Consider the following 57,671-nt stretch of genomic DNA (forward strand, 5'->3'; position numbering starts at 1 on the left):
GGGTTTCCCTGCGGATTATTACCTTTTACTAAGCAAAGGGTATGCAAATAGTGGAATAGAGTATGTAAGTACGTGTGAATAGAAAAAAGCTATCATTTTCGATAGCTTTTTTCTATTTTGTCTTTGTAGTTATTTTTACTATGTTCAACTCGGAATGGAGAAACACGTTGTGAGTAAAAGATTAATGGTTCATGGTACTGATGATTACTTTTTCCGGATTTGACGTGGATGCAAAGAACACATGCCCAAACGATTACGGCAGGTAAAAAGAGGATGAGCCATATCATATTTCCACACCTCAGCACAATATATTTTCTACACTTTGAACATACTATTCTTATATGAAGGAATGATGAACGGCGTGTAAACAAAAATTAATATTTGGTAAAAATATGTTATTGACTATAGATGTGGTGAAGAGTGGAGAGGGAATGGCGTGTTTGCTATGTAACGTTTTGCAAAAGTAGTGAATGTTTTTTTTTGAAGTGGTCTTGCCAATTTCGTGTGAAACTTGGTATTATTACTAGGTAATAATTTTTTATTGGAATAATATTTTTTACAGGAGTTTCGATTTATTATAAAGAAATATAAATTGGAATGTTTAAAAAATTTATCGTAAGATGGAAATAGTAAATATTTCTATTAGTTAATGAAATATATTTTCTAATAGAATACATCGTATTTTTACAGTCAATCTAGTTTTGTGACGAGAATCTGTAAAAACGGGACAAACAAGAGTATGGGAGTGGATTTTACATGTTTAAAATTCAAGAAGTTCGTGAATTAATTAAATTAATTGATAGCTCTAATATTGATGAATTTGAATACAAAAAAGACGGTACAACAATCAAAATGAAAAAGCGTGGTAATGAAGTTGTTGCTGTGCAAGCACCTGCAGCAAAACAAGCTATGCAACCAGTAGCGCCTGTTGAAGTTGAAACGACAGTAGCAGCAGCGCAAGCAGAAGCACCGAAGCAAGAAGAGAAGAAAACTGTTCAAGATGAAAACCTACATAAGATTACCTCACCAATGGTAGGTACATTCTATTCTTCATCTTCACCTGATACACCTCCATATGTAAGTATTGGGGATAGAGTATCGAAAGATTCTATCGTATGTATTGTCGAGGCTATGAAGTTATTTAACGAAATTGATGCTGATGTAGAGGGCGAAATTGTTGAAATTCTTGTTAATAACGGACAGCTTGTTGAGTATGGACAACCGCTATTTCTTGTAAAAGCGTAATAAGGGAGTCTTTGTGATGATAAAAAAAGTATTAATAGCCAATCGTGGGGAAATTGCTGTACGAATTATTCGTGCTTGTAAAGAAATGGACATTGAAACAGTTGCAATTTATTCAGAAGCAGATAAAGAGTCACTTCACGTACAGATTGCAGATGAGGCGTATTGTGTAGGACCAACGATTTCGAAAGAAAGCTATTTAAATTTGACGAATATTATTAGCGTTGCGAAGTTAACAGGCTGCGATGCTATTCATCCGGGATACGGATTTTTAGCAGAGAATGCAGATTTCGCAGAGTTATGCCGTGAATGTAACTTGATTTTTATCGGTCCAAGTCCAGAAGCTATTTCAAAGATGGGCACAAAAGACGTTGCTCGTGATACAATGAAAGAAGCAGGGGTTCCGATTGTACCAGGTTCACAAGGGATTATTAAAAATACCGAAGAAGCGATCGAGCTTGCTAATCAAATTGGATATCCAGTCATTATTAAAGCGACTGCAGGTGGCGGCGGAAAAGGTATTCGTGTTGCACGCCATGAAGAAGAGCTTATAAAAGGAATTCAAATTACACAGCAAGAAGCTAGTACCGCTTTTGGGAACCCTGGTGTATACTTAGAAAAGTACGTTGAAGATTTCCGCCATGTTGAGATTCAAATAATGGCAGATACACACGGAAATGCCATTCATTTAGGAGAGCGTGATTGTACAATTCAGCGCCGTTTGCAAAAACTATTAGAAGAAAGTCCATCACCTGCACTTGATGAAGATATTCGCAAGCAGATGGGTGAAGCGGCAGTTAAAGCGGCGGTAGCGGTTGATTATACAGGTGCTGGTACGGTTGAGTTTATTTATGAATATAAAACGAAAACCTTTTATTTCATGGAGATGAATACGAGAATTCAGGTTGAGCATCCAGTTACTGAAATGGTAACGGGAATGGACTTAATTAAAGAACAAATTCTTGTTGCTTCAGGAGAAAAGTTATCGTTACAGCAAGAAGAAGTACAATTTAATGGTTGGGCAATTGAATGTCGAATTAATGCGGAAAACCCTGCCAAAAAATTCATGCCATCTCCAGGTAAAGTAGAAATGTACTTACCACCAGGAGGATTTGGTATTCGCGTCGATTCAGCTGTATATCCGGGATATTCAATCCCACCTTTCTATGATTCGATGGTTGCTAAATTAATTGTTCACGGAAAAACACGTGAAGAGGCAATTGCAAAAATGAAGCGCGCACTTAGTGAATTTGTCATTGAAGGCGTACATACAACAATCCCGTTCCATTTGCAATTGCTAGATCATCCTGATTTTGTAAAAGGTGAGTTTAATACGAAATTTTTGGAAGAGCATGAACTTGTGACGCAGTGATACATTAAAGGAGGTTTTTTTCATGGCTGAACATATGTTAGATATGGGTCAAGATACAACTCTTGGTAAAGTAGAAATTGCACCAGAAGTAATTGAAGTAATTGCAGGTATTGCAGCTGCTGAAGTAGAAGGTGTAGCGGCAATGCGCGGTAATTTTGCTACAGATGTTGTTGAGAAGTTAGGTAAGAAAAATCATGGTAAAGGTGTAAAGGTTGAATTAGCAAACGAAGATATTATCGTTGACCTTTATGTTGTAATGTATTTTGGTGTAGCAATTCCAGTTGTTGCTCAAAAGATTCAAGACAATATTCGCCAAGCGCTCTTTACAATGACAGGACTTGAGCCAAAAGAAGTGAATGTTCACATCGTTGGCGTAACATTCGAAACACAAAAAACAGAAATCGAACCAGTGTAAGAATGAAAAGGTGCCTAGTAACATAGGCATCTTTTTTATCGTTTCATTTCTTCACAAATTACAATCCTCTAATTATTATACTATTTCAAAAAAAAAGAAATAAAAAAGAAAATGTGTCGTTTTTCCAAAAAACGTACATTGTGATAAGATATGGAACTTGAAGTTAATCTTTTTATTATTTTTCAGCCTTGTAACCCGTGTGTGAAACGATAAATTGTGTTATTATCATTGTATTATAAGGTTGGAAAATCAATGAAAACTGTAAGAGTAAGTGAATTGACGGCTTATAAATTATAATAATATAACAAAGTATAAGGAAAGACTTGAAGCATAAAGGAGAGTTACAATGAAACGTAGGACGGCTAGAGAAAGAGCAATGCAAGCATTATACCAAATGGATATTACAGGTGAATTAGAACCGAAAGTAGCAGTGGAAAACACGCTAGATGAAGGCGAAGAAACAAATGAGTTTCTAGAGTCACTTGTAGTAGGTTTTGTAGAAAATAAAGAAGCAATCGATGAAGCGATTCGTCAAAACTTAAAAAAGTGGAAGCTTGAGCGTATTAGTATTGTTGATCGCAGTATTTTACGTGTAGCTGTGTATGAAATGAAATACATGGAAGAAATTCCACACAACGTAACAATTAACGAAGCAATTGAAATTGCTAAAACATTTGGGGATGAGGAATCTCGTCGTTTTATTAACGGCGTTTTATCTAATATAAAAGATACACTGTAAATTCTTTAAGGGGGAATCTTAAAATGGTAGCAGTAATCATCAAAGGAAATGAAGTTGCGGAGAAAAAACGAGCACAATTAACAGAAGAAGTTGTGAAGTTGAAAGAGCAAGGGATTGAACCAGGATTAGCAGTTATTTTAGTTGGAGAAGATCCAGCATCTCGTTCTTATGTAAAAGGAAAAGAAAAAGGCTGTGAACAAGTAGGGATTTACTCAGAGCTAATTGAACTTCCTGAAACAATTACTGAGGAACGCTTGCTTGCTGAAATCGATCGCTTAAATGGCGATGGCCGTATTAATGGCATATTAGTGCAATTACCTTTACCGAAACATATTGAAGAAAAAGCTATCATTGAAAGAATTTCACCAGAAAAGGATGTAGATGGATTTCACCCAATTAGCGTGGGACGTATGATGACGGGACAAGATACATTCCTTCCATGTACACCGCACGGTATTGTAGAATTAGTAAAAGAAACGAATCTTGATATTTCTGGAAAACATGTAGTAGTAATTGGAAGAAGTAATATTGTCGGTAAACCAGTGGGACAATTGTTCTTAAATGAAAATGCAACTGTCACATATTGTCATTCTAAGACGCAAAATATGAAAGAGTTATCGAAGTTAGCGGATATTTTAATCGTAGCTGTTGGACGACCTAAAATGATAACAGCGGATTATATTAAAGAAGGAGCGGTTGTAATTGACGTTGGTGTAAACCGTTTAGAAACAGGGAAACTTTGTGGTGATGTTGATTTTGACAACGTGTTAAATGTTGCGGGTTACATTACACCTGTGCCAAAGGGTGTTGGTCCAATGACAATCACAATGCTTCTTCATAATACTGTTGAATCTGCCAAACGTGCAGGTGTCGTTTGTAAATAATTTGAGTCGGCTATGAGGAGAGAGAAATGGAGAAGCAATATTTAACCGTTACAGCGTTAACACGCTATATAAAAACAAAAATAGAATATGATCCGCATTTGCAGTCTGTTTGGTTAAAAGGTGAAATTTCCAACTTTAAAAATCATAGCCGTGGCCACATGTATTTTACATTGAAAGATGAAAATGCAAGAATCGCAGCGGTTATGTTTGCGGGTCATAATCGTAATATTAAATTCAAACCTGAAAATGGGATGAAGGTACTCGTGAAAGGGAAAATCTCTGTTTACGAGGCGAGTGGTTCTTATCAAATTTATATTCAAGACATGCAGCCTGACGGAGTCGGAAATTTACATTTAGCGTACGAACAGTTAAAAGTTCGTTTAGAAGAAGAAGGACTTTTTTCTCAAGTTTATAAAAAAGCAATTCCTCCTTACGCTAAAACAATAGGTGTGATTACGTCGCCAACAGGAGCAGCGATTCGTGATATTATAACAACGATTAAACGTCGTTATCCAATTGGGAATGTTATTGTATTTCCGGTACTTGTACAAGGGGAGTCAGCGGCTCCCTCGATTGTACAAGCGATTCGTACAGCGAATGAAATGGGAGAGATAGATGTACTAATCGTTGGCCGTGGTGGAGGTTCTATTGAGGAATTATGGGCTTTCAATGAGGAAATGGTTGCAAGAGCAATCTTTAAGAGTGAAATTCCTATTATTTCGGCAGTAGGCCATGAAACGGATTTTACAATCGCAGACTTTGTTGCAGATTTACGCGCGCCAACACCGACTGCAGCAGCTGAGCTGGCAGCACCTAACATTATAGAGTTACAAGAAAAGGTATTGCAAAGAACTCTGAGATTGCAAAGAGCGATGAGAGAGTTAGTACATAAAAAAGAAGAAAAACTACAAGTGTTGCAAAAATCGTATGCGTTCCGTTATCCAAGACAAGTATATGAGCAAAAGGAAGAGCAATTAGATAGAGCGCTAGAACAGCTTGTTTTAGCGAAAGAGCGCTATATTGATAAAAAGGTGAATCAGTTAAAGCAACTTTCATTTTATTTAGAGAAGCACCACCCATCTCAAAAAATTATGCAAACAAAGGTAGCTGTTGAAACGTTGCAAAAGCAATTACAACGTGAAATGCAAACGTTACTTCAAACGAAAGAATTTGCCTTTGTAAGAGCTGCTCAAAAACTTGAAGCGTTAAGTCCGCTTAAAGTAATGATGAGAGGGTACGGGCTTGTATATGATGAAGAGAAGCAAGTGTTAAAAAGTGTGAAAGATGTAAGCCTTGGAGATGCTGTTTCAGTTCAATTACAAGATGGAATACTAGATTGTAGCGTATCAGGCATAGAGGAGCGTGAATTGAATAATGGAAAATAAATTAAGCTTTGAAGAGGCAATTTCGCAACTTGAGCATCTTGTTTCTAAGCTAGAACAAGGTGACGTACCGTTAGAAGAAGCGATTTCTTATTTTAAAGAGGGCATGGAATTATCTAAGCTTTGTGATGAGAAGTTGAAGAATGTACAAGAACAAATGGCAGTTATTCTTGGGGAAGATGGAGAGCTTGAACCGTTTACTGCTGTAGGAGATGAAGCATAGTGACGATTGCTTTTGATACTTTTTTGAAAGAAAGTAAAACTTTCGTAGAAGAGAAACTTGTAAGCTATGCAAATGAATTACAATGTCCAAATGTACTTCGTGAAGCGATGGCATATTCTTTGGAAGCGGGTGGAAAACGTCTCCGCCCGTTACTTTTGTTTGCAACATTACAAGCGTTTGGGAAAGAAAGAAATCTTGGAGTAGGTGCAGCTTGTGCTCTTGAAATGATTCATACATATTCTTTAGTTCATGATGATTTACCTTGTATGGATGATGATGATTTAAGAAGAGGAAAACCCACAAATCACAAAGTATTTGGTGAAGCGATGGCAGTTTTAGCAGGAGATGGCTTATTGACGTATGCTTTTCAAGTAATTATGGCATATGAGCAAAAAGAAATTTCTGCCGAAAAAAAAGTAAGACTTGTACTTGAACTTGCAAAAGCAGCAGGACCAGAAGGAATGGTTGGCGGACAAGTGGCAGATATGGAAGCTGAAGGGAAACGCCTTACGATTGATGAATTGGAGTACATCCATAAACATAAGACGGGAAAACTGCTTGAATTTGCTGTGCTTGCGGGTGCGATACTTTCTGATGCGACAGAAGAGCAAGAAGAAAAGTTGCTTACGTTTGCCAAATATATCGGTCTAGCTTTCCAAATTCGAGATGATATTTTAGATGTCGAAGGAACCGAAGAAGAGATTGGGAAACCGATTGGTAGTGATCTTTCTAACGAAAAGAGTACATATACGACGTTGTTTACTGTAGATAGAGCAAAGGATATTTTAGAAGAAACAATTGCAGAAGCAAAAGGTGCGATTAGCTCCTTGCAATTACAAGATGAATATTTACTATCTATTTGCGATTTAATTGCAAAACGTAATAACTAATATAACAGCGTTTTCATTTGTTGAGTCATTTATCATTTTATGATATAACTGTAGGAAAAGGTTTTTCTTTTCTTGTTATTGGCAAAAATATATGTAGATTACATTGCCGTTATCACTTCGTGTTAGCGGCTATTTTTTTCATCGCCTAAAGAAATATGGTTTATAATAGGATTAGGGCGCAATAGACTGGTTAATAGCGGGACAAGACGAAAAATAGAAAAGAGAATTTCTTGTTTTGTGTAAATGTTTTTTATAATATTTGACATGTTGACAGATTATGAAATGAAAGTGAGTGATCCATGTGGATCTAACGCAAATTCAAAACCCTAGTTTTTTGAAAGATATGTCTATCAGTGAACTAGAGGGATTGAGTGAGGATATTCGTAAGTTTTTAATTGAAGAGCTCTCTCAAACAGGTGGACATATTGCGCCTAATTTAGGTGTAGTAGAACTCACAATTGCTCTGCATAAATTATTTGATAGCCCGCAAGATAAATTTTTATGGGATGTAGGACATCAATCCTATGTACATAAAATTTTAACTGGACGCGCGAAAGAGTTTGGTACATTAAGGCAATATCAAGGCCTATGTGGTTTTCCGAAACGTTGTGAGAGTGAGCACGACGTATGGGAAACTGGTCATAGCTCGACATCGTTATCGGCTGCAATGGGAATGGCTCTGGCACGTGATTTAAAGAAAACGAAAGAATATGTTATACCAATTATTGGAGATGGTGCTTTAACAGGCGGAATGGCTTTAGAGGCATTGAACCATATTGGACATGAAAAGACAGATATGATTGTTATTTTGAATGATAATGAAATGTCAATTGCACCAAACGTTGGTGCGCTCCATAATGTACTTGGTCGTTTACGTACCGCAGGAAAATATCACTGGGTAAAAGATGAATTAGAGTATATATTAAAGAAAATCCCAGCAGTTGGCGGGAAAGTGGCTGCGACAGCAGAGAAAATAAAAGATAGTCTTAAATATTTACTAGTATCTGGTGTCTTTTTCGAAGAGTTAGGCTTTACATATTTAGGTCCAGTCGATGGGCATGATTATGAAAAGCTATTCGAAACGTTGCAATATGCAAAGAAAACAAAAGGCCCAGTGCTTGTTCACGTTATTACGAAAAAAGGAAAAGGTTATAAACCGGCCGAGAGTGACGTTATTGGAACTTGGCATGGAACAGGACCTTATAAAATTGAATCAGGTGACTTTGTTAAGCCGAAAGAAGTTGCACCAGCATGGAGTGCTGTTGTTAGTGAAACAGTACTTAAGCTAGCGAGAGCGGATGAGCGTATCGTAGCAATTACACCTGCAATGCCTGTTGGATCAAAACTTGAGAAATTCCAAAAAGAATTCCCAAATCGTATGATTGATGTAGGTATTGCAGAACAGCATGCTACAACGATGGCAGCAGGTATGGCAACGCAAGGAATGAAGCCATTCTTAGCAATTTATTCGACATTTCTACAAAGAGCATATGACCAAGTTGTTCATGATATATGCCGCCAAAATTTAAATGTTTTCATTGGAATAGATCGCTCAGGATTAGTAGGAGCAGATGGTGAAACGCATCAAGGCGTATTTGATATCTCATTCTTACGTCACTTGCCAAATATGGTGCTTATGATGCCGAAAGATGAAAATGAAGGGCAACATTTAGTTTATACGGCGATGCAATATGAAGATGGACCAATCGCATTGCGTTATGCGCGCGGTAATGGACTTGGCGTTCATATGGATGAAGAATTAAAGGCGATTCCGATCGGTACGTGGGAGACGTTAAAAGAGGGTACACAAGCAGCTATTTTAACGTTTGGTACGACAATACCAATGGCGATGGAAGCCGCTGAGCGTCTTGAAAAAGCTGGAGTTTCAGTGAAAGTAGTGAATGCTCGCTTTATTAAACCAATGGATGAAGCATATTTACATGATCTTCTAGGAAAGAATATACCGATTTTAACGATTGAAGAAGCTTGTTTAATTGGTGGTTTTGGAACAGGAGTAGTTGAATTTGCATCTGAAAATGGTTACCATAGTGCATTAGTTGAACGAATGGGTATTCCAGACCGCTTCATAGAGCACGGAAGTGTAACAAAATTATTAGAAGAAATTGGTTTAACGACAGATGCTGTCGTAGACCGTATTCATACAATGATTCCATCAAAACAAAAAAGGGCGTAACAAATGAGCGTAAAAAAAGAAAGAGTAGATGTACTATTAGTAGAGCGAGGACTTATAGAAACGCGTGAGAAAGCAAAGCGCGCCATTATGGCGGGACTCGTATATGCAAATGAAATGAGACTTGATAAGCCAGGAGAGAAAATCTCGCAAGATACTGAGATTACGGTGAAGGGACAAGTTATGCCGTATGTAAGTCGTGGTGGTTATAAACTTGAAAAGGCATTAGAGACATTTCATCTTGATTTACAAGATAAAGTTATGATAGATATTGGTTCATCAACTGGTGGCTTTACAGATTGTGCGCTTCAAAATGGAGCGAAATTATCTTATGCATTAGATGTAGGATACAATCAACTAGCGTGGAAATTACGTCAAGATGAGCGTGTTGTTGTAATGGAACGAACAAATTTCCGTTACGTGACACCAGCAGACTTAGAACGTGGTTTACCTCAATTTGCAAGTATTGATGTTTCATTTATATCATTAAAGCTTATACTGCCAGTTTTAAAAACAATGCTTATGCCTAACGGAGATGTAGCGGCGTTAATTAAACCACAGTTTGAAGCTGGAAGAGAGCAAGTTGGGAAAAAAGGTATCGTTCGTGATAGAAAAGTACATGAAGCTGTTGTAGAAATGATTGTCGAGTTTGCTTTAAAAGAAGGCTATGATGTGGAAGGTTTAACATTTTCACCAATTACGGGTGGAGACGGTAATATTGAATTTTTAATTCATCTGAAATGGCATGGTGAACGTGAGAATGGCGAAAATCATTCTCCGATTTCTATAGAGCAAGTTGTTACAGAAGCGCATGACGTTCTAAAACAAAAAGGGAAAGGGGAATAACATATGTTGTTCCTCTTTTTGCTGTAATTGTATAATGATTGTAAAAACAATTGTGTACAAGAAACGAATTATAAGTTAACATAAATAAGTGAAGTATACCAATGTTTAAACTATGGTAAGAGATAGTGTGAGGTGCAAATGTATGAATAAAGGTCAGCGCCATATTAAAATCAGGGAAATTATTGCAAACAAAGAAATTGAAACACAAGATGAATTAGTTGATATTTTACGTAATGAGGGATTTAATGTAACGCAAGCAACAGTATCGCGCGATATTAAAGAACTGCACTTAGTGAAGGTGCCATTACATGATGGGCGCTATAAATATAGCTTGCCAGCAGATCAACGATTTAACCCGTTACAAAAATTAAAACGAAATCTAGTGGATTCATTTGTAAAATTAGACACGGCAGGACATATGCTTGTGCTAAAAACATTGCCTGGTAACGCTCATTCACTTGGAGCACTTATTGATCATTTAGAGTGGGATGAGATCATCGGAACCATCTGTGGTGATGATACTTGCTTAATTATTTGCCGTACACCTGACGATACAGGTGTTGTCTCTGATCGTTTCTTAAATATGTTGTAACAAAAAATCTTGTTTGCTTTCCATCGTAAAGTGGAAAGTGAACAAGATATTTTTATTGGTTAAAAATATGAATTTTCAATTGTAATATAATATTTTGTTTGCATAAAGTTAGAAAATAGATGGATTGACCCGTAAAACAAATGTTTGGTACAATGAAGCGGGTTAGAAGAGTATATACATACAAATATATAACATGATTATTTGAATGAAGAACTGAGAAAATCCTTTAGTAAGGGATTATTTTATAACGAGGTGAATGGGGCATTGTTATCGGAATTATCGATTAGAAACTTTGCTATTATTGAAGCATTAAATATTTCTTTTCAAAAAGGTTTAACGGTTTTAAGCGGTGAAACAGGGGCCGGAAAATCGATTATTATTGATGCGATTAGTTTACTTGTAGGTGGCCGTGGATCAGCAGAATTTGTTCGATATGGAACAGAAAAGGCTGAGATTGAAGGGCTATTTTATGTTGAAGATGAGAAGCATCCATGTATTGAAAAGGCAGAAGAGTTAGATATAGAAATAGAAGATGGCATGATTATTTTAAAGCGTGATATTGCTGCGAACGGAAAGAGTGTATGTCGTGTAAATGGGAAGCTTGTTACACTTAGCATATTAAAAGAAATTGGGAAATCACTTGTTGATATTCATGGACAGCACGAAACACAAGATTTAATGAATGAAGAACGACATCTGTTTATGCTTGATCACTTTGATGGGGATCGAATCGTTAAACAATTAGACATATATCAAAATGTATACGCTGACTATGAAAAATTAAAAAAACAATTGAAATCGTTAAGTGAAAATGAACAACAAATGGCACATCGCTTAGATTTAATTCAATTTCAGCATGAAGAAATTCGCAAGGCAGATTTAAAGATGGATGAAGAAAATGAATTAACTGAGGAACGATTGCAAATTTCTAATTTTGAAAAGATTTATAAAGCGTTAGGTGATGCATATCGTTCGTTAAGTGCCGACGGACAAGGGTTAGATAATGTAAGAAGTGCAATGGGACAAATGGAAAGTATTACACATTTAGATGAAATGTATCAAGAGAATTATGATTCAATTGCAAATAGCTATTACTTATTAGAAGAGGTTGCCTATCAACTGAGAGAAAAGCTCGATATGATGGAATATGATCCAAATCGTTTAGATGAAATCGAAACACGTTTGAATGAAATTCGTATGCTAAAGAGAAAATATGGAAATACTGTAGAAGAGATTTTAGCGTATGCAGATAAAATTGAACAGGAAATTTTTACAATTGAAAATAAAGACGTTCATATTGAAACGACGAAGAAACAGTTGAAGGAATTAGAGAGTGTTATTCTGAAAGAAGCAACGTTGTTAAGTAATATGCGTCATGAGCTTGCAGAACATCTTACAAATGCAATTCATCAGGAATTAAAAGAATTATATATGGAAAAAACGAAATTTGAAGTGCGAATTATGAAGAGAGCAGGAAATGCAGAAGAACCCCTTGTGGAAGGTGCACCGGTAAGACTTACGGTGGATGGTTACGATCATGTGGAATTTTATATTTCAACGAACCCAGGAGAGCCGCTAAAACCACTTTCAAAGGTTGCTTCTGGCGGAGAGTTATCTCGTATTATTTTAGCTTTAAAAAGCATTTTTTCTAAGCATCAAGGGGTTGCATCTGTTATTTTTGATGAAGTGGATACGGGTGTAAGTGGCCGAGTCGCACAGGCTATTGCGGAAAAAATTTATCGAGTATCAGTAAACTCGCAAGTACTTTGTATTACGCACTTACCTCAAGTAGCTTCAATGGCGGATTCACATTTATTTATTCGAAAACAAGTAGCGAATGATCGGACAATTACATCAGTTACTGTTTTAACTATGGAGGATAAAGTAACAGAAATAGCTCGAATGATTTCTGGTGTAGAAATCACAGATTTAACGACAGAGCATGCGAAAGAATTACTTACGCAAGCGCATCATTTTAAACAGACAGCAGAGGCTATCCAGTAATGGATAGCTTTTTTTCTCAAATGACGATTTCTTAATTCTTCCGGTTATAAATAATGCACTGCAAGGAGAGATTAAAAAGTGAAGCCAAGAGGCTGAATGTGGGGTAGGAGCGAGGAGAGTGAACAAGTTGAAATTAGAAAAATTTCGAAAAATAATAGGTCTTTGTCTCCTTGTTTCTTTAGTTTTTATTGGATGTTTTAAACCGCTTCGAACGTTTATTTCATCACCGAAACAACTTGTTGTTTTTGAAGGACAACAATCAGAAATATCATCATTACCAGTTTTCAAAGCTTCATCCACAAATCGTCATGTATTTACAGTGAGTTCGAATGAACAAAAACAAGGACTTATGGTAAATTCTCATCAAAATGGTGAAGCTGATATGGTATTTCAGCTTGCTGGTTTTCCAGTGAAAAAAGTAAATGTGAAAGTGTTAAAAGATTTTAAAGTAATTCCAGGTGGACAATCAATTGGTGTGAAATTAAATACAAAAGGTGTACTTGTTGTAGGCCATCATTTAATTCAAACTGAAAAGGGTAAAATATCTCCTGGTGAAACAGCAGGTGTACAAATTGGAGATATGATTACTGAAATTAATGGTAAAACAATTGAAAGAATGAGTGATGTAGCACCGTTTATTCATAATAGTGGAGAAACAGGTGAACCGCTTAATCTTGTATTGTTAAGAGATGGAAAATATATTCGTACGAAGCTAACTCCACAAAAAGACAACGGTGAATCGTCTTATCGAATTGGCTTGTATATCCGTGATTCGGCAGCTGGAATTGGAACGATGACATTTGTTCATCCAGATTCTATGAAATACGGGGCACTTGGTCATGTTATTTCTGATAATGATACGAAAAAGCCGATTCAAGTCGAAGATGGACAAATTATGCGCTCGACAGTCACATCAATTGAAAGAGGTAGTCATGGGAATCCAGGGGAGAAATTAGCAAGATTCTCACCAGATCGTGAAGTGATTGGCAATATTACAATTAATAGTCCATATGGTATTTTTGGCAAATTAAATACGAATATGAAAAACGGTATAATGGATAAAGCGATGCCTATCGCATTATCTCATCAAGTAAAAGAAGGACCGGCAAAAATATTAACAGTTATTGATCAAGATAAAGTAGAAGCGTTTGATATTGAAGTTGTTAGTACAGTGCAACAAAAATTCCCAGCCACAAAGGGTATGGTAATAAAAGTAACAGATAAACGTCTATTAGCGAAAACGGGCGGTATCGTACAAGGGATGAGCGGAAGTCCAATTGTACAAAATGGAAAAGTAATTGGTGCTGTTACGCATGTATTTGTAAATGATCCAACATCAGGATATGGTGTTCATATTGAATGGATGTTACATCAAGCTGGAATTAATATTTATGATCAAGAGAAAAAAGCGAGCTAATATATATATTAGCTCGCTTTTTCTGTTGAAAAATTCGTTGAAATTTTGTAAAAGCTCCGCAAGAGGTGTTTTTTGTTGTAAAATAAAAGAAAAGGGTTGAACGTTTCGTTGTATTTCTATGATGGAATGTGTTGCGAAAGGGAATAAATGAACGATAAACATATTTTTTTGTGATTTTATCGGAAAGTAAGAAACTTTAAAAGGGAATTTTCACACAATTGTCGAACAATTCATGTAGCCTAGAAGGATACACATGTCGGAGAATCGATTCGGTAAGGGAGGAAAAGCTGTGGAGAAAATTAAAGTATGTCTTGTGGATGATAATAAAGAACTAGTATCAATGTTAGAGAGCTATGTAGCTGCTCAAGATGATATGGAAGTAATCGGTACTGCTTATAATGGTCAAGAGTGTTTAAACTTATTAGCAGATAAGCAACCTGATGTACTCGTTTTAGACATTATTATGCCACACTTAGATGGTTTAGCTGTATTGGAAAAAATGCGACATATTGAAAGGTTAAAACAGCCTAGCGTAATTATGTTGACAGCATTCGGGCAAGAAGATGTGACGAAAAAAGCAGTTGACTTAGGTGCCTCATATTTCATATTAAAACCATTTGATATGGAGAATTTAACGAGTCATATTCGTCAAGTGAGTGGTAAAGCAAACGCTATGATTAAACGTCCACTACCATCATTCCGATCAGCAACAACAGTAGATGGAAAACCGAAAAACTTAGATGCGAGTATTACGAGTATCATTCATGAAATTGGTGTACCCGCTCATATTAAAGGATATATGTATTTACGAGAAGCAATCTCCATGGTATACAACGATATCGAATTATTAGGATCGATTACGAAAGTATTGTATCCAGATATCGCAAAGAAATATAATACAACAGCAAGCCGTGTGGAGCGCGCAATTCGTCACGCGATTGAAGTAGCGTGGAGCCGTGGGAATATTGATTCTATTTCGTCCTTATTCGGTTATACAGTATCCATGTCAAAAGCAAAACCTACGAATTCTGAGTTTATCGCAATGGTTGCGGATAAGCTGAGACTTGAACATAAAGCTAGCTGAGAGTAGAAGTAGAAAAGGGTTTTTGTTTTAGTAAAACCGATGCATGCTGGAACTCTATACTCGACAGTAATTTTAAAACTAATAAACTTTTTAATGAAAGACCAATGAATGTTATAATTCGTTGGTTTTTTTATTTTGTTTAGAAAAAGAGATTATTTGATATTATGGAAAATAAAACCTATTTTTAGTAATATTACATGTAAGTGAGTTTTTTATAAGACAATTAAATAGATATAGATAGGGGGAAGGGGAATGAAAAATAAAATTTCAACTTGGCTAGGAATAGTAGCAGCTATGGGAGTTCTTGCTATTGCAGTTACATTTGGGATGTTAGAACTTGCCGATAATCCAGTAGATAAAGAAGTGAGCGCTCAAATAGATAAAAAAGAAGACCAAACAATAGTAGGTAGAGAGGTAGATGGGGTCTTTGTTGATGTGTATGTTACTGAAAATTCTACTGAAAGAGAAGTCATTACAGCGATGCATCGCATGACTCATCAAAAAGTGGTGGCAGAACGAAAATCGGGCTCTATCCCAATGATTCAAAATAATGCTAAAAAATTAAAAGAAATCATAAATAAGAGTAGCTTTTCGAAGAAAAATGAGCTATTAGCAATTGCTAATAGATGGGCACAAAAAGATTTTAGTAAAATTGTAGAAGATCACAATTATTTCTCGGATGTTCAAGAAGATAACGTTTGTAAAGCAACTAGAGCGATGGATGCGGTAGAAGAGCAACATTATATTTTAACTACATTCGGGGAGGAAAAAGCGAAAGAACTATACGAATCAGGGGATGCTCCGCACGTTCAATAAAAAATAATATAAAGGGCTTCTAGTTTTTTATGATCGTGTTTAAGGACGCAATGGGGGCTTATAAATAAATAGTCTGCTTTCTTTATGATTTGTAACAAAAATAATAAAGGAACGGCTAAATCGCATCGTAGCACATCTGTTAAAGGATTTTAGCAGGGAAGTCATCCGTGATATAATAGAAAATAATAAAAAGCCCTGCAAAACAGGACTGTATTATTCTTCGTCTTTATTTTGTTTTTCTAATTCAACTAGCTTTTGAATTAAAATGTGTTGCGGCATATGCATGAGTTGTTCAAGTGGAACACCTAGTGCTTTTGATAAGCGGACTGCAGTATCTGGAGAAATTTGCAATGGTCTCATAGAAGTACCTCCTTTTTCGTATAGTATAGCATAAGATTGGGGGAGTGAGGATGACTCTTATATTTGCGCATCGTGGTGCGGCTGGAACGTACCCAGAAAATACAATGCTTTCATTTGAAGCGGCTGAGTCTTTTAGAGCGGATGGAATTGAACTTGATGTTCAATTAACGAAAGATGGAAAAGTTGTCGTCATTCATGATGAAACGGTGGACCGGACTACAAATGGAAAAGGTGCGGTTCGGAATTATGTATATGAGGACTTATGTAAGTTAGATGCAAGTTATAAATTTGGTGATAAAGTAGGTTTTTGTAAAATACCACTTTTAGAAGAGGTATTAGAGTGGCTTGAACAAACGAGTTTGCTACTTAATATTGAACTTAAAAATAATAAAATTCCATATAGAGGTTTAGAGGAAGAAGTTATAACGCTTGTACGGAAATTTAGTTTAGAGGATCGCGTTGTATTTTCTTCGTTTAATCACTACAGTATGAAACGGTGCCATATGATGGCTCCTGATATTCAAACTGCAATTTTATATCGCGAAGGTTTGCATAGTCCGTGGGCATACGCGAAAAAAATGGGGGCTACAGCAGTACATCCGAATTATCGTTACCTTCAAGATGCTATTGCTGAACTAACGATGGAAAGTGGTGTAGAGGTTCGCCCTTATACAATTAATGAAGAAACGCTTATGCGTAAATATTTTGATATGAATATATCGGCGATTATTACTGATTACCCTGAAACGGCAAGAACGTTATTGCCGATAAAAAAATGAGACCGCGTGTAACGGTCTCATTTTTTTATTTATAAATAGTGGGGCATTCCTATCTTCTGAAGCGAGCTTGTACTTTATTTCGTTTACGATCTCGGTGTACGACGAAGCCACCAAAAATATAAAACCCGAGCCCGAAGCAGAGAGCGCCGATTAAAAATTGTAACCACAGTATAGAGATTGGTGGGAATAGAATCCCGAATACAGTATCTCTCATTAACTTTATACCAAACACAGCTAATGAAATAGGGATGAGTGCTAATGATAGAGCAAGGTAACGCTGCATATAAACGCCCCTTTTCAGATTATTTTGTTTATTTTAATGATGTTATATGAAAAGGGGGTTTGTCAAGAGGGGGTTGAACGAGTAAGATAAGGGTGTGAAAAAATTTGCAGAGTTACTTCGAGAGGAAGTGTAATATATGAAACAAAAAGTATTAATTGTTGGTGCAGGTGAAGGCGGGAGCGCACTGCTGAATCTGTTATATAGTTCGAATATATTTCAAATTATAGGGATTATTGATATAAATCCGTTGGCAAAAGGATTACAAATTGCTAAGGAATATGGAATTGCAATTGGAGAAAGTGTAACTCCATTTCTTTCTATGCATATCGATGTAATATTTGATATGACAGGTGAAGATGATGTACATAAAGTTTTATTGGAAAAAAAGAAAAAAGACACTCTTCTTATACCAGGTGATATTGCAAAAATTGTTACAGGATTAGCGCATGAGAAGGAAGGGTTAATTGGGCGGTTAGAGGAACAAACGCAACAAGGAGAATTAATTTTAAATTCTACGCATGACGGCATGATCGTAATTGATCAAGAGGGACAAGTTCGTCTTTTTAATAAAAGTGCAGAGCGTATTATCGGATATAAAAAAGAAGAGGCGATAGGAAAATATATTTTAGAAGTTATTCCGACTAGTAAATTACTTCGCATTATACGTACGAAACAAATAGAAGTAAATTATGAACTAACATTAGAGAATGGAAAGAAAATTATTACAACGCGTATACCGATATTAAAAGAGGGCGGAGAGGTACAAGGGGCATTTGCAATTTTTAAAGATATAACAGAAGTTGTAGATTTAGCGGAAGAAGTTACAGACTTAAAAGAAATTCAAACACTATTAGAGGCGATTATTAACTCATCTGAAGAAGCGATTTCGGTTGTGGATGAAAAAGGAAGAGGTTTAGTCATTAACCCGGCATATACGAAATTAACGGGTTTAACAGAAGAAGATATTATTGGGAAGCCTGCTACAACTGATATTGTAGAAGGCGAAAGTATGCATATGAAAGTACTTCGAACGCGTCGTGCGGTGCGCGGAATACATATGAAGATTGGGCAAAAAAAGCGCGATGTAATTGTAAACGTAGCGCCAGTTATTGTGGATGGAATATTGAAAGGAAGCGTCGGCGTTATCCGTGACGTGTCGGAAATTCAAAAGTTAACAAATGAATTGAATAGAGCGAGGCAAATCATTCGCACATTAGAAGCGAAATATTCTTTTGATGATATTGTCGGAAATTCAGATGAAACAACTGCAGCTATCGAACAGGCGAAGCTAGGAGCGAATACACCGGCAACGGTACTGTTACGCGGTGAATCTGGGACTGGTAAAGAATTGTTTGCCCATGCAATCCATAATGGAAGTAATCGAAAATACAATAAGTTCGTCCGTGTAAACTGTGCGGCCATTTCGGAGACGTTGTTAGAAAGTGAATTATTTGGTTATGAGGAAGGGGCGTTTTCTGGAGCGAAAAGAGGCGGGAAACGTGGGTTCTTTGAGGAAGCGAATAACGGTAGTATTTTTTTAGATGAAATAGGGGAGTTATCTGCAAATACACAAGCGAAACTCCTTCGTGTATTGCAGGAAAAAGAAATTGTAAAAGTTGGTGGAACGAAAGCGATACCTATTAATGTTCGAGTAATTGCAGCGACACATGTGAATTTAGAAAAGGCTATTCTAGAAGGGAAGTTTAGGGAGGATTTATATTATCGATTAAATAAAATTCCAATTCAAATTCCATCTCTTCGTCAACGTAAAGGAGATATACCGAAAATTGCGGACAGGTTGATTCAAAAAATTAATCAAGATTATGGTCGTAATGTAGAAGGGCTCACTGATTCAGCTATTTTATATTTACAATCATACGAATGGCCAGGGAATGTGAGAGAACTTGAAAATATTTTAGGACGAGCGATTATTTTTATGAATTATAACGAGATATATATTGATGTACAACATTTACCACCATTACATAACGAAGAGCAGGTGGAGTCAAAGCAATCTCATTTATTACCTGAATTAGAAGAAAAGCCACTTGAACATTTAGTGACAGAGTTTGAAGGGAATATTATTCATGAATATTTGGAGAGATTTGATGGGAATAAAACACAAACTGCAAAAGCGTTAGGAATTTCCGTACGAAATTTATATTATAAGTTAGAAAAGTATGACCATGCAAAAAATAGCATGCAATAAATTGCGTACTGTGCAATTTATTGCATGGTATACAAAAAGCGACAAAATAAGACAGAATCTTTTGTTATTTTCCAAAGTATTGATTTTACTGCATTTTGAATGCGTTTTCATTATTGGTAAGACCACTTTTAAAAGTTGGCACGGTATTTGCTTTATAAATAGACGAGGGACGACGGAAAGGGTTGATTACAAAATATGAAGTTAGAATACTTAATTGATCAAGCAGCGGGACAGCCTAAAAAAACTGTAGCTGTAGCAGTAGCTGAAGATCATGAAGTAATTGAAGCTGTAGCGAAAGCAATTAAATTACAGCTAGCTCAATTTCGTCTATATGGAAATCAAGAAAAAATAATGGGGATGCTACAAGAACATGGTTTACAAACTTCAGAACATGTTGAAGTGATTGCAGCAATGTCTAATGCAGAGGCTGCAGAACTTTCTGTTAAAGCTGTGAGAAATGGTGAGGCAGACGTGCTTATGAAGGGGAACATCCCAACAGCGAATATTTTGAAGGCTGTGTTAAACAAAGAGTGGGGCCTACGTAAAGGTAGCGTACTTTCACATGTAGCAGCATTTGAAGTTCCAAATTATGATCGTCTTATTTTCGTTACAGATGCAGCGATGAACATCGCACCTGATGTAACACAAAAAGCTGCTATTATACAAAATACTGTAGAAGTTGCCCAGGCAATAGGAATCGACTTGCCAAAAGTGGCACCAATTGCAGCAGTAGAAGTTGTGAATCCAGCGATGCAGGCGACAATTGATGCAGCGATGTTAACACAAATGAATCGCCGCGGACAAATTAAAGATTGTATCGTTGATGGACCACTTGCTTTAGATAATGCAGTATCACAAATTGCAGCAGAGCATAAAGGCATAGTAAGTGATGTAGCAGGTAAGGCAGATATTTTACTCGTCCCAACGATTGAAGCTGGAAATGTGCTATATAAATCACTCGTATACTTTGCGGATGCAAAAGTAGGAGCAATGATTGCTGGCGCAAAAGCACCGATTGTTTTAACATCTCGTGCTGATTCAGCAGAAACAAAAGTATATTCATTAGCATTGGCAGTTGCGACTGCTTCAAAATAAACCAAAAAGGGTAAAACATTAGGGGGAAACGACAATGACATTAGAAATCTTCGAATACTTAGAAAAATATGATTATGAGCAAGTGGTATTTTGTCAAGATAAAGAATCTGGTTTAAAAGCAATTATTGCAATTCATGATACAACACTTGGACCGGCTCTTGGTGGAACAAGAATGTGGACATATGATTCTGAAGAAGCGGCGATTGAAGATGCATTGCGTCTTGCAAAAGGGATGACATACAAAAACGCAGCAGCTGGTTTAAACTTAGGTGGTGCGAAAACAGTAATTATCGGTGATCCTCGTAAAGATAAGAGTGAAGCAATGTTCCGTGCACTAGGACGTTATATCCAAGGACTAAACGGACGATACATTACAGCTGAAGATGTTGGTACAACAGTAGATGATATGGATATTATCCACGAAGAAACTGACTTTGTAACAGGTATCTCACCATCATTCGGTTCTTCTGGTAACCCATCTCCAGTAACTGCATACGGTGTTTATCGTGGTATGAAAGCAGCTGCAAAAGAAGCTTTCGGTACTGACAATTTAGAAGGAAAAGTAATTGCTGTTCAAGGCGTTGGTAACGTAGCATATCATCTATGCAAACATTTACACGCTGAAGGAGCAAAATTAATCGTTACAGATATTAATAAAGAAGCTGTACAACGTGCTGTAGAAGAATTCGGTGCATCAGCAGTTGAACCAAATGAAATTTACGGTGTTGAATGCGATATTTACGCACCATGTGCATTAGGCGCAACAGTTAATGATGAAACTATTCCACAACTTAAAGCAAAAGTAATCGCAGGTTCTGCAAATAACCAATTAAAAGAAGATCGTCACGGTGACATCATTCATGAAATGGGTATTGTATACGCACCAGATTATGTAATTAATGCAGGTGGCGTAATTAACGTAGCAGACGAATTATATGGATACAATAGAGAACGTGCACTAAAACGTGTTGAGTCTATTTATGACACGATTGCAAAAGTAATCGAAATTTCAAAACGCGATGGCATAGCAACTTATGTAGCGGCAGATCGTCTAGCTGAAGAGCGCATTGCAAGCTTGAAAAATTCTCGTAGCACTTACTTACGCAACGGTCACGATATTATTAGCCGTCGCTAATCATTCATATATAACTTTTACAAAAGGTGTGGTTACCTCTTATGAGGTTTCCGCTTCCTTTTGAATTTATTAGTGGAGGTAGCAACATTGTCTGTAAATCGAATTCTTGTTATTAACCCAGGTAGTACATCCACAAAAATTGGTGTTTTTGATAATGAAAGACCCGTTCTAGAAGAAACGATTCGTCATGACGTAGAACAGATTGGAAAATATAAGCGAATTATCGACCAATATGAGTTTCGAAAAGAAACGATTTTAGAAGTTCTACATTCTCATGGTATTAACATTTCAAAATTAAACGCTGTTTGTGGACGTGGTGGATTACTTCGTCCAATCGAAGGCGGTACTTATACAGTAAACGATGCGATGTTAGAAGATTTGAAAAATGGCTTTAGCGGTCATCACGCTTCAAACCTTGGAGGCATTTTGGCATATGAAATTGCTTCTGGATTAAATATCCCTGCATTCATTGTGGATCCTGTCGTTGTAGATGAGATGGAGCCGGTTGCTCGTATAAGTGGCATTGCTGGTATGGAACGCAAAAGTATCTTCCATGCATTAAATCAAAAAGCAGTTGCTCGTAAAGTAGCTGAACAGTTAAATCACAAATACGAGGATTTAAATTTATTAGTTACACATATGGGCGGTGGCATTACAGTTGGTGCTCATAAAAAAGGAAGAGTAGTCGATGTGAATAACGGTTTAAACGGAGAAGGACCATTTAGTCCAGAGCGCGCTGGTACAGTACCAGTAGGGCAACTAGTAGAAATGTGTTTCTCTGGTGAGTATTACCGTGATGAAATGATTAAAAAACTTGTCGGACAAGGTGGACTTGTAAGTTTAATCGGTACAAATGATGCGATTAAAGTAGAGAAAATGGTTGAAAAAGGTGATCCTGAAGCAACTCTTATTTATAAGGCAATGGCATATCAAGTTGCAAAAGAGATTGGCGGAGCTAGCGCTGTACTTCACGGGAAAATCGATGCAATCGTATTAACTGGTGGACTGGCATACAGTAAAATTCTTGTCGATGAAATAAAAGAGCGAGTGGACTGGATTGCAGATGTTATCGTACATCCAGGCGAAGATGAGTTAGAAGCGTTAGCAGAAGGAGCACTTCGTGTGTTACGTGAAGAAGAAGCTCCAAAAGAATACGTTGTACGTGAAAAAGAAACGGTAGCTAGGGGTTGAGATAATGGCAAAAGAATATGATTTAGTCATCGTTGGCGGCGGTACTGGTGGATATGTTGCTGCAATTCGTGCATCACAATTAGGATTAAAAACAGCACTAGTCGAAAAAGAAAATCTTGGTGGTACTTGTTTACACAAAGGATGTATTCCTAGTAAAGCTCTTTTACGTAGTGCGGAAGTATATGCAACTGCTAAAAAAAGCGAAGAGTTCGGAGTTATTGCAAGCAATGTAGAACTAAACTTTGCGAAAGTACAAGAGCGTAAAGAGAAGATTGTAACGCAGCTTCATAAAGGCGTTCAACATTTAATGAAACAAGGTAAAATTGATGTGTTTGAAGGTATTGGTCGTATTCTTGGCCCGTCTATTTTCTCTCCTATGCCAGGGACAATTTCAGTTGAACTTGCAAGTGGAGAAGAGAATGAAATGTTAATTCCAAAAAATGTACTTGTTGCAACAGGTTCTCGTCCAAATTCATTACCAGGTTTAGAATTAGATGGAGAATACGTAATGTCTTCGGATCATGCCCTAAAAATGGAAACGCTTCCTAGTTCGATTATTATCGTTGGTGGCGGTGTAATCGGTATTGAGTGGGCATCTATGCTTGCTGACTTCGGTGTAGAAGTTACAGTATTAGAGTATGCAAAAACGATATTACCACTAGAAGATCAAGACGTTTCAAAAGAAATGCAACGTCTATTCAAGAAAAAAGGTATTAAAGTGGTAACTGGTGCAAAAGTATTACCAGAAACATTGGTAAAAGATAATGGAGTAACAATCCAAGCTGAACATAACGGTGAGAATAAAGAATTTAAAGCTGAAAAAATGCTTGTATCTGTTGGAAGACAAGCGAATACGCAAAATATTGGCTTAGAGAACACAGATATCGTTGTGGAAAAAGGATACATTCAAACAAATGAGTTTTATCAAACGAAAGAATCGCATATTTACGCAATTGGAGATGTAATCGGTGGTTTGCAACTTGCTCACGTTGCTTCTCATGAAGGAATTGCTGCAGTAGAACATATTGCAGGGAAAGAAGTTACACCAATTGATTACTCTATGGTATCAAAATGCGTATATAGCAGTCCAGAAGTTGCTTCTGTTGGCTTAACAGAACAAGAAGCGAAAGAAAAAGGCTATAAGTTAAAAGTAGGTAAGTTCTCATTCCGCGCAATCGGAAAAGCACTTGTATACGGAGAATCAGATGGTTTCGTAAAACTTGTAGTTGATGAAGAGACAAATGACATTCTTGGTGTTCATATGATTGGACCACATGTAACAGATATGATTTCTGAAGCTGGTCTTGCAAGAGTACTTGATGCAACACCTTGGGAAGTAGCACATACAATTCATCCGCATCCATCATTATCTGAGGCGATTGGTGAAGCAGCACTTGCTGTAGATGGAAGAGCGTTACACGCATAAAAATGTGGATTTAGGAGGTTATGAAAAATGGCAGAAGTAAAAGAAAAGCGCCATGAAGAGCTTGGCTTAAGTGATGAGCAAGTATTAGAAATGTTCCGTACGATGTTACTTGCACGTAAAATCGACGAACGTATGTGGTTATTAAACCGCGCTGGTAAAATTCCATTCGTAATTTCTTGTCAAGGACAAGAGGCTGCACAAGTTGGAGCGGCGTTCGCTCTTGATAGAGAGAAAGATTATGCATTACCATACTATCGTGATATGGGTGTTGTACTAGCATTTGGTATGACAGCTAAAGAGCTTATGTTGTCTGCTTTCGCGAAAGCTGGAGATCCAAACTCTGGTGGTCGTCAAATGCCTGGTCACTTCGGTCAAAAGAAAAATCGTATTGTTACAGGTTCATCTCCAGTAACAACGCAAGTACCACATGCAGTTGGTATTGCACTAGCTGGAAAAATGGAGAAGAAAGATTTAGTAACGTTCGTTACATTTGGAGAAGGTTCTTCAAACCAAGGTGACTTCCATGAAGGGGCAAACTTTGCTGGTGTACACAAACTACCTGTTATTTTTATGTGTGAAAATAACAAATATGCAATCTCTATTCCGGTTGAAAAACAATTAGCATGTAAAAACGTATCAGATCGTGCAATTGGTTATGGTATGCCTGGATATACAATAGACGGAAACGATCCGCTTGCAGTATATAAAGCTGTAAAAGAAGCAGCAGATCGCGGTCGTCGTGGTGAAGGCCCAACTTTAATTGAAACAGTATCATATCGTTTAACAGCACATTCTAGTGACGATGATGATCGTGTTTATCGTGATAAAGAAGAAGTAGAAGAAGCAAAGAAAAAAGATTCAATTATAACATTCGCGGCTTATTTAAAAGAAGCTGGTGTGTTAACTGAGGAATCGGAAAAACAAATGTTAGACGAAATTATGCATATCGTAAATGAAGCAACAGAATATGCAGAAAATGCTCCGTATGCAGCACCTGAAGATGCATTGAAGCACGTATACGCAGAATAGGGGGGAACGTTTCATGGCTGTAATGTCTTATATTGATGCTATTACATTAGCAATGCGCGAAGAAATGGAACGCGATGAAAAAGTATTCGTTTTAGGAGAAGATGTTGGTAAAAAAGGTGGCGTATTTAAAGCGACACACGGTTTGTATGATCAATTTGGTGAAGAGCGTGCGCTTGATGCACCGCTTGCAGAATCTGCAATTGCTGGGGTAGCAATTGGTGCAGCAATGTATGGTATGCGTCCAATCGCTGAAATGCAGTTTGCTGATTTCATCATGCCAGCAGTAAACCAAATTGTTTCTGAGGCAGCAAAAATTCGTTATCGTTCTAATAATGATTGGACTTGTCCAGTTACAATCCGTGCACCATTTGGCGGGGGTGTTCACGGTGCATTGTATCATTCACAATCTGTAGAAGCGATGTTTGCAAACCAACCAGGTTTAAAAATCGTTATCCCTTCTACACCATATGATGCAAAAGGCTTATTAAAAGCAGCCATTCGTGATGAAGATCCAGTATTATTCTTCGAACATAAACGTGCATATCGTTTAATTAAAGGTGAAGTGCCGGAGGATGACTACGTATTACCAATCGGAAAAGCAGATGTAAAACGTGAAGGTGATGATATTACAGTTATCACGTACGGATTATGTGTTCATTTTGCTCTTCAAGCAGCTGAAAAGTTAGCACAAGATGGCATCTCTGCACACATTCTTGATTTACGTACTGTATATCCATTAGATAAAGAAGCAATCATTGAAGCAGCTTCTAAAACAGGTAAAGTTCTTCTTGTAACAGAAGACAATAAAGAAGGAAGCATTATGAGTGAAGTGGCAGCAATTATTGCTGAAAACTGTCTATTTGATTTAGATGCGCCAATCGCACGTCTTGCAGGTCCAGACGTTCCAGCAATGCCATATGCACCAACAATGGAAAAATTCTTTATGGTAAATCCAGATAAAGTTGAAAAAGCAATGCGTGAACTTGCGGAATTTTAATCGGGGGGACTATACATGGCTGTAGAAAATATTACAATGCCTCAGCTCGGGGAGAGCGTTACAGAGGGCACAATTAGTAAATGGCTCGTTAATGTTGGCGATCACGTAAACAAGTATGATCCGCTTGCAGAAGTAATGACTGATAAAGTAAATGCTGAAGTACCATCTTCTTTCACTGGTATTGTGAAAGAGTTAATCGCTGGTGAAGGTGATACGTTAGCTGTAGGTGAAGTAGTTTGTGTGATTCAAGTAGAAGGCGCAGACGAAGTAGCAGCAACAGCTGTTGAGGAAAAAACGAAAGAAGAACCAAAGGCAGCAGCAATTACGCCTGAAAAAGCACCGAAAGTAAAACAACCAACTGATGGAAAACCACGTTTTTCACCAGCTGTGTTAAAACTTGCGGGTGAGCATAACGTTGATTTAGATCTAGTAGAGGGTACGGGAGCAAACGGCCGTATCACTCGTAAAGATATTTTAAAGCTAGTGGAATCTGGAAATATTCCGCAAGCAGGTGCGGCGAAGAAAGATGAAGCTGTAGCGGCGGTAGTAGAAGCTCGCCCAGAAGCACCAAAAGCAGCACTAGTAGCGCAAAAAGTAGAAGCTGCGAAACCAGTTTCTGTACCTACAATGCCTGGAGATATCGAAATTCCAGTCACAGGTGTGCGTAAAGCAATCGCAGCAAACATGTTACGTAGTAAACACGAAGCACCACATGCTTGGATGATGATTGAAGTAGATGTGACAAACCTTGTGTCATACCGTAACTCAATTAAAGGTGACTTTAAGAAGCGTGAAGGCTTTAACTTAACGTTCTTTGCTTTCTTCGTAAAAGCAGTAGCACAAGCGTTAAAAGAGTATCCTCAAATTAATTCAATGTGGGCTGGCGATAAAATTGTTCAGAAGAAAGATATTAACCTTTCTATCGCTGTTGCAACAGAGGAAGAACTATTTGTACCAGTAATTAAGCAAGCGGACGAGAAAACAATTAAAGGTATCGCTCGTGAAATTACAGAACTTGCAGGAAAAGTACGCACGAAATCGCTAAAAGCAGACGAAATGCAAGGTGGAACATTTACAATTAATAACACAGGATCATTCGGTTCTGTTCAATCTATGGGTATTATTAATTACCCACAAGCGGCTATTTTACAAGTTGAATCAATTGTAAAACGCCCAGTAATTATGGATAATGGTATGTTCGGTGCTCGTGACATGGTTAACTTATGTTTATCACTTGATCACCGCGTACTTGATGGTTTAATCTGTGGTAAGTTCTTAGGACGTGTTAAAGAAATTTTAGAAAACATGTCAGAAAACAATACATCTGTATATTAATAAAAAGCTCGCTTATGCGAGCTTTTTATCGTCTTATTTCTTCATCTACATCCTACTATATGTATAAATACCTTTCCCAGTAATCTTACAATAAACGATTATGTATTAGGAATTTACGAAAATACATTGCTGATATATGGTATATGGATATAAAATAAGAAAAGAATAATTTTTTTGGCAAATCTTACTGATGAAACTGTAGTATAATATATTGTATTGTATGAAAAAGAGAGTTATTCTATATAAGTGTTTTATAGATAATGTGTAATCAGTCGTCAAAACATGAAGAATGTTGACTCCTGGTTTTTTATTTTGCTGTAACAATGTTTCAGGAGGATGTCATGAAAAGAAGTACCGAGTTTCTAAAAAGTTTAGATGTAAAATTAATTTTAATTTTGTGTGCACTATGTGTGACGAGTATAGCTGCTATATATAGCAGTCAGCAAACGGGACAGTATGGAGCTGCAAACTTTGCTATGAAGCAGGGGATTAACTACATAATTGGGGTTGTATTGTTACTTCTTATTGCTAGCATTGACTTAGATCAGTTGCAAAAATTGTCTTGGCCGCTTTATATTGCTGGGTTTGCTTCACTTATTCTTTTGAAAGTATTACCACCATCAGGTTTTACACCTGAAAAATTAGGTGCAAAAAGATGGTTTGTTTTCCCAGTATTTGGACAAATTCAGCCGTCTGAGTTTTTCAAAATTGCATTGCTTCTTGTAGTAGCAAGTATAGCAGTGAAACATAATGCACAGTATATGGCAAGGACATTCCAAACAGATTTAAAGCTAGTAGGTAAAATTATGCTAGTGTCACTTCCGCCTATGGCGGTTGTATATAGTCAACCGGATACAGGTATGGTGTTCTTATATGCTGCTGCAATTGCATGTATTTTATTTATGTCGGGTATACAAAAGAAATTGATAGCATTATGTACAGTTATTCCGTTGACCATATTATCTGCTTTAATATTTATTTTCTTTAAGTATCAAGATTTTTTCTATAATAATTTAGTTACTTTACTAAAACCTCACCAACAGTCGCGTATTGTAGGTTGGTTAAATCCATTTGAAAATGCAGATCAAGGTTACCAAACGCAACAATCGATTTTAGCTGTAGGTAGTGGAGGAATGGAAGGTAAAGGGTTTGGGGGAGGAAGCGTCTATATCCCAGAGAAGCATACTGACTTTATTTTCGCTACAATTGCCGAAGAAGGTGGGTTTATCGTAGCAGCGTTAGTTGTCTTCTTGTTCCTATTACTACTATATCGAACAATTATTATTGGTTATTCCGCTGATAATTTATTTGGTACATTATTATGCGCTGGATCGATTGGTATATTAACAGTTCAAATATTCCAAAACATCGGTATGATCGTTGGATTAATGCCTGTAAAAGGGATTGCATTACCTTTCTTATCGTATGGGGGAAGTTCCTTATTCTCGAATATGATTATGATGGGGCTCATACTATCGGTACGGAAAACTTATAAAAAATATATGTTTTCAGTTAAGTAAAAAAAGCTGGTTCGTTTTTAAACGAATCAGCTTTTTTACATATATGCTCATAAACGTTGCAAACTAAAACAGGATAGCAGTTTGAGACGGGTAAGGAGTGCAAATTGATGCATATGCATATTTTTGAAGGAGCACGGCATCTTTCTACTAGTGAATGGGTTATTCGGGCTATTATAGCATACATATTTTTAATATTAGTTGCGAAAGCGATGGGGCAAAGGTCTATCGCACAACTTCGTTTTTTAGATGTTGTATTAGTGTTATTGCTTGGTGGGAATATTTCTAACGCATTGTCTGATGAAAAAGTAGGGTTACTGGGCTCGATGATTACAACGTTCATACTCGTTGTACTTCATATTATAAGCTCAGTTTTAATGCTGAAATGGGATAGATGGAGACGCTTTTTAGAGCCAGCACCTATCATTCTTATACACAATGGTTCCATTGATTTTAGCAATTTGAAAAAGGCGAGAATTACGGCGGAATATTTATTTTCGGAACTTCGCATGCGAAATGTGAGCGATATTCAAACGGTTAAATTAGCATTATGGGAAGCGAGTGGCGTTGTTTCTATATTTCAGTATCCAGAATATGAAGCAGCTTCTCGGCGGGATCTAAAAGTGGCGGGGAGAAGGTCTCCAGTTTCTTTCATTTTAGTGAAAAATGGAAGGATTCAACAGGACGTTCTCGCTTTAATAGGAAAAACAGAAGAGTGGGCAAAAGAGTTTTTAGAGAAGAGTGCGGAAATTGAATCCATTATGTTAGCTACAGTAGATGAATCACATAAAATAAATATTTTGTTAAAAAAATGAAAAATATACGCATTTTGTCGTTTTGTACATATGATACAATAGTGTGGACAACGAAAAAGGAGGCGATACGGTGGGATATGTAGAAGAATTACGAAAAATAGTTGGTCATCGCCCTTTAATTTTAGTTGGTGCTGTTGTACTCGTTATAAATGAAAATGGTTATGTTTTATTGCAGCAGCGGACAGAGCCGTACGGAAAATGGGGGCTACCTGGCGGGCTAATGGAGCTTAGTGAATCACCAGAAGAAACAGCTTATCGTGAAGTATATGAAGAGACAGGAATAAAAGTGAAGAACTTGCGACTAATCAATGTATTTTCTGGAGCGAACTACTTTACAAAATTAGCAAACGGTGATGAATTTCAATCTGTAACAACCGCCTATTATACGGATGAATACGAAGGGGATTTTGTTATGAATAAAGAAGAAGCAGTTCAGCTTAAATTCTTTTCAGTAACAGAACTACCTGACTATATTGTGGGATCGCATAAAAAAATGATTGCTGAATATATGAAGATTATGGAAAAAAAGATATAATAAAAGTGAAAGAAATACAAAAACACAGCTCTGGTTGGTAGTCCAGACGCATGATTTCATGTCAGTAACCTTCCCCTCCGGGATGTCCCGTATTTCTAATTTTTTAAAGGAGGGGCTGTCAATGGAGTTGACAGTATATCATGATGGCCAATTTTTTGTTGGAATTATTACATGCAAAGAACAAGGGAAATTGTATGGAGCGAGGTATATTTTTGGAGCGGAACCGTCAGATGAAGAAGTGCTTATGTTTGTGAATGGTTCACTTTTAGAGCATTTTCAGCATTTTGCAAAATGTGGTGTAGAAGTTAAAGAAAAACAGCGTCCTAAAAATATAAAGCGTATCATACGACAAACAGCAAAAGAAACAAATGTTAAACGTTTTACTAAGGCGCAAGAGGCGATTAGTTTATCTTATGAATTGCATAAACAAGAAAAGAAAGTGCAGTCTAAGGAGAAGCGAGAAGCTGAAAAAGAAAGAAGACGTTTAATTAAAGTACAAAAAGCAAAGCAAAAACATCGTGGTCATTAAAGAAAAGGTGTTAGAGCAAGTGCTCTAACACCTTTTCTATACTTAAATACAAGTAAACTTACTTGTATTTCATAAACATTAACTGGTAAGATACAAATAGGTAGTTTTAGAGGAGGGAAAAGAGTGATTAATTTTAACTTTTTTATGAATGATGTTGTCCGCCAAGCGCGTGAAGAGATTGTCTCTGCTGGATATACAGAATTGACGACGCCAGAAGCGGTAGAAGAAGCGTTTAAAAGAAATGGAACAACACTTGTAATGGTAAACTCTGTATGTGGTTGTGCAGGTGGTATCGCTCGTCCTGCTGCTGCGCATTCCGTACATTATGATAAACGTCCTAACCACCTTGTAACGGTGTTTGCAGGTCAAGATAAAGAAGCGACAGCAAGAGCGCGTGAATATTTCGAAGGGTACCCACCTTCTTCTCCATCATTTGCTTTATTAAAAGATGGAAAAATTGTAACGATGGTAGAGCGTCATGAAATTGAAGGTCATGAACCGATGCAAGTTATTGCAAAACTACAATCGTATTTCGAAGAGAATTGTGAAGAACTATAAAAAATAATAAAAAAGGCGGCACGTCCACAATCAAGTGGATGTGCCGCCTTTTTTATTTATTATTTTAATTTCTGAGATATGCATAGTTATGTTATTTTATGCATTATTTTATACACGACAAAAAGCGTTTATATTGTTATTTTATTTATTTTTATTTTATATATTGCATAAAAATAAAAGTGCTGATACAATACAAACATCGAATAAATATTCTATTAAACTTTTAAATATACATTATTAGGGGGAAGAAAGATGAAGAAGTTATTATCAATATCGTTTGCACTTATTTTAATTGTAAGTATATTCAGCGCTTGTAGTAATGGGGAATCGAAAGAAACAAAAGGAAATAAGAAAGTACTCGTAATGGGGACTTCAGCAGATTATAAACCATATGAATACGTGGAAGCTTCAAAAAGTGATGAAATTATTGGTTTTGATGTTGATGTTGCTAAATATATCGGAAAAGAACTTGGGTATGAAGTGAAAGTGAAAGATATGGACTTTGGTGGTTTATTAGCATCTCTTAGTTCAGGAAAAGTTGATTTCGTAATGGCAGGTATGACGCCAACTGCAGAGCGTAAAAATAATGTTGATTTTACAGATATTTATTTTGTTGCGAAAAATATGGTCGTTTCTAAAAAGGATTCTAATATTAAATCTGTAGAGGATTTAAAAGGGAAAAAAGTAGGAGTACAAACAGGATCTATTCAAGAAGAGAAAGCAGCAGAATTTAAAAAACAAGTAGATTTCCAAGTTGAGGGACGTGACCGTATACCAGAAATCGTACAAGAAATTAAAGCTGGTCGTTTTGACGCTGCAATTATAGAAGACACAGTTGCTAAAAATTATTTAGAGAAAATGAAAGATTTAAAAGGAATTGAAATTAAAGAAGCGCCAGAAGAAGTTGGCGCAGCAATTGCCCTTCCGAAAAATAGTGATAAAACAGCTGAATTTAATAAAGTAATTAAAAAAATGCAAGAAAATGGAGAAATGGATAAATTAGTGAAGAAATGGTTTGGCAGCGAAAAATAAGCTGCCTTTCACTTTTCTTTGAGGGGAATGAAAAGGATGAACTTAGATTTTTCGGCGATTACGCCTTCGATACCATATATACTAAAAGGTTTAGAAGTTACTTTGAAAATTGTAGCAGTATCAGCTTTAGCAGGATTTATTTTAGGAACATTATTAGCACTTTGTAAAATTGCTAGAATACGAGCGTTAAATATAGCAGCAGATTTTTATACATCAATTTTTCGTGGTACACCACTTGTATTGCAATTAATGATTATTTATTTCGGCGTCCCGCAAATAATTGGTTATGAAATACCAGCATTCTTAGCAGCTGTACTTGCATTTAGCTTGAATTCAGGTGCATACATGTCAGAAGTGATTCGTGCTGGTATTCAAGCAGTTGATAAAGGACAAACAGAAGCAGCGATGGCTTTAGGGATACCGTACGGAAAAATGATGAGAAATATTATTTTCCCTCAAGCATTAAAAAATATATTACCAGCTCTTGTGAACGAATTTGCGACACTTACGAAAGAATCGGCTGTAGTAACAGTAATAGGCGCGACTGATTTAATGCGTCGTGCTTACATCGTAGGCGGTGAGACATTTAAATATCTTGAACCATTACTTTTTGTTGGACTCATTTATTATATGTTAGTCATTATTCTTACATTAGTCGGGAAGGCAATTGAAGGGAGAATGAAGAAAAGTGATTAAAATTGAAAACCTTCATAAATCATTTGGTAAAAACGAAGTATTAAAAGGAATTACAACAACGATTGAAAAAGGGGAAGTAGTTGCAATTATAGGACCTTCTGGATCAGGAAAATCAACATTTTTACGTTGTATGAATATGTTAGAAGCACCAACGGATGGTCACATTTGGATTGGAACGGAAGAAGTAACGAATTCGAAAACGAATGTTATGCATGTTCGTGAAAATGTCGGTATGGTATTTCAGCATTTTCACTTATTTCCTCATATGACTGTATTAGAAAATATTACGTATGCTCCTATCAATGTAAAAGGGGTAACGAAGCAAGAAGCTGAAAAGAAAGCGGAGAAACTTTTAGAAAAGGTTGGATTAGTAGATAAAAAAGATACGTATCCGAATCGTCTTTCGGGAGGACAAAAGCAACGTGTAGCAATTGCAAGAGCGTTAGCGATGGAACCGGAAGTTATGTTATTTGATGAACCGACATCGGCGCTAGATCCAGAGATGGTGAAAGAAGTGTTAGAAGTTATGAAATCGTTAGTTACGACAGGAATGACGATGGCTATCGTTACACATGAAATGGGCTTTGCAAAAGAAGTGGCAGATCGTGTTCTTTTCTTGGACGGAGGAAAGCTTGTAGAAGATAGTGTGCCAGAAGAATTTTTTGCAGCGCCGAAAAGTGAACGTGCGCAACAATTTTTACAAAAAATATTGTAATATGAAAAGGTTATGTGAATAATAAGTAGAAAAGGATGACATTGTGTCATCCTTTTTTTATACTAACTGTAAATACGTTTATACATATAGGAGTAATGATATGTTTAAAATTGGATATCGTACAGTAAAAACAGCAATTGGGACAGGCGCGGCAGTTTTTATTGCTCAGTTATTAGGATTAGAATTTTATAGTTCAGCAGGTATTTTAGTTATTTTATGTGTACAAAATACGAAGCGCAAATCGCTTCAAGTGTCGTTACATCGTTTTCTAGCGTGTGTATTATCAATGGTATTCGCGTTTTGTATTTTTGAAACGATCGGCTATACACCACTTGCAATTAGCATATTGTTACTTACATTTATTCCGACTGCAGTAATGCTTAAAATTCAAGAAGGTATTGTCACGAGTTCAGTTATTGTTATGCATCTATATTCATTGAAGCAAATTACATGGCTTATAGTTGGAAATGAAATTGCTATATTAACGATAGGGATTAGCGTGGCTCTATTAGTGAATATGTATATGCCGAGTAGTGAAAATAAGCTAAAAGAGTATCAAGATAAAATAGAGAGTAATTTTAAAACGATTTTGTTTGAAATGGTTGTGTATTTACGAAATCGAGAAAGTAGTTGGAGTGGAGCAGAACTCATTGAAACCGAGAATATGTTAAATGAGGCAAGAGATTTATCGTTTAAAAAACTTGAGAATGCATTTATGCGAGAAGATGATTATTACTATCGTTATTTTAATATGCGTATGCAACAATTCGAAATTTTAGAGCGAATGATACCACTAGCAGCTTCTTTATCGTGGACATATGAACAAGCTGACATGATTGCAGATGTTGTTGAAAACATTGGTAATGCTATTAGCCCTGAGAGTACTGGCGTTATTTCCTTAAGGCAGCTTCAAGAAATGAGGGAATTATTTAGAGACATGCCATTGCCAGCTACACGCGAAGAATTTGAGATACGTGCGAAACTTGTTCAACTTGTGTATGAAATGGAACAATATTTACTCATTAAAAGTCGCTTTAAGGGAAAGGATAATATAAAAGAACTTATATAGAAGGTAGGAATTATCTATGCCGTATCTTCTCTCTATCATATTATGTCTTTCTTTATCGCCGCTTTGGCCTCTTGGGGAGAATCCACGTGCCGGAGATCCTTTTATTATTGTAAATAAAGCAACGAATAAATTAGCTTACATTGACGATGGAAAGATTCAAAAGGTTTCTCCAGTAGCGACAGGGAAAACGAATGAATTAACTCCAGAAGGAACTTTTGATGTTGTAATGAAAGCGAAGGATCCATATTACATTGCAAAGGATATTCCAGGTGGATCGCCAAAAAATCCACTTGGATCAAGGTGGATTGGATTTAATGCAAGAGGAACTGATGGAAGTAAATATGGAATACATGGAACAAACCAACCGAGTTCAATTGGAAAGTATATTTCACAAGGATGTATAAGAATGAAGAAAAACGATGTGGAATATTTGTTTGATCGTATTCCAATTGGAACGAAAGTATGGATTGTGAAATCGAAAAAATCATTTCAGCAATTGGCAAAAGAAAAAGGAGCCGTTGCATATGAAAAAGCCAACGAAAATGATGTGCACCCCAATTGTTAGACACAATTAACAATTGGAGGTGTATTTTTTTATGGGAAAGTTTTCTCCTAAAGAAAAGATACAGATAGTAAAACAATATTTTAATGGAATAGATGGTGGAAAAAGGCTTGCTAAATCTCTAGGGATTCATTCTAGTGTAATTTATCAGTGGATCAAACAATATGAGGCATTTGGAGAAAAAGCTTTTGAAAAACGCTATACAACTTATTCGCTTCAGTATAAACTAGATGTGCTTAAATATATGGATACGCAAGGGACATCTATTAGAGAAACAGCGGCAATTTTTAATATTTCCTCTCCTGAAATAATTCGTAGATGGAAAGTAGCTTATGATTCAAATGGTGTGGATGCCCTACGTTCAAAGCGGAAGGGACGTCCAGCTATGAAAAATAAGAAGGTTAAGGTGCAACCCAAAAAAGATACAGTGCTAGTTGAGGGGTCTATAGAAGCACTACAAGCAGAAAATGAACTTTTACGTATGGAAAATGATTATTTAAAAAAGTTAAATGCCTTAGTTCAGAAAAAGAACAAATCATAGATCAAGACAGAGCACAGGTAATTTATGAATTAAGGCACGAATACAAAATCATCGATCTTGTGAAAATCGCTGGTATTGCCCGCAGTACGTACTATTACTGGATTAAACAAATGGAACGTCCAGATAAATATAAGAACATTAAAGAATTAATCCAAGAGATTTTTGAAGAGAATTATGGTAGATACGGTTATCGTCGTATCACATTAGAATTACGTAACCGTGGATATATATTAAACCATAAAACAGTTCGTCGTTTAATGAATATTATTGGATTAAAATGCATGGTTCGTATAAAAAAATACCGTTCATATAAGGGAGAAGTAGGGAAATTCGCAAAGAATATTTTGAAGCGTGAATTTAATGCATCTAAGCCTAATGAAAAGTGGGTAACAGATGTCACTGAATTTCATCTCCATGGTAAAAAACTATATTTATCTCCTGTTTTAGACTTATATAACGGGGAGATTATAGCTTACAATATAGAAAATAAACCTGTGTATTCACTTGTATCAAAAATGCTTAATAAAGCCTTTACACGCTTAAATGATGGAGAAACTCCTATTCTTCATTCAGATCAAGGATGGCATTATCAGATGAAGATATATCAACAATCACTAAAAAAACATAAGGTTATCCAAAGTATGTCCCGTAAGGGAAACTGTTTGGACAATGCAGTCATAGAAAACTTCTTTGGCTTATTAAAATCTGAATTATTCTATCTTAAAGATTTTGAAAGTATGGAGCATTTTAAGATAGAATTAGAGAATTATATTCATTATTATAATCACAAAAGAATTAAAGTGAAGTTAAATGGAATGAGTCCAGTACAATACCGGACTCACATCCAATCAGTCGCTTAACTTCTTTGTCTAACTTTTTGGGGTCAGTTCAAAAGGTTGGCTTTTTCTATTGTAATAAGTTGTCTTGACATGTGTACATAACCATGCGTTAATGAAAGTATAGAAAGATAAAATTAGATAAAGGGGTTGCTCATATGTACTTGAATCCAAAACTTTCGTATATGCAGTTTTTTATGGGATTTCTATTTGTTATTACATTCATATTGGCAACTTTTAATATATGTTCTTATCTTGTAGCGATTGTATGTATGGCATTACTTAATCTCACTTTTGTTATTGGAGCATTTCAGCAGAAACAATATACAAGTTTTGTAATAGCACTTGTAATGTCATTTTCCTTTAGTATTGTAGCGATTGTGTTTTATATAAAATAAACCATCTCGATGTCGAGATGGTTTATTTTTTCATGTGTAAAAAGTAAAAAAAGGACGAACACATCGCCCTTTTTACCAAAACATACTCGCGCCAGCAAGTAATGTTGTTACAAGCATAGAAATTAGCATCACATAAACCATAATTTTTTGAGCTTTTTTATGCATCGTTATACCTCCTTGCAAATCAGTACAATTTCATTGTAACGAGAAATGAAATTATGGACAAGGGGAGAGTGAGGACAAAATTCGGGAGGGGATTGCAAAATATAACAGGAAATTTGAGTGTGTATAGAGAATATAGTTAAAGGATATATTGTTAATTTTTAGTTGGGCAAGCTGAAGAATGGAGATACGATGATGAAAATATACGAAACAGATCGTTTATACTTAAGGGAAATAGATGAGTCGTATGCTGAAACAGTTCTTCAATATTACGACAGAAATCGTGAATTTTTAAAAGCTTGGGAAGAGTATAGACCGGATGATTTTTTTACGCTAGATTATCAAAAGAAAAAGTTGCAAAAGGATAGAAAAGAGTTCGAAGACGGGAAAATCATCAGACTATGGATTTTTAAAAAGGGTGATGATACAAAAATAATTGGGTGTATTTCATTTAATTTAATCGTTCGTGGCATTTATCAATCTTGTGTACTCGGTTATAAATTAGATAAAGCAGAGTTAAACAAAGGGTATACGACAGAAGCACTTAGAAAAGCAATTCAAGTTGCTTTTGAGGAATTTCAGTTACATCGTATAGAAGCTCCGATTATGCCTCGTAATTTAGCATCTATACAAGTGGTGACGAAGATAGGTTTTCAATATGAAGGCGTGTCTAGGAAGATGTTAATGGTAAATGGCGTGTGGGAGGATCATATGCGCTGGGTATTGTTAAATGAGTAATAGAAAGCAGATGGTTATCTAGACATGTAAACCATCTGTTTTTTGTCTTGTATTTCGAAACTTTTGCGAAATTCTGTTATAATTAGTAGTGTTACATACATAATGGTAGTGCAGGAGGCGCAGTCTTATGATTAATCAAGAACGTTTAGTAAATGAATTTATGGAATTAGTACAAGTAGATTCTGAAACGAAATTTGAAGCAGAAATCTGCAAAGTATTAACGAAGAAATTTACAGATTTAGGTGTAGAAGTATTTGAAGATGACACAATGGCTGTAACTGGTCATGGTGCAGGCAACTTAATTTGTACTTTACCAGCAACAAAAGATGGTGTTGATACAATTTACTTTACTTCTCATATGGATACAGTAGTTCCTGGTAATGGAATTAAGCCTTCTATTAAAGATGGATATATCGTATCAGATGGTACAACAATTTTAGGTGCGGATGATAAAGCTGGATTAGCATCAATGTTCGAAGCAATCCGTGTTTTAAAAGAGAAAAATATCCCTCACGGTAAAATTGAATTTATTATTACAGTCGGAGAAGAATCAGGTCTTGTTGGTGCAAAAGCTTTAGATCGTGAGCGTATTACAGCGAAATATGGCTACGCATTAGATAGCGATGGAAAAGTTGGTGAAATCGTTGTTGCAGCTCCAACACAAGCGAAAGTGAACGCAATTATTCGCGGGAAAACAGCTCACGCTGGTGTAGCGCCGGAGAAAGGTGTATCTGCAATTACTATCGCAGCGAAAGCAATTGCGAAGATGCCACTTGGTCGCATTGACTCTGAAACGACTGCAAATATTGGACGTTTTGAAGGTGGTACACAAACGAATATCGTTTGCGATCATGTACAAATCTTTGCAGAAGCTCGTTCGTTAATCAATGAGAAAATGGAAGCACAAGTTGCGAAAATGAAAGAAGCATTTGAAACAACTGCAAAAGAAATGGGCGGTCATGCAGACGTTGAAGTAAACGTTATGTACCCAGGATTTAAATTTGCTGATGGCGATCACGTTGTAGAAGTTGCAAAACGTGCAGCTGAAAAAATTGGTCGTACACCTTCTCTTCACCAAAGTGGTGGCGGAAGTGATGCAAACGTAATTGCAGGACACGGTATTCCAACAGTTAACTTGGCAGTTGGTTATGAAGAAATTCATACAACAAACGAGAAAATTCCTGTTGAAGAGTTAGCAAAAACAGCAGAATTAGTTGTTGCAATTATTGAAGAAGTAGCGAAGTAATGGAATAGAAAAAGCGTGTAAATCAATTGTGATTTACACGCTTTTTATTTTGACTCGATTGCTTTGACAAGACGTATAAGCCAATATAAGAAAAACTATGGAAGTATATACGTTGTTGCTATATGTACTAGACGAGGGAATAATCCTAACGTATTCATATTGAAAATCGGAAGTAGTAAATAATTAATTGCAATGATTAATATAACTACAAGGAACATATAGTTAATTTCATCATAATCAGCCTCTTTCACATGTGTATCCTCTTTATATCGATTATAAAAAAGAACAAGTAATTATTATAACTATTGTGCAAAATTTGATATAATAAAAGAACGAACGTTCTGATCAGGGGGTGAGTACTATGCGAGAAATGTATCCGAAAAATGGTCGTGTTATTTTACATGTAGATATGAATTGCTTTTTCGCATCTGTTGAAATTGCTCATGATCCATCATTACAAGGAAAGCCATTAGCGGTTGCTGGAAATGAAAAAGAGAGAAAAGGAATTATAATAACATGTAGTTATGAGGCGAGAGAATACGGAATACGTACGACGATGCCCCTTTGGGAAGCGAAAAGATTATGCCCGCAATTAGTTGTAAGGCGTCCTAATTTCACATTATATCGCGAAGCTTCATTTCAAATGTTTCAAGTCCTTTCCCGTTTTACAGAAAAGATACAACCAGTCTCAATAGATGAAGGATATTTAGATATTACAGATTGCTATGCACTTGGTTCGCCTCTTGAAATAGCAAAGATGATGCAACAAGCACTATTAACAGAGTTACAGCTTCCGTGTAGTATCGGAATCGCTCCAAATCTTTTCCTAGCAAAAACAGCTTCTGATATGAAAAAACCTCTCGGTATTACCGTGCTTCGAAAACGTGATATTCCAGAAATGATTTGGCCACTTCCAGTTGAAGCAATGCATGGGATTGGAGAAAAAACAGCTGAAAAATTAAATGAAATTCATATACATACAATTGAACAGTTAGCGAAGGGAGACGAGCATATCATTCGCGCTAAAATTGGCAAGCACGGTATTGATTTACAAAAGCGTGCAAAAGGTACGGATGATAGGGAAGTGGATCCGAGTCAAATGGGCCAACATAAAAGTGTCGGTAACTCGATGACTTTTTCAAAGGATATGGATGAAGAGAAAGAATTACTTGATATGTTAGAACGGTTATCAAAATCAGTGAGTAAAAGATTACAAAAGCGAACCCTTGTCAGCTATAATATTCAAATTATGATTAAATACCATGATAGGCGAACAGTAACACGGAGTAAGCAATTGAAAAATGCGATTTGGGAAGAACGTGATATTTTTCAAGCAGCATCCCGTTTATGGAAGCAACATTGGGATGGTGATTCCGTTCGTTTACTAGGTGTTACAGCTACTGAAATAGAGTGGAAGACAGAATCGGTGAAACAATTAGATTTGTTTTCATTTGAAGAGGATGCGAAAAAAGAACCACTACTTGCTGTCATTGATCAAATTAATGATAAGTATGGAACACCGATTTTACAACGAGGTAGTCAACTACTACGTAAGCAAGAGAAGTCGTTTCAACAAAAGTTAGAAAATAAGTTTATGTAGAAGGTGTCATGAAGTAGTAAAATCATGACACCTTTCATTTTTAACTTGCTTCTAAATCTAATGAAGTTTTCCAACCAGCTGCAGTAACGCCAGATTCTAATAGCATTCTACTTACTATTTTTTCAATTAAGATAGCCGCATTTGTCTTGCAATGTAATGTAGCCTGTATACACACCTTTCGATTAGAATCTACATCTTCGCTATACAACTCTTTTAAACCGAGCCCTTCTGTACTTACCATATGCATAAGTAAAAAACGAATATGTGCTTCATTTTCTTCTGAACAAGTAAGGGAAAGTAAGTAGTTTGTTTGTTCTGGTGATTCTTTTTTTGATTTTTTATTCATAAAAAGAGCAATTGGGCGAAGGAGTATATTTGCTAGTAACACGCCGGCTGTACCTAATATAGCTGCAACGAGGAAACCGGCGCCTGTAAGAGTACCGACAGCAGCTGCACACCATAAAGTAGCTGCCGTATTTAGCCCTCTAATACTAAAACCATCGCGGATAATAACGCCACCCCCTAAAAAGCCAATGCCACTAACGACTTGAGCAGCAATGCGGGATGGGCTAGCATCATGATCAAGCATGACGGATAATAAAACAAATATACAGGCACCAAGTGATACGAGAGCATTTGTCCGTAACCCAGCCATTCTGTGTCTCCATTGTCTTTCCATTCCAATGCAAGCTCCTACAATAATTGCTATAACTAATCTGAATACAATGTCGTACCATACCATCATGGTCACCTCCATATATAAATATGTGTTATGTCTTTTAGAATGAGCGGGGAATATCCACTCATTCTTATTTTTACAACCAGCTACGAAACTTTTTAATATAAAGCTTTTTTAGGAATTGTGTTAAAAAAGCGTAGCCTAATAGTATTCCTACTAACCAAGGAAAGTAGTTAAGTGGCAATGCTTGTAAACCAACGGCTGCACCAAGTGGTGAGAATGGAATATAAATCCCGATTGCCATAATAAGAGCGGTTAATAAAACGACTGGTGTTGATGCAGTGCTTTGAATAAATGGAATCTTTTGTGTTCTTATCATGTGAACAATTAAAGTTTGTGTTAACAATCCAACGACAAACCAACCGGACTGGAATAATGATTGCTCGCTCGGTGTATTTGCACCAAATACATTCCACATGACTACGTATGTGATAATATCAAATACGGAACTAATTGGGCCGATACAAATAATGAAGTTTCGTAAGTTTGCAGTATCCCATTTTCGTGGTTTTTCTAGAAACTCTTTATCCATTTTGTCCCATGGAATAGAAAGTTGTGAAATATCATAAAGTAAGTTTTGAATTAAAAGATGAATGGCAAGCATCGGTAAAAAAGGAATGAAAGCACTTGCTACTAACACGCTAAACACATTACCGAAGTTAGAGCTAGCTGTCATCTTAATATATTTTAAAATATTTCCGAATGTAGTACGTCCTTCTAAAATACCTGCTTCTAATATAGTTAAACTTTTTTCGAGTAGAATAATATCGGAAGCTTCTTTCGCAATATCAGTAGCAGTATTAACAGATATTCCGACATCAGCTTCACGTAATGCTACAGCATCGTTAATGCCGTCTCCCATGTAACCTACAGTGTGTCCATTTCCTTGTAATGCGTGTATAATACGAGATTTTTGCATTGGATTAAGCTTCGCAAATACAGTCGTTTCTTCAGCAAGTTTTGCTAATGCTTTATCTGGTAAAGAATCAATCTCGTAACCGAGGATTGGTTCGCCGATATCTAATCCAACTTCTTTACAAACCTTTCTTGTAACAATTTCGTTATCGCCAGTTAAAATTTTCACTTGTACACCATGTTTTTGTAATGCTTGAATTGCAGCTGCTGCAGATGGTTTCGGTGGATCTAAAAAGCCGATATATCCACTGAGAATCATATCTGTTTCGTCTTTTACTGCGTACTCTTTATTATTTATTCTTCTATCTTTTTTATAAGCCACAGCAATAACCCGCATACCTTCACTATTTAATGTCTCACTTAGTTTTTTGACATTTGAACGTATTTCCTCGGTGAGTGGAACGACTTTTTCATCCACTTCGGTGTAATTACAAATTGATAAAATTTCTTCTACGGCACCTTTACAAACCATTGTATGTTCACCTGAAATATCTTTTACGATGACTGACATACGCCGGCGGGCGAAATCGAATGGAATTTCATCTAGCTTTTGAAAAGCTGATGGATTAAATTTATTGTTTTCCTCTGTATGCTTAATAACAGCTTTATCTATTAAATTTTTCAATCCAGTTTGATAGAAACTATTTAAATAGGCAAATTGTAAGACGCGATTGCATTCATTTCCCTTGGGATCTAAGTGACGAACAAGGACAACTTTATCTTCTGTTAAAGTTCCGGTTTTATCTGTACAAAGAATGTTCATAGCACCTAAGTTTTGAATAGAATTTAGCTGTTTTACAATTACTTTTTGTTTAGACATGTTAACGGCACCTTTAGCTAAATTAGCAGTTACAATCATTGGTAACATTTCAGGTGTAAGACCAACAGCGACGGCAATAGCGAAGAAGAAAGCTTCTTGCCAATCTCCTTTTGTGAATCCATTAATGAGAAGGACAATAGGCGCCATAATAAGCATGAATGTAATTAAGAGCCAGCTTACTTTGTTTACACCTTTATCAAAGCTTGTTTCTACACGCTTTCCAATTACCTTATTTGCTAAAGAGCCGAAATACGTATCGGTACTTGTTGAGATGACAACAGCTTTTGCGCTACCACTTACAATATTTGTTCCCATGAAGCAAAGGTTTTCCATATCGAGTGGATTGTAATTTTTTTTCATGTTTTTCGGTAAGATATGCTTATTTTCTGTATGGTAGCAGTGTTCGTATTTTTCTACAGGAAGTGCTTCCCCTGTCAAAGAAGATTGATTAACAAATAAATCTTTAGCGGATACAACACGCACATCAGCTGGAACGATATCACCAGCTGAAAGGGAAATAATATCGCCAGGTACAAGTTCCTCAATTGGAATTTCTGTTGTGTAATTTCGGTTTAAATTCTTTACATTTTTTGTTTCATGTACAAATCCATTTATTCTAAATACGCTCGCAGTTGTTCGAACCATAGCTTTTAACTTATCGGCAGCTTTTTGAGAACGAAATTCTTGGGAAAACCGAATCGTTGCACTAAGTAGGACCATTACAGATACGACAATCGTTCCTTGCATATCATCTGTGAAAAAGGAGAGTGCTCCAAGAGCTAATAAAACGAAAATAAATGGATTTTTAAATGCCAATAGAAATTGAATGTACCACGGCGCCATTTTATTATGAGCTATTTCGTTCGGACCATATAAAGAAAGTCTACGAGACGCTTCTTGTTTAGATAATCCATCTTGTGTTGTTTCTAAAAGTTTTAACGCAGAGCTTACATCTTGTGTTGCAACCTCCACTAATAATTCGTTATTTGTTTTCATGCTATCTTGCTCATAAGCATGCTTTGTTTCTTGTCTTTGTAAATTAAACATCGGTAGTTCCTCCTCTGTCATGAAGGAGGAAACAATCTGTTACCTAACTATTTGAAATGGTGAGGAACAGTTTCTTTCCTACCTACATGATGAAATACGAATGTAAAACGTATGGGTATCTGGGCCGAATCATCAATTGCCAACTGTTCCTCACCTCCGTACAATTTAGTAGTTTCTGAATATGCTATGTTTGTTTCATAGTAAGGTGCATATAGACGTAAAAAGACCTTTACTCAAAACGAGTAAAGGTCTGAATTCGCAGTTAAAAGAGTCCACAACAAAGACTGTTAGTAGACATAAATAAAAACAGTTTTTGTGTATGACAAAATACATGCACCTCTCCCTCGTTGAGTTTTAGCACTGTATAGCATAGGTACTGAAACCAGCTACGTTAAAAAAGGCCTTCATTCCGACCTTTCCTGTTGACCCATTGGCGTCTCTCGACATTTTTGGGCAGCAGCGTTTCTCTATACAGGAGCCTCACCTAACAGAGACCATATTCAATTACATGTTGAATGTTAGCACTGTAAAATCGTAGTGTCAATATCTTTTTTATCTGTGTTTTTAAAATATTAAACGGATTTATAATAGATATGTGGGATGAAATGCATGATATTGATTATGAATAATATGGAAAATAAATATTTTTATAAAAGGGGAATTTGTAAGGGTACCACAAAATTTTATTATAAATATTGAGAATCAAAAATGGTTGTTTAATGAGCAGGAAGATTTATGTTCACACGGAGAAATATATCCCGCATTAACGGGCAGTAAGACTCCCACCTCAAAATTCGGCTAGAGCAAAGGAGCTAGGTGGGAGAGATCAAACTGCCCGTAAAAGCCCGATTGGTTCAACTAATAATCAGTGGGGACGGTGCCCCCCCACTGATTAAAGTTTCACTTTATTTAAATGTGGATGGAACGATTATTACGCGGACAGGTATGGATGAGGAATGGGGAATAAGTGAATCAGCTTTAGCTTTGTTACGAACTTTAGATAAAGAATATATTTGTGATATTGAAAATGAAGAGGGGGTTATTTTGCACGGATGTGGCACTATCCTAATGTTAGGATGCCCAATTTCAATTCATTGGACTATAAACCATATAGGTAAAAATGTGATTTTAAAGGACTTTGTCAAAGTTATTTCTACTGATCAAAAGGCTATATACTATGAAGGGCTTCATATAGAATTGAATGAAAATGAATATAGAAAACAAATTGTTTCTTTTGCACTACAAGCAAAAGAATTATTTAATAAATCAAGTGAAAAGATAATTTTAAATGAGCTTGAGCGAAGTATGTATACCGACTTTTGGACGGAATATGATCATTTGTTAAATAAGTATAAATAAAAAAGCACTGTAACCAGTGCTTTTTTATTATAGATTACGAGATTGTAGGGTTTTCAAAAATAACAATCTCTGAACTGTTTGTAGTTGAAACGCGTTGGGCGTAATATGTTAAAGCTGAAGAAATATATGCTGGTAACGTATCATTTGTATGTGATGTTGTATATTCATGGATTAATTCCTTTAAAGTTGTCCATTCTAATTGTGCTGGGTGATCAGACACGAAAGAACTTACCCAGCGATCAAATGAAGATGAAAAATCAGTTTGTAAACGAAATACTTCTTTCATAATAAAACGCTCCCTTAAAATGTAGTATAATTATTTTACCACAAAACACGAACGATTGGTAAATTTTTTAAGTATAACGTTCGTGTTATATAGTTGTCTAGATGATTGGTTATGTAAATTCGATTTGCCATTTGAAATAACATTCCGTAAGATGAGAGATAGAGTATATTTAGAGCTGGAGGAAAGAAAGTGGAATTTGTATTTTTAGGAACTGGTGCAGGTGTTCCTTCAAAAGGAAGGAACGTTTCAGCAATTGCTTTACAATTGTTAGAAGAACGAGGACAGACTTGGTTATTTGATTGTGGCGAGGCCACGCAACATCAAATATTACATACATCGGTACGTCCGCGCCGCATTGAAAAAATATTTATTACGCATTTACATGGCGATCATATTTTTGGATTGCCTGGTTTATTAGGTAGCCGTTCATTTCAAGGAGGAACTACGCCTTTAACGGTGTATGGACCGAAAGGAATTAAACAATTTATTGAAGTGGCATTATCGGTAAGTACGACACATGTGAAATATCCACTTGAAGTTGTGGAGATAACAGAAGAAGGTACCGTATTTGAAGATAATGAATTTTATGTAGAAACGAAAAGATTGTCACACGGTATAGAATGTTTTGGATATCGTATTGTAGAGAAAGATATACAAGGTGCTCTTTTAGTTGATAAATTGCTTGAGATGGGTGTGAAACCAGGTCCAATCTTTAAACGTTTAAAAGATGGAGAAGTAGTTGAATTAGAGGATGGCACGATATTAAATGGAAATGAGTTTATCGGCCCACCTCAAAAAGGAAGAATTATTACTATCTTAGGTGATACGCGATATTGCGAAGCGAGTAGGGAGCTTGCGCAAGATGCAGATGTACTTGTCCATGAAGCGACTTTCGCAGCAGAAGATGAGCAACAAGCGCATGATTATTTTCATTCCACATCTAAGCAAGCTGCGAGCATTGCACTTCAGGCAAATGCGAAGCGATTAATCTTAACTCACATTAGTTCTCGCTATCAAGGAGATACATATAAGGAATTATTGAAAGAGGCAAGAGAGTTGTTTTCTAATACAGAAATAGCGACAGATTTGAAATCATTCCCAGTAGAAAAATGATAATTTTGTAAAAAATGGTAACGATGGGTTGCCATTTTTTTATGTCTAAAAAAATTTAAAAATAAAACTGTTATTATTTTATGCTTATACTTGGATGATACAGAAAATTAGAATGGTTTGAATATATACGATAAAAATACGAAATAATGATTATTTAGAAAAACTGTTATATAAGTCAGATGACATACAAGTGATACAAATAGCAGGAATGGACTTTTATTCAGAACTTTTAAAATTCAACAAAAGTAAGCGTTTTATAAAAAACAAGCTATAATGAGGGCAGATTATAATTTATGATAAGTCACATGCTTTTTAGTTATTATCGTAACAAGTGAAGTTGACTAAACCATGAGAGAGTAACATGAGAATTATAATAGGAAAGATATCACTTGTTTATGCTATGCTTGCAATGGCTTCTGTGTTAAACTTTGGATTGCTACCAGACTTTATTGTGGATTATCTTATATCATTTTTTTAATGAAAATAATACTAAGATTCTTATGTATTATGATAACTGGTATTATTTCAGGTTATATTGGATTACTTTTATTCAAAAATTATCCAATTCATACAGCAGAACAAATTCGTGGTACAACTGGAAAAGCGACAGATGTAGCAGCTTAATAGAATAGTAGAATAAATTTTTTTCATAGAGGTTTAGGGGGAGTTATGATGAAGTATCGCTCAGTATTTGATATTATCGGTCCAGTTATGATTGGACCATCAAGTTCACATACAGCAGGCGCGGCAAGAATGGGGCAAGTTGCTCGCCAGCTGTTTCGTCATGAACCAGAAAGAGTAAGCATTTCGTTATATGGATCATTTGCAAAGACGTATCGAGGGCATGGTACCGATGTAGCACTAATCGGTGGAATATTGGGATTTGAAACAGATGACTTACGTATTCCAGAGGCGCTAGAAATAGCAAAAGAGCGCGGAATTGAAGTGGAATTCATTGAAGAAGATGCCAATGCACCTCACCCAAATACAGCAAGAATTCGTTTGTATAAAGGTGAAGAAGAAATTGAAGTTGTTGCTTGCTCAATTGGTGGCGGTAAAATTGAAGTTGTAGAATTAAACGGATTCGATCTTCAATTATCAGGCACAAGTCCAGCACTACTTATTGTAAATAACGATCGCTTTGGTGCTATTGCAGCGGTGGCTTCAATCCTTGCTACACACGAGATTAACATTAGTACAATGAGTGTTTCTCGTAAAGAAAAAGGAAGAAGAGCGCTTATGGTTATTGAAACAGATGAATTATTAGCAGATGAAGTGATTGAAGAAATAAAAGCGCAACAAAATATTTGTCAAGTAACTATTATGGATTAATTGCAGGGGGGACACACCATGTTTCGGAACGCAGCGGAACTAGTGGCGCAAGCTAAAGAACAAAATGTAAAAATCGCAGAAATTATGATTCAATGTGAAATGGAAACAAGACGTATTTCACGTGAAGAAGTAATTGCTGGTATGGAAAAGAACTTAGTCGTGATGGAACAAGCAGTAGAACGTGGTATTCGCGGCGTGAAATCACCAACTGGTTTAACTGGTGGAGATGCTGTAAAAGTTCAAGCGTATATGAAGAGTGGAAAAGGCTTATCTGGAGATACGATTTTGGATGCAGTAAGCAAAGCTGTTGCAACAAATGAAGTAAACGCAGCGATGGGAATTATTTGTGCAACACCAACAGCAGGGTCTGCTGGAACAGTGCCAGGTGTACTATTTGCACTAAGAGAAAAATTGCAGCCTACACGTGAAGAAATGATTGAGTTCTTATTTACAGCAGGAGCTTTCGGTATGGTTGTTGCGAATAATGCTTGTATTTCTGGTGCGGCAGGAGGATGCCAAGCTGAAGTTGGTTCAGCAAGTGGAATGGCGGCTGCAGCTGCAGTTGAGATGGCTGGTGGAACACAAGATCAAGCAGCTACAGCGATGGCAATTTCATTAAAGAACATGCTTGGTTTAGTGTGCGATCCTGTTGCAGGACTTGTAGAAGTGCCTTGTGTAAAACGTAATGCAGCAGGAGCTGCGAATGCGATGATTTCAGCAGATTTAGCATTAGCTGGTGTAACGAGTACAATTCCATGTGATGAAGTAATTGAGGCAATGTTTAGAATTGGACAAACGATGCCAGTAGCACTTCGTGAAACAGCAGAAGGTGGACTTGCAGCAACGCCGACTGGTCGTCGCCTGCAAGAAGAGATTTTTGGGAAGAACAATAACTAAGTGTAAAAATAGAAAAAGGAGCTCAAGTTTATTTGAGCTCCTTTTTCTATTTTTCTTTTGTTAGTTGTTCTAATGTTTTTCCAAGATTATGTGATCGTTCCGTTGCCTGTGTAATACAAGAAATAAGTGCTTGTTGAAATTCATGTTCTTGTAATACTTCAATACCTGCTTCGGTAGTTCCACCAGGAGAAGTAATTTCCTTTCGCAAAATAGAAGGGTGCTTGTCACTTGCTTTTAGCATTTCAGCAGCACCAATCATCGTTTGAAGAATAAGTGATTTTGCAACATCTTCTTTTAAACCAATTTTTTTTGCAGCTTCTTCCATAGCTTCCACTACGTAATAAATATAAGCAGGTCCACTTCCGGATAATGCAGTGACAGCATGCATATCATCTTCCTCTACAACAGAGACGAGACCGATCGTTTCAAATAAAGATGTTGCAGTGCGAATATGTTCCGCTGTTGCATGTTTTGAAGGGGAGATAGCGGTAGCTGATTTTAGAATGGCTGCGGATGTATTTGGCATTGCACGAATAATTGGAACGTCTTTTTGAAGTAGTTTTCTAATTGAGTGAGTAGAAACACCTGCTAGTAATGAAATAATAAGCACGTTATTATTTATGTATTCTTTAAAAGGGGTAAGCGCCTCTGCAACATCCTTTGGTTTCATTGCTAGAAAAAGAATATTTGCATCAGTAAGTAATTCTTTTTTATTATGAGTACCTTTGACACCGTATTTTTTATGTAGCTCTTGTAATCTCGTCTCGTTAGAACGATTACTTACAGTAATTTGTTCACCTTTAACAACATTTGCATGTAACAAGCCACCAATAATAGCTTCAGCAATAGAGCCTGCACCGAGAAAGGAAATGTTTTGAATAGACATGATGTTCCTCCTTTAATTTTGGTTAGAAATTCTTATAAATGTACATACATTCGTTTTCTTATAGGAAACACCTCTTTTTATCTGAAAATAATGACAAATATATATAGAAGTTGTAAACTGAAGAAGTATTCATTTTTGAACCGGAAAGAGACAGGGGGGGCTAAGCATGACGGCGATTCACCGAATGGAGATTCCTGTACCATTTGCAGTGGAAACTGTGAATGTGTTTTTAGTTGAGGGGGAGACATTAACATTAATTGATACAGGGACGAATACAGAAGAGGCAAGGAATGCGTTAGAAAGTCAATTAGGTGCATTAGGATATACGATAGAAGATATTGAAACAGTAGTCATTACGCATCATCATGCAGATCATTGTGGACTTTTAAATATATTTTCTGAGAAGACGAATATTATTGGACATCCTTGGAATGAGCCTTGGATCACACAAAATCCAGAATTTTTAAAGCGGTATCATGAATTTTTTAGAGAGACGGCCTTACAGTTTGGTGTGCCAGCAGCATTTTTGAAAGACGAGTCGTTATTGACGACGAGGACACTTAAATATTCTTGTAATAGATCGTTAACGCATACTGTGAGAGAAGGAGATCGTATTAATTCTTTGCCTGGATTTACAGTGCTTGAAACACCAGGCCATGCTTCTACTCATATTTCTTTATATAGAGAATCTGATGGAATATTAATTGGTGGAGATGCTCTCATTAGTCATATTTCTTCGAATCCAATACTAGAACCACCATATGAAGGGCAAACAGAACGGGCACGCCCATTACTACAATATAATCAAACATTACAGCGTTTAAGCGAAATGAATATTTCACGCATTTTATCAGGGCATGGGGAAGATGTTCTAAATGTGAAACAACTTATTGAAACGAGATTACAAAAGCAAGAAACACGTGCTTTTAAAGTACTTGAGTTATTAAAGGAAAAACCAATGACAGCATTTGAAGTATGTGTAAAACTATTTCCGGTATTATATAAAGAACAATTACCACTTACTATTTCAGAAACGGTTGGACAATTGGACTATTTAGCATATAATCAACAAGTGATGATTGATGAGTCATCGCAACAATTGATTTATTATGCAAAGTAGGTGACAGCAATGACAGGACGTTTACAAAATAAAGTAATCGTCATTACAGGTGCTTCTAGTGGGATTGGTGAGCAAGTTGCAATGCAAGTTGCAGCACAGGGAGCGACTCCAGTATTAATGGCTCGAACAGAAGAGAAACTACAAGCGTTAGTAGACAAAATTAAAGAAACTTATAATACGCCTTGCTATTATTATGTATTAGATGTAAGTGATGAGATGGAAGTACAGTCTGTTTTTTCAAAGGTATTACAAGAAGTGGGACGTATTGATATATTAGTAAACAATGCGGGATTTGGTATTTTTAAAACGTTTGAAGATGCGTCAATGGGTGAAGTAAAAGATATGTTCCAAGTAAATGTATTTGGATTAGTAGCATGTACGAAAGCGGTACTACCTTATATGGTAAACAAGAATGAAGGACATATTATTAATATTGCTTCACTTGCTGGAAAAATTGCAACTCCGAAATCGAGTGCTTATGCAGCAACGAAACATGCCGTATTAGGATTTACGAATAGTTTACGCATGGAATTAGCGAATACAGATATTTATGTTACAGCAATTAATCCAGGTCCGATAGATACAAACTTTTTTGAAATAGCGGATCAATCTGGTACATATGTAAAGAATATGGGACGTTACATGTTAAAACCAACATACGTAGCAGAACAAATCGTAAAGTCGATGCACACGAAAAAACGTGAAGTAAACTTACCGAAGTGGATGGGCATTGGTCCGAAACTTTATGCTTTATTCCCAGGTTTATTTGAGCGTGTTGCAGGTAAATCATTAAGTAAAAAATAGGAGATTTCCATATGGAAATCTCCTATTTTTTATTGTTTTCCAGTTACATAATCATAAACAATATCCTCAATTTCCTCGTATAAATCAATTTCAATATTTGAATGAGTCACCGTTTGAATATGTTTCACTAGCATTTCCTGATCTTCTTTTGATATTGGACTGCATTGATATTGTTGAAAACTTTTTATAATCATTTTCTCAATTAATTTTTCGTTCATATTTTTCCCCGCCTGTATGTACGTATGTATTGTTTTATTGTACTTGAAGTGAAATAAAAAAACTACTATGCACTATTTTTGTATAAAAATTCGGTTGAGTATATTATTTTTCTAATAAAATTAAGTTTTTTTAGATTTAAAAATTTATAAATATTTAATTGACTCTATAAATATACAATATTATAATCATACTTAATTTAAAGAATCGATATGAGGAGGAACTTATGAAAGTCGCAATTATTGGAGCCACTGGATATGGGGGCATTGAGTTAATTCGTTTATTAGAACAACATCCATATTTTTCGATAGCATCTCTCCATTCTTTTTCACAAGTTGGTGAGTGTATAACAAATGTATATCCTCATCTTCGAAATGTCCTTTTTCATACGTTACAAGAAATTGATGTGGAGACGATAGGAAAAGAAGCAGAAATCGTATTTCTAGCAACCCCAGCAGGAGTATCGGCGGAGTTAACTCCTAAGTTATTAGCAGAAGGTTTAAAAGTAATTGACCTATCTGGAGACTTTCGTATGATAGATCCTTCGTCATATGAACTGTGGTATAAAAGGCCAGCAGCGAAAGAAGAAATTCTTAGAAAAGCAGTGTATGGGTTAAGTGAATGGAAAAGGACTGGGATTCAAAAGGCAAGTTTAATTGCAAACCCAGGATGTTTTGCTACAGCCACATTGCTAGCGATAGCGCCGTTAGTACGTAGCGGCATGATTGAAGAAGATTCGATTATTATTGATGCGAAATCAGGGGTATCAGGAGCAGGTAAAACACCAACAACAATGACTCACTTTCCTGAGCTATATGATAACTTGCACATTTATAAAGTGAATGAGCATCAGCACGTTCCAGAGATTGAGCAAATGCTTACAGAATGGAATAGTGAATCACAGCCAATTACATTTAGCACACATTTAATACCGATATCACGAGGAATCATGATTACACTTTATGCAAAAGTAAAACAAAAGATGGAAATAAAGCAACTTCAAAAATTGTATGAAGAAACGTATGAACAATCGCCTTTCATCCGAATTTGTACGCAAGGGAAATTTCCAAGTCCAAAAGAAGTGAGAGGCTCAAATTATTGTGATATTGGCATAGCTTACGATGAAAGAGCTGAAAGAGTTACGGTCGTTTCTGTTATAGACAATATGATGAAAGGCGCGGCTGGGCAAGCGATTCAAAATGCAAACATAATAGCGGGACTAGAAGAGACAACAGGTTTACAACATATGCCGCTTTATGTATAAGGGGGACATGGTGATTAAAGTAGCGTCTATTACAAAATTAGAAAATGGTTCAATTGTAACGCCGAAAGGCTTTTCGGCAATTGGTACTGCAAATGGTTTAAAAAAGGAGAAAAAGGATTTAGGTGCCATCGTTTGTGATGTACCAGCATCATGTGCCGCTGTGTATACAACGAATCAAATACAAGCAGCTCCTTTACAAGTAACGAAGGATAGTATAACGGCAGAAGGGAAGTTACAAGCAATTATCGTTAATAGTGGAAATGCAAATGCTTGTACTGGAATGAAAGGATTACAAGACGCATACGAGATGCGCGCATTAGGGGCGGAACATTTTGGGATGAAAGAAAATTACGTTGCAGTAGCTTCAACAGGTGTAATTGGTGTTCCACTGCCGATGGATATAATCCGAAAGGGAGTTGCAACTCTTATACCGACGAAGGAAGAAAGTGAAGCATATTGTTTTTCTGAAGCAATTTTAACGACGGATCTTATAACGAAAGAAACTTGCTATGAAATGATTATTGATGGGAAGAAAGTGGCGATTGCGGGTGTTGCAAAAGGTTCAGGGATGATTCATCCGAATATGGCAACGATGCTTAGTTTTATTACGACAGATGCTCATATAGAGCATGACGTATTGCAAACAGCGTTATCCGAAATTACGAATCATACATTTAATCAAATTACGGTAGATGGAGATACTTCTACGAATGATATGGTCATCGTTATGGCAAGTGGATTATCAGAAACAAGGCCGATAAATATGGAACATACAGATTGGGAAACTTTCGGGTTCTGGTGCAAAAAGATGATAAATAAAAAAGAATCAAGGATTCCTAACGGAATTACCTGCTAAGCAGTTAATCCAAACAGCTGGTTGATAAAAATATTCTGATTTCGGACAGACTGGTCCTGTAAATCAATTTGTTCTTTTTTGACCATATGCATGGCTTCAACACCACTCAATATAGAGGCGGATGTTTTGTATGATTTAAATCCCAACATAGAGCGTATACGTTTTTTAATGAAACGATGGTCTTGTTCTACTATGTTATTTAAATATTTTATCCTTCGGATTTTAGTGCCTATTGGAATCCTTTTTTCTTTCTTCAACTGTTCGATAGCAATTGGATAAGCAGGGTTCTTATCAACCGTGATGATACGAGGTTTTGAGACATGAAAAGACCACAAAGCTTTCTTGAAGAATTGTTTTGCAGCCTTATGATTTCTCGATTTACTTAGATAAAAGTCAATTGTGTTCCCCTCAGAATCAACAGCACGATATAAGTACATCCACTGTCCTTTTACTTTTATATACGTTTCATCTACTCTCCAGGAGTCATTCGTTTGTTTGAGGTAACGTCGAATTCGCTTATCTAACTCCGGTCCATATTGATGTACCCATCGCATAATAGTTGTATGAGCCAGGAATAACCCTCGTTCCTCCATCATTTCCACTAAATCACGAAAGCTGAGGTTGTACCGTAGGTACCAACGTACAGTTAATAAAATGATGTCTGGTTGATAATGTTTCCACTTAAATAAATTCTCCTTTTCCATACTGATCACACACCTTTTATAGAGTAATACTATCAGTATTTCCAAGTTTGATAGACCATTTTCATCTACTTCAAAGTTTTTGCACCAGAACCAACTTTCGTATGTGCTTTACAGCAAGTATGTGAAGATTTAGCGAAAAAAATTGCGCAAGATGGTGAAGGAGCTACGAAGTTAATAGAAGTAAATGTGCTAGGAGCTCAAACGAATGAAGAGGCAAAAAAAATTGCAAAGCAAATAGTCGGTTCGAGTCTTGTGAAAACAGCAATACATGGTGAAGACCCAAACTGGGGGCGAATTATTAGCAGTATTGGACAAAGTGAAGTAGCTATTCATCCGAACACAATTGACATTACTCTTCAATCTATATCGGTATTAAAAAATAGTGAGCCTCAAATATTTTCTGAAGAAGAAATGAAAGAGAGATTACAAGAAGATGAAATAGTCATTAATGTGTACTTACACTTAGGTGAAGAGACAGGATCAGCTTGGGGCTGTGACTTAAGCTATGAATATGTGAAAATAAATGCTTGTTATCGTACATAAGGAGAGAGAAGATGAGCGATTATATTGTAGTGAAATGCGGCGGTAGTATGTTGAATCAATTAAATGCTGTGTTTTTTGATTGTATAAAGAAATTGCAACAGAAGTATAAAGTGGTGATTGTTCATGGTGGTGGGCCAGAAATTGATGCCAAATTAAAAGATTGTAACATCAACGTAGAAAAAAGAGATGGATTACGCGTAACACCAAAAGAAGTTATGGATGTTGTTCAAATGGTGCTATGCGGAAGTACGAATAAAAAACTCGTAATGAATTTACAAAAGCATAATTTACTTGCTGTAGGTTGTTCAGGGTGTGACGGTAATTTACTTCAAGTTCAACCTGTCAGCGAGGAGATAGGATATGTGGGAGAAGTAAGTTATGTAGAAACAGCCTTATTAAAAGGATTAATAAATATGGGGTATATTCCTGTTATTGCTCCAATCGGGGTAAATGGTAATGAAATTTATAACATAAATGCGGACAATGCTGCAGCTGGGATTGCGGCCGCGTTAGGGGCAAAAGAGCTGATTTTTATTACGGATGTAGATGGAATATTACATGAAGGGAATTTGGTAAAGGAAACGGATGAATCTGAAATTGCAACTTTTATAGAAACAGGTGTTATTACAGGTGGGATGATTCCGAAAGTACAGGCGGCACTAGCATCATTAAAAATGGGAGTGCAAAAGATAAGTATTGTGAATGGTACAAAAGATTTTACTGAGGTTACGGGAGAGTGTATTGGAACGACGGTAACGAAAGGTGTGAGTATTGCATGACGAGTCATCTTTTTCAAACGTATGGCAGAAGAACTATTGAGTTTGTAAAGGGAACTGGAACGAAAGTTATTGATAATAAAGGTAAGCAATATTTAGATTTTACATCAGGAATTGGCGTATGTAATTTAGGACATTGTCACCCTACTGTTCTCAAAGGTGTACAAGAGCAACTTGATGATATATGGCATATATCTAACCTGTTTACAAACAGCTTACAAGAAGAAGTTGCGTCATTATTAACAGAAAATAGAGCATTAGATTATGTGTTTTTCTGTAATAGTGGGGCAGAGGCAAATGAAGCGGCTTTAAAGTTAGCACGTAAGCATACTGGAAAATCTCTCGTCGTAACATGCCAGCAGTCTTTTCACGGTAGAACATTTGGAACGATGAGTGCAACAGGCCAAGATAAGGTAAAAGAAGGATTTGGTCCATTACTTCCATCTTTTTTACATATCCCTTTTAACGATATTAAAGCATTAGAGGAAGTAATGAATGAAGAAGTTGCG

The 57,671-nt window shown here is 36.4% G+C and carries 58 protein-coding genes, 3 pseudogenes and 1 riboswitch (1 of these 62 running past the window's edge); of the genes and pseudogenes, 50 read left to right on the forward strand and 11 right to left on the reverse strand.

Annotated elements, in window-relative coordinates; all coding sequences use genetic code 11:
- Nucleotides 1-92 precede the first annotated feature (92 nt).
- Nucleotides 93-287 carry a hypothetical protein gene (locus MHI28_RS26210; RefSeq protein ID WP_003309905.1) on the reverse strand — a complete coding sequence of 65 codons (195 nt, stop codon included), beginning with the start codon at nt 285-287 and terminating at the stop codon, nt 93-95.
- A gap of 469 nt (nt 288-756) precedes the next feature.
- Here MHI28_RS26210 and accB point away from each other — a divergent pair, with 469 nt between their 5' ends.
- The 15 genes from accB (at nt 757) to MHI28_RS26285 (ending at nt 16,097) form a co-directional block, all read left to right on the forward strand.
- The gene (accB, locus tag MHI28_RS26215; protein ID WP_000472862.1) at nt 757-1,245 is read left to right on the forward strand and encodes an acetyl-CoA carboxylase biotin carboxyl carrier protein; all 489 of its coding nucleotides are present in this window, start codon (nt 757-759) and stop codon (nt 1,243-1,245) included.
- A 16-nt stretch (nt 1,246-1,261) separates the two neighbouring features.
- The gene (gene accC, locus MHI28_RS26220; RefSeq protein WP_000592870.1) at nt 1,262-2,614 is read left to right on the forward strand and encodes an acetyl-CoA carboxylase biotin carboxylase subunit; all 1,353 of its coding nucleotides are present in this window, start codon (nt 1,262-1,264) and stop codon (nt 2,612-2,614) included.
- A gap of 22 nt (nt 2,615-2,636) precedes the next feature.
- The gene (locus MHI28_RS26225) at nt 2,637-3,029 is read left to right on the forward strand and encodes an Asp23/Gls24 family envelope stress response protein (RefSeq protein WP_000807630.1); all 393 of its coding nucleotides are present in this window, start codon (nt 2,637-2,639) and stop codon (nt 3,027-3,029) included.
- A 346-nt stretch (nt 3,030-3,375) separates the two neighbouring features.
- On the forward strand, nt 3,376-3,768 hold the full coding sequence (gene nusB, locus MHI28_RS26230) for a N utilization substance protein NusB (RefSeq protein ID WP_000830247.1): 393 nt from the start codon (nt 3,376-3,378) through the stop codon (nt 3,766-3,768).
- Nucleotides 3,769-3,791: 23 nt separating this feature from the next.
- Complete coding sequence (gene folD, locus MHI28_RS26235; protein WP_000226725.1) at nt 3,792-4,652, forward strand: bifunctional methylenetetrahydrofolate dehydrogenase/methenyltetrahydrofolate cyclohydrolase FolD; 861 nt, start codon at nt 3,792-3,794, stop codon at nt 4,650-4,652.
- 26 nt (nt 4,653-4,678) lie between these two features.
- Nucleotides 4,679-6,037: an exodeoxyribonuclease VII large subunit gene (xseA, locus tag MHI28_RS26240; protein ID WP_000415249.1), complete on the forward strand. Its 1,359-nt coding sequence runs from the start codon at nt 4,679-4,681 to the stop codon at nt 6,035-6,037.
- A complete protein-coding gene (gene xseB / locus MHI28_RS26245; RefSeq protein ID WP_000428424.1) occupies nt 6,027-6,257 on the forward strand; it encodes an exodeoxyribonuclease VII small subunit in 231 nt (76 codons plus the stop codon). The genes xseA and xseB overlap by 11 nt, the downstream gene beginning before the upstream one ends.
- A complete protein-coding gene (gene ispA, locus MHI28_RS26250; RefSeq protein WP_000150374.1) occupies nt 6,257-7,147 on the forward strand; it encodes a (2E,6E)-farnesyl diphosphate synthase in 891 nt (296 codons plus the stop codon). Before xseB ends, ispA begins: the two co-directional genes overlap by 1 nt.
- Before the next feature lie 301 nt (nt 7,148-7,448).
- Entirely contained in the window at nt 7,449-9,341 is a 1,893-nt protein-coding gene (gene dxs, locus MHI28_RS26255) for a 1-deoxy-D-xylulose-5-phosphate synthase (protein WP_000366457.1), read from the forward strand.
- A 3-nt stretch (nt 9,342-9,344) separates the two neighbouring features.
- Complete coding sequence (locus tag MHI28_RS26260; protein WP_000111874.1) at nt 9,345-10,184, forward strand: TlyA family RNA methyltransferase; 840 nt, start codon at nt 9,345-9,347, stop codon at nt 10,182-10,184.
- 142 nt (nt 10,185-10,326) lie between these two features.
- On the forward strand, nt 10,327-10,776 hold the full coding sequence (gene argR / locus MHI28_RS26265) for an arginine repressor ArgR (protein WP_001032580.1): 450 nt from the start codon (nt 10,327-10,329) through the stop codon (nt 10,774-10,776).
- A 264-nt stretch (nt 10,777-11,040) separates the two neighbouring features.
- Complete coding sequence (gene recN / locus MHI28_RS26270; RefSeq protein WP_000947759.1) at nt 11,041-12,780, forward strand: DNA repair protein RecN; 1,740 nt, start codon at nt 11,041-11,043, stop codon at nt 12,778-12,780.
- A 118-nt stretch (nt 12,781-12,898) separates the two neighbouring features.
- Nucleotides 12,899-14,197, forward strand: coding sequence for a SpoIVB peptidase (spoIVB, locus tag MHI28_RS26275; protein ID WP_002000940.1), 1,299 nt, complete (start codon nt 12,899-12,901; stop codon nt 14,195-14,197).
- A 289-nt stretch (nt 14,198-14,486) separates the two neighbouring features.
- Nucleotides 14,487-15,281, forward strand: a complete 795-nt coding sequence (gene spo0A, locus MHI28_RS26280) for a sporulation transcription factor Spo0A (RefSeq protein ID WP_014894889.1) — start codon at nt 14,487-14,489, stop codon at nt 15,279-15,281.
- A gap of 252 nt (nt 15,282-15,533) precedes the next feature.
- Complete coding sequence (locus MHI28_RS26285; protein ID WP_000791083.1) at nt 15,534-16,097, forward strand: PRK06770 family protein; 564 nt, start codon at nt 15,534-15,536, stop codon at nt 16,095-16,097.
- A gap of 213 nt (nt 16,098-16,310) precedes the next feature.
- Here MHI28_RS26285 and MHI28_RS26290 read toward each other — a convergent pair whose 3' ends face one another.
- On the reverse strand, nt 16,311-16,457 hold the full coding sequence (locus MHI28_RS26290; protein WP_001247671.1) for a YycC family protein: 147 nt from the start codon (nt 16,455-16,457) through the stop codon (nt 16,311-16,313).
- Between the two features lie 50 nt (nt 16,458-16,507).
- Between MHI28_RS26290 and MHI28_RS26295 the strand changes: the two genes are divergently transcribed.
- Nucleotides 16,508-17,236 (forward strand): glycerophosphodiester phosphodiesterase, encoded by a 729-nt coding sequence (locus MHI28_RS26295; protein WP_000172594.1) that lies wholly within the window; start codon nt 16,508-16,510, stop codon nt 17,234-17,236.
- Between the two features lie 49 nt (nt 17,237-17,285).
- On the opposite strand, the gene MHI28_RS26300 is transcribed toward MHI28_RS26295, so the two are convergent.
- Nucleotides 17,286-17,519 (reverse strand): DUF2627 domain-containing protein, encoded by a 234-nt coding sequence (locus MHI28_RS26300; protein WP_001190195.1) that lies wholly within the window; start codon nt 17,517-17,519, stop codon nt 17,286-17,288.
- Nucleotides 17,520-17,655: 136 nt separating this feature from the next.
- Here MHI28_RS26300 and MHI28_RS26305 point away from each other — a divergent pair, with 136 nt between their 5' ends.
- The 20 genes from MHI28_RS26305 to MHI28_RS26400 all read left to right on the forward strand — a co-directional run bounded on the left by MHI28_RS26305 (nt 17,656) and on the right by MHI28_RS26400 (nt 37,739).
- The gene (locus tag MHI28_RS26305) at nt 17,656-19,728 is read left to right on the forward strand and encodes a sigma-54 interaction domain-containing protein (RefSeq protein WP_000810981.1); all 2,073 of its coding nucleotides are present in this window, start codon (nt 17,656-17,658) and stop codon (nt 19,726-19,728) included.
- A 195-nt stretch (nt 19,729-19,923) separates the two neighbouring features.
- Entirely contained in the window at nt 19,924-20,823 is a 900-nt protein-coding gene (gene yqiS / locus MHI28_RS26310; protein ID WP_000764673.1) for a phosphate butyryltransferase, read from the forward strand.
- Between the two features lie 34 nt (nt 20,824-20,857).
- A complete protein-coding gene (locus MHI28_RS26315) occupies nt 20,858-21,958 on the forward strand; it encodes a leucine dehydrogenase (protein ID WP_000171355.1) in 1,101 nt (366 codons plus the stop codon).
- 87 nt (nt 21,959-22,045) lie between these two features.
- Complete coding sequence (buk, locus tag MHI28_RS26320; RefSeq protein WP_000115782.1) at nt 22,046-23,149, forward strand: butyrate kinase; 1,104 nt, start codon at nt 22,046-22,048, stop codon at nt 23,147-23,149.
- A 4-nt stretch (nt 23,150-23,153) separates the two neighbouring features.
- The gene (lpdA, locus tag MHI28_RS26325) at nt 23,154-24,575 is read left to right on the forward strand and encodes a dihydrolipoyl dehydrogenase (protein WP_001051295.1); all 1,422 of its coding nucleotides are present in this window, start codon (nt 23,154-23,156) and stop codon (nt 24,573-24,575) included.
- A gap of 27 nt (nt 24,576-24,602) precedes the next feature.
- The gene (gene bfmBAA, locus MHI28_RS26330; protein ID WP_000852551.1) at nt 24,603-25,604 is read left to right on the forward strand and encodes a 3-methyl-2-oxobutanoate dehydrogenase subunit alpha; all 1,002 of its coding nucleotides are present in this window, start codon (nt 24,603-24,605) and stop codon (nt 25,602-25,604) included.
- 13 nt (nt 25,605-25,617) lie between these two features.
- Complete coding sequence (bfmBAB, locus tag MHI28_RS26335) at nt 25,618-26,601, forward strand: 3-methyl-2-oxobutanoate dehydrogenase subunit beta (protein WP_000290078.1); 984 nt, start codon at nt 25,618-25,620, stop codon at nt 26,599-26,601.
- 15 nt (nt 26,602-26,616) lie between these two features.
- Complete coding sequence (locus MHI28_RS26340; RefSeq protein WP_000257641.1) at nt 26,617-27,936, forward strand: dihydrolipoamide acetyltransferase family protein; 1,320 nt, start codon at nt 26,617-26,619, stop codon at nt 27,934-27,936.
- Nucleotides 27,937-28,277: 341 nt separating this feature from the next.
- A complete protein-coding gene (locus MHI28_RS26345; RefSeq protein ID WP_000831177.1) occupies nt 28,278-29,456 on the forward strand; it encodes an FtsW/RodA/SpoVE family cell cycle protein in 1,179 nt (392 codons plus the stop codon).
- Nucleotides 29,457-29,563: 107 nt separating this feature from the next.
- Nucleotides 29,564-30,268 carry a DUF421 domain-containing protein gene (locus MHI28_RS26350; RefSeq protein WP_000550977.1) on the forward strand — a complete coding sequence of 235 codons (705 nt, stop codon included), beginning with the start codon at nt 29,564-29,566 and terminating at the stop codon, nt 30,266-30,268.
- Between the two features lie 70 nt (nt 30,269-30,338).
- Entirely contained in the window at nt 30,339-30,803 is a 465-nt protein-coding gene (locus MHI28_RS26355; protein WP_000542551.1) for an NUDIX hydrolase, read from the forward strand.
- A 121-nt stretch (nt 30,804-30,924) separates the two neighbouring features.
- Entirely contained in the window at nt 30,925-31,332 is a 408-nt protein-coding gene (locus MHI28_RS26360) for a YjdF family protein (RefSeq protein ID WP_000424202.1), read from the forward strand.
- 144 nt (nt 31,333-31,476) lie between these two features.
- Nucleotides 31,477-31,890, forward strand: coding sequence for a BrxA/BrxB family bacilliredoxin (locus MHI28_RS26365; protein ID WP_001979317.1), 414 nt, complete (start codon nt 31,477-31,479; stop codon nt 31,888-31,890).
- 252 nt (nt 31,891-32,142) lie between these two features.
- The gene (locus MHI28_RS26370) at nt 32,143-32,922 is read left to right on the forward strand and encodes a transporter substrate-binding domain-containing protein (protein WP_000735462.1); all 780 of its coding nucleotides are present in this window, start codon (nt 32,143-32,145) and stop codon (nt 32,920-32,922) included.
- A gap of 36 nt (nt 32,923-32,958) precedes the next feature.
- A complete protein-coding gene (locus tag MHI28_RS26375; protein WP_001046915.1) occupies nt 32,959-33,618 on the forward strand; it encodes an amino acid ABC transporter permease in 660 nt (219 codons plus the stop codon).
- Nucleotides 33,611-34,333, forward strand: a complete 723-nt coding sequence (locus MHI28_RS26380) for an amino acid ABC transporter ATP-binding protein (RefSeq protein WP_000590207.1) — start codon at nt 33,611-33,613, stop codon at nt 34,331-34,333. The genes MHI28_RS26375 and MHI28_RS26380 overlap by 8 nt, the downstream gene beginning before the upstream one ends.
- A 100-nt stretch (nt 34,334-34,433) precedes the next feature.
- Nucleotides 34,434-35,402 carry an aromatic acid exporter family protein gene (locus MHI28_RS26385; protein ID WP_000472671.1) on the forward strand — a complete coding sequence of 323 codons (969 nt, stop codon included), beginning with the start codon at nt 34,434-34,436 and terminating at the stop codon, nt 35,400-35,402.
- Nucleotides 35,403-35,418: 16 nt separating this feature from the next.
- A complete protein-coding gene (locus MHI28_RS26390) occupies nt 35,419-35,967 on the forward strand; it encodes a L,D-transpeptidase (protein WP_340828333.1) in 549 nt (182 codons plus the stop codon).
- A 31-nt stretch (nt 35,968-35,998) separates the two neighbouring features.
- Nucleotides 35,999-37,365, forward strand: a protein-coding gene (locus tag MHI28_RS26395; protein ID WP_327947199.1) for an IS3 family transposase whose coding sequence is annotated in 2 segments (ribosomal slippage) — nt 35,999-36,461 and nt 36,461-37,365 — 1,368 coding nt in all. Because the reading frame shifts where the segments join, the coding sequence is not laid out codon by codon here.
- Between the two features lie 134 nt (nt 37,366-37,499).
- The gene (locus MHI28_RS26400) at nt 37,500-37,739 is read left to right on the forward strand and encodes a DUF3894 domain-containing protein (protein ID WP_000281167.1); all 240 of its coding nucleotides are present in this window, start codon (nt 37,500-37,502) and stop codon (nt 37,737-37,739) included.
- Nucleotides 37,740-37,811: 72 nt separating this feature from the next.
- Here the strand turns inward: MHI28_RS26400 and prli42 are convergent, their stop codons facing one another.
- Nucleotides 37,812-37,904: a stressosome-associated protein Prli42 gene (gene prli42 / locus MHI28_RS26405; RefSeq protein WP_000549037.1), complete on the reverse strand. Its 93-nt coding sequence runs from the start codon at nt 37,902-37,904 to the stop codon at nt 37,812-37,814.
- Between the two features lie 189 nt (nt 37,905-38,093).
- On the opposite strand from prli42, the gene MHI28_RS26410 reads away from it, so the two are divergent.
- Together MHI28_RS26410 and MHI28_RS26415 are read left to right on the forward strand one after the other, a co-directional pair.
- On the forward strand, nt 38,094-38,639 hold the full coding sequence (locus MHI28_RS26410; RefSeq protein ID WP_014894891.1) for a GNAT family N-acetyltransferase: 546 nt from the start codon (nt 38,094-38,096) through the stop codon (nt 38,637-38,639).
- 127 nt (nt 38,640-38,766) lie between these two features.
- The gene (locus tag MHI28_RS26415) at nt 38,767-39,885 is read left to right on the forward strand and encodes a tripeptidase T (RefSeq protein WP_000609803.1); all 1,119 of its coding nucleotides are present in this window, start codon (nt 38,767-38,769) and stop codon (nt 39,883-39,885) included.
- 95 nt (nt 39,886-39,980) lie between these two features.
- Here the strand turns inward: MHI28_RS26415 and MHI28_RS26420 are convergent, their stop codons facing one another.
- On the reverse strand, nt 39,981-40,136 hold the full coding sequence (locus tag MHI28_RS26420; protein ID WP_000656487.1) for a hypothetical protein: 156 nt from the start codon (nt 40,134-40,136) through the stop codon (nt 39,981-39,983).
- Nucleotides 40,137-40,246: 110 nt separating this feature from the next.
- Here MHI28_RS26420 and MHI28_RS26425 point away from each other — a divergent pair, with 110 nt between their 5' ends.
- Nucleotides 40,247-41,485 carry a DNA polymerase IV gene (locus MHI28_RS26425; RefSeq protein ID WP_001208861.1) on the forward strand — a complete coding sequence of 413 codons (1,239 nt, stop codon included), beginning with the start codon at nt 40,247-40,249 and terminating at the stop codon, nt 41,483-41,485.
- Between the two features lie 40 nt (nt 41,486-41,525).
- Here MHI28_RS26425 and MHI28_RS26430 read toward each other — a convergent pair whose 3' ends face one another.
- Nucleotides 41,526-42,227, reverse strand: coding sequence for an MgtC/SapB family protein (locus MHI28_RS26430; protein ID WP_000262346.1), 702 nt, complete (start codon nt 42,225-42,227; stop codon nt 41,526-41,528).
- A 73-nt stretch (nt 42,228-42,300) separates the two neighbouring features.
- Nucleotides 42,301-45,006, reverse strand: coding sequence for a magnesium-translocating P-type ATPase (gene mgtA, locus MHI28_RS26435; protein ID WP_000482692.1), 2,706 nt, complete (start codon nt 45,004-45,006; stop codon nt 42,301-42,303).
- Nucleotides 45,007-45,337: 331 nt separating this feature from the next.
- Nucleotides 45,338-45,505, reverse strand: a riboswitch (M-box (ykoK) riboswitch).
- Between the two features lie 129 nt (nt 45,506-45,634).
- Here mgtA and MHI28_RS26440 point away from each other — a divergent pair.
- Nucleotides 45,635-46,365 (forward strand): annotated as a pseudogene (locus tag MHI28_RS26440) (hypothetical protein).
- Between the two features lie 34 nt (nt 46,366-46,399).
- On the opposite strand, the gene MHI28_RS26445 reads toward MHI28_RS26440, so the two are convergent.
- Complete coding sequence (locus MHI28_RS26445; protein ID WP_000665709.1) at nt 46,400-46,651, reverse strand: DUF3932 family protein; 252 nt, start codon at nt 46,649-46,651, stop codon at nt 46,400-46,402.
- Nucleotides 46,652-46,840: 189 nt separating this feature from the next.
- Here MHI28_RS26445 and rnz point away from each other — a divergent pair, with 189 nt between their 5' ends.
- From rnz to sdaAA, 3 genes are all read left to right on the forward strand, one after another.
- Entirely contained in the window at nt 46,841-47,764 is a 924-nt protein-coding gene (rnz, locus tag MHI28_RS26450; RefSeq protein ID WP_000397454.1) for a ribonuclease Z, read from the forward strand.
- Between the two features lie 672 nt (nt 47,765-48,436).
- The gene (gene sdaAB, locus MHI28_RS26455) at nt 48,437-49,096 is read left to right on the forward strand and encodes an L-serine ammonia-lyase, iron-sulfur-dependent subunit beta (protein WP_000877451.1); all 660 of its coding nucleotides are present in this window, start codon (nt 48,437-48,439) and stop codon (nt 49,094-49,096) included.
- A gap of 18 nt (nt 49,097-49,114) precedes the next feature.
- Entirely contained in the window at nt 49,115-49,993 is an 879-nt protein-coding gene (gene sdaAA, locus MHI28_RS26460) for an L-serine ammonia-lyase, iron-sulfur-dependent, subunit alpha (RefSeq protein ID WP_000489454.1), read from the forward strand.
- 46 nt (nt 49,994-50,039) lie between these two features.
- On the opposite strand, the gene proI is transcribed toward sdaAA, so the two are convergent.
- Nucleotides 50,040-50,879: a pyrroline-5-carboxylate reductase ProI gene (gene proI, locus MHI28_RS26465; protein WP_000027254.1), complete on the reverse strand. Its 840-nt coding sequence runs from the start codon at nt 50,877-50,879 to the stop codon at nt 50,040-50,042.
- Between the two features lie 166 nt (nt 50,880-51,045).
- On the opposite strand from proI, the gene MHI28_RS26470 reads away from it, so the two are divergent.
- Nucleotides 51,046-51,999: an MBL fold metallo-hydrolase gene (locus MHI28_RS26470; protein WP_000125124.1), complete on the forward strand. Its 954-nt coding sequence runs from the start codon at nt 51,046-51,048 to the stop codon at nt 51,997-51,999.
- 9 nt (nt 52,000-52,008) lie between these two features.
- Nucleotides 52,009-52,803, forward strand: a complete 795-nt coding sequence (locus MHI28_RS26475) for an SDR family NAD(P)-dependent oxidoreductase (protein WP_000147789.1) — start codon at nt 52,009-52,011, stop codon at nt 52,801-52,803.
- 29 nt (nt 52,804-52,832) lie between these two features.
- Here MHI28_RS26475 and MHI28_RS26480 read toward each other — a convergent pair whose 3' ends face one another.
- Nucleotides 52,833-53,021, reverse strand: a complete 189-nt coding sequence (locus MHI28_RS26480) for a YqzH family protein (RefSeq protein WP_001003222.1) — start codon at nt 53,019-53,021, stop codon at nt 52,833-52,835.
- A gap of 224 nt (nt 53,022-53,245) precedes the next feature.
- On the opposite strand from MHI28_RS26480, the gene argC reads away from it, so the two are divergent.
- Both argC and argJ read left to right on the forward strand, forming a co-directional pair.
- Nucleotides 53,246-54,283 (forward strand): N-acetyl-gamma-glutamyl-phosphate reductase, encoded by a 1,038-nt coding sequence (argC, locus tag MHI28_RS26485; RefSeq protein ID WP_000861240.1) that lies wholly within the window; start codon nt 53,246-53,248, stop codon nt 54,281-54,283.
- A 10-nt stretch (nt 54,284-54,293) separates the two neighbouring features.
- Nucleotides 54,294-55,118 (forward strand): annotated as a pseudogene (gene argJ, locus MHI28_RS26490) (bifunctional ornithine acetyltransferase/N-acetylglutamate synthase); the annotation flags it as partial.
- Between the two features lie 17 nt (nt 55,119-55,135).
- Here the strand turns inward: argJ and MHI28_RS26495 are convergent.
- Entirely contained in the window at nt 55,136-55,843 is a 708-nt protein-coding gene (locus MHI28_RS26495) for an IS6 family transposase (RefSeq protein ID WP_326274466.1), read from the reverse strand.
- A gap of 93 nt (nt 55,844-55,936) precedes the next feature.
- Here MHI28_RS26495 and MHI28_RS26500 point away from each other — a divergent pair.
- The 3 genes and pseudogenes from MHI28_RS26500 to MHI28_RS26510 all read left to right on the forward strand — a co-directional run.
- Nucleotides 55,937-56,386 (forward strand): annotated as a pseudogene (locus tag MHI28_RS26500) (bifunctional ornithine acetyltransferase/N-acetylglutamate synthase); the annotation flags it as partial.
- Between the two features lie 11 nt (nt 56,387-56,397).
- Complete coding sequence (gene argB, locus MHI28_RS26505; protein WP_001286792.1) at nt 56,398-57,165, forward strand: acetylglutamate kinase; 768 nt, start codon at nt 56,398-56,400, stop codon at nt 57,163-57,165.
- On the forward strand, nt 57,162-57,671 hold the 5' portion of the coding sequence (locus MHI28_RS26510) for an acetylornithine transaminase (protein ID WP_000200545.1). 651 nt of this gene lie beyond the right edge of the window; only the first 510 of its 1,161 coding nucleotides appear in the window; the start codon lies at nt 57,162-57,164; its stop codon lies off the right edge, out of view. Before argB ends, MHI28_RS26510 begins: the two co-directional genes overlap by 4 nt.

Source organism: Bacillus sp. FSL K6-0268 (assembly GCF_038005425.1).
Lineage (GTDB): Bacteria > Bacillota > Bacilli > Bacillales > Bacillaceae_G > Bacillus_A > Bacillus_A thuringiensis_S.

Excerpts from the sequence above, each read along its gene's own strand:
- MHI28_RS26370 (WP_000735462.1), top strand. The coding sequence starts at position 32,143 with ATGAAGAAGTTATTATCAATATCGTTTGCACTTATTTTAATTGTAAGT.
- MHI28_RS26475 (WP_000147789.1), top strand. The coding sequence starts at position 52,009 with ATGACAGGACGTTTACAAAATAAAGTAATCGTCATTACAGGTGCTTCT.
- MHI28_RS26360 (WP_000424202.1), top strand. The coding sequence starts at position 30,925 with ATGGAGTTGACAGTATATCATGATGGCCAATTTTTTGTTGGAATTATT.
- folD (WP_000226725.1), top strand. The coding sequence starts at position 3,792 with ATGGTAGCAGTAATCATCAAAGGAAATGAAGTTGCGGAGAAAAAACGA.
- accB (WP_000472862.1), top strand. The coding sequence starts at position 757 with ATGTTTAAAATTCAAGAAGTTCGTGAATTAATTAAATTAATTGATAGC.
- MHI28_RS26290 (WP_001247671.1), bottom strand. The coding sequence starts at position 16,457 with ATGAGACCATTGCAAATTTCTCCAGATACTGCAGTCCGCTTATCAAAA.
- argB (WP_001286792.1), top strand. The coding sequence starts at position 56,398 with ATGAGCGATTATATTGTAGTGAAATGCGGCGGTAGTATGTTGAATCAA.
- MHI28_RS26225 (WP_000807630.1), top strand. The coding sequence starts at position 2,637 with ATGGCTGAACATATGTTAGATATGGGTCAAGATACAACTCTTGGTAAA.
- MHI28_RS26375 (WP_001046915.1), top strand. The coding sequence starts at position 32,959 with ATGAACTTAGATTTTTCGGCGATTACGCCTTCGATACCATATATACTA.
- nusB (WP_000830247.1), top strand. The coding sequence starts at position 3,376 with ATGAAACGTAGGACGGCTAGAGAAAGAGCAATGCAAGCATTATACCAA.
- MHI28_RS26415 (WP_000609803.1), top strand. The coding sequence starts at position 38,767 with ATGATTAATCAAGAACGTTTAGTAAATGAATTTATGGAATTAGTACAA.
- sdaAB (WP_000877451.1), top strand. The coding sequence starts at position 48,437 with ATGAAGTATCGCTCAGTATTTGATATTATCGGTCCAGTTATGATTGGA.
- MHI28_RS26350 (WP_000550977.1), top strand. The coding sequence starts at position 29,564 with ATGCATATGCATATTTTTGAAGGAGCACGGCATCTTTCTACTAGTGAA.
- MHI28_RS26385 (WP_000472671.1), top strand. The coding sequence starts at position 34,434 with ATGTTTAAAATTGGATATCGTACAGTAAAAACAGCAATTGGGACAGGC.
- yqiS (WP_000764673.1), top strand. The coding sequence starts at position 19,924 with ATGAAGTTAGAATACTTAATTGATCAAGCAGCGGGACAGCCTAAAAAA.
- proI (WP_000027254.1), bottom strand. The coding sequence starts at position 50,879 with ATGTCTATTCAAAACATTTCCTTTCTCGGTGCAGGCTCTATTGCTGAA.
- argC (WP_000861240.1), top strand. The coding sequence starts at position 53,246 with ATGAAAGTCGCAATTATTGGAGCCACTGGATATGGGGGCATTGAGTTA.
- MHI28_RS26470 (WP_000125124.1), top strand. The coding sequence starts at position 51,046 with ATGACGGCGATTCACCGAATGGAGATTCCTGTACCATTTGCAGTGGAA.
- MHI28_RS26260 (WP_000111874.1), top strand. The coding sequence starts at position 9,345 with ATGAGCGTAAAAAAAGAAAGAGTAGATGTACTATTAGTAGAGCGAGGA.
- MHI28_RS26390 (WP_340828333.1), top strand. The coding sequence starts at position 35,419 with ATGCCGTATCTTCTCTCTATCATATTATGTCTTTCTTTATCGCCGCTT.
- MHI28_RS26480 (WP_001003222.1), bottom strand. The coding sequence starts at position 53,021 with ATGAACGAAAAATTAATTGAGAAAATGATTATAAAAAGTTTTCAACAA.
- mgtA (WP_000482692.1), bottom strand. The coding sequence starts at position 45,006 with ATGTTTAATTTACAAAGACAAGAAACAAAGCATGCTTATGAGCAAGAT.
- MHI28_RS26345 (WP_000831177.1), top strand. The coding sequence starts at position 28,278 with ATGAAAAGAAGTACCGAGTTTCTAAAAAGTTTAGATGTAAAATTAATT.
- xseA (WP_000415249.1), top strand. The coding sequence starts at position 4,679 with ATGGAGAAGCAATATTTAACCGTTACAGCGTTAACACGCTATATAAAA.
- MHI28_RS26445 (WP_000665709.1), bottom strand. The coding sequence starts at position 46,651 with ATGAAAGAAGTATTTCGTTTACAAACTGATTTTTCATCTTCATTTGAT.
- argR (WP_001032580.1), top strand. The coding sequence starts at position 10,327 with ATGAATAAAGGTCAGCGCCATATTAAAATCAGGGAAATTATTGCAAAC.
- MHI28_RS26285 (WP_000791083.1), top strand. The coding sequence starts at position 15,534 with ATGAAAAATAAAATTTCAACTTGGCTAGGAATAGTAGCAGCTATGGGA.
- bfmBAB (WP_000290078.1), top strand. The coding sequence starts at position 25,618 with ATGGCTGTAATGTCTTATATTGATGCTATTACATTAGCAATGCGCGAA.
- MHI28_RS26210 (WP_003309905.1), bottom strand. The coding sequence starts at position 287 with ATGATATGGCTCATCCTCTTTTTACCTGCCGTAATCGTTTGGGCATGT.
- prli42 (WP_000549037.1), bottom strand. The coding sequence starts at position 37,904 with ATGCATAAAAAAGCTCAAAAAATTATGGTTTATGTGATGCTAATTTCT.
- MHI28_RS26305 (WP_000810981.1), top strand. The coding sequence starts at position 17,656 with ATGAAACAAAAAGTATTAATTGTTGGTGCAGGTGAAGGCGGGAGCGCA.
- xseB (WP_000428424.1), top strand. The coding sequence starts at position 6,027 with ATGGAAAATAAATTAAGCTTTGAAGAGGCAATTTCGCAACTTGAGCAT.
- accC (WP_000592870.1), top strand. The coding sequence starts at position 1,262 with ATGATAAAAAAAGTATTAATAGCCAATCGTGGGGAAATTGCTGTACGA.
- MHI28_RS26300 (WP_001190195.1), bottom strand. The coding sequence starts at position 17,519 with ATGCAGCGTTACCTTGCTCTATCATTAGCACTCATCCCTATTTCATTA.
- MHI28_RS26495 (WP_326274466.1), bottom strand. The coding sequence starts at position 55,843 with ATGGAAAAGGAGAATTTATTTAAGTGGAAACATTATCAACCAGACATC.
- lpdA (WP_001051295.1), top strand. The coding sequence starts at position 23,154 with ATGGCAAAAGAATATGATTTAGTCATCGTTGGCGGCGGTACTGGTGGA.
- MHI28_RS26295 (WP_000172594.1), top strand. The coding sequence starts at position 16,508 with ATGACTCTTATATTTGCGCATCGTGGTGCGGCTGGAACGTACCCAGAA.
- MHI28_RS26430 (WP_000262346.1), bottom strand. The coding sequence starts at position 42,227 with ATGGTATGGTACGACATTGTATTCAGATTAGTTATAGCAATTATTGTA.
- MHI28_RS26315 (WP_000171355.1), top strand. The coding sequence starts at position 20,858 with ATGACATTAGAAATCTTCGAATACTTAGAAAAATATGATTATGAGCAA.
- MHI28_RS26400 (WP_000281167.1), top strand. The coding sequence starts at position 37,500 with ATGTACTTGAATCCAAAACTTTCGTATATGCAGTTTTTTATGGGATTT.
- MHI28_RS26425 (WP_001208861.1), top strand. The coding sequence starts at position 40,247 with ATGCGAGAAATGTATCCGAAAAATGGTCGTGTTATTTTACATGTAGAT.
- MHI28_RS26340 (WP_000257641.1), top strand. The coding sequence starts at position 26,617 with ATGGCTGTAGAAAATATTACAATGCCTCAGCTCGGGGAGAGCGTTACA.
- MHI28_RS26365 (WP_001979317.1), top strand. The coding sequence starts at position 31,477 with ATGAATGATGTTGTCCGCCAAGCGCGTGAAGAGATTGTCTCTGCTGGA.
- MHI28_RS26410 (WP_014894891.1), top strand. The coding sequence starts at position 38,094 with ATGATGAAAATATACGAAACAGATCGTTTATACTTAAGGGAAATAGAT.
- sdaAA (WP_000489454.1), top strand. The coding sequence starts at position 49,115 with ATGTTTCGGAACGCAGCGGAACTAGTGGCGCAAGCTAAAGAACAAAAT.
- bfmBAA (WP_000852551.1), top strand. The coding sequence starts at position 24,603 with ATGGCAGAAGTAAAAGAAAAGCGCCATGAAGAGCTTGGCTTAAGTGAT.